The organism is Candidatus Viridilinea mediisalina, from assembly GCF_002532535.1.
Classification (GTDB): domain Bacteria; phylum Chloroflexota; class Chloroflexia; order Chloroflexales; family Chloroflexaceae; genus Viridilinea; species Viridilinea mediisalina.
This window is the reverse complement of the sequence record NZ_NQWI01000005.1, coordinates 1-57,671: the sequence shown is the minus strand read 5'-3', so window position 1 is coordinate 57,671 and position 57,671 is coordinate 1. Positions and strand designations below refer to the sequence as shown.

Genomic DNA, 57,671 nt, shown 5'->3' with positions numbered 1-57,671 from the left:
TTCTCGTTGAAGAAGTTGACCATATCGGGGGTGGCTTTGGTGCTGATGCGTACCGGCATATAGCCAGTATTGCGCGCCCAGACGCCAGCCTGCTCAACGTTGGTCACAAAGGCGATGAACTTCATTGCAGCCTGCTGCTTCTCGGCTGGGGCACCGCTAGGAATAGCCAAGCCCGCACCGCCCGTACAACAGCCAAAGTTGGTCTCTTTGGGCAAGAAACCGACGCCGACATCGAACGGCGCATTGGAGGTGAGACCAGCTAAACTGCCAGTGGAAGCCATCATAGATGCTGCCGTGCCACCAATAAAATCGGTGTTGATATCGGGTACCAGTGTGGCCCATCCATTGGATCGAGCGCTATCCTGGAAGAATTGCGCCGCCCGCAATGTATCGGAATCCGTCATAGTCATGGTGAAATCATCGGTGGAATACTGGCCTCCGTGCTGCCACACGACTGGCTGGAAGAGCCATGCGATGTAACTGGCCCCATTGGGATGCACATAGGCCGCACGGCGCATGGTCGTGCCCTCGCGCTCGATCAACTGAGGTGCCCACTCTTCAAACTCGGCCCAGGTCTCAGGGGCACGATCGGGCAAGCCCACCTCAGCCCAAATCTCCTTGTTGTAGTAGAAGAGCGGCGTTGAACGGGCAAACGGTATCCAAAAGTGCTTGCCTTGGCGCACACCCTCATTGAGCAGGGCCGGCTCATAGTCGCTGAAGTCTACACCCTCGGCTTGGGCAAGGCTATCAAGTTGACTAATCATGCCTGCGACATAGAAGCTAAACCACCAGACATCAGAGAGCAGGATCACATCGGGGATGGTATTGGCTTGTAGTCCGGCAGTAAACTTCTGCGCGGTCTCTTCATAGTTCCCCTGGAACTGATAATCTACCACTACATCACTCTGGGCCGCATTGAAGCTACTCACCATAGCTTGCTCGGCTTCACCCAGATTGCCGCTAAAAGAACCCCAGTAGGTAATGTTGACGGTAGAGCCTGGTTCACTAACTACGGCGGGGGCACCGGTCTCGGCTTCATCGTTAGCCGGGGGGCTGGTTGGCGTTTGGGTTGTCGTTGCAGCACCACAAGCAGCGAGGGCTGCCGTGCTACCACTAGCGAGCAGTAACTTGAGCATCTGACGGCGTGTGAGCATCTGTTGGGTCATGGTGAACAATCCCTTTCTCTCTACTATCCCTTGACAGCACCAGCAGCGATACCTTCAACGATATAGCGTTGGAGCCAGAGGAACACGAGCAAGACAGGCACGATCAAAAAGAGTGAACCGGCCATTACCACGCCCCAATTGATCACCCCTTCACTATTGCGTAGCCAGAAGATACCAATAGGGAGGGTACGCATATCGGAGGTGTGGGTCACCAAAAGGGGCCAGAGGAAATCATTCCAGCGCGCAACCAGCGCCAACAGCGCCATGGTGACAATAGCGGGCTGTGACATGGGGATGACAATACTCAACAGAATCCGCACATGGCCAGCCCCATCCACGCGTGCTGCCTCAATCACCTCGAAGGGCAGGGCGAGAAAGGCTTGGCGCAGCAGGAAGGTACCGTAGGCCACAGCAGCACTCGGAATAATGATGCCTGCGTAGGTGTTGATCCAACCCAAACGGCCCACAGTGAGATAGTTGGGCACAATTGTTATCTCAGGTGGGATCATCAGGCCAGCCAGGAGTACGAGGAAGACCAAATCTTTGCGTGGGAAACGCAAGAAAGCTAGGGCGTAAGCTGAGAGAACAGCAAGCAGCACCTTGGCCAGCGTCCCCCCAAGGGTGGTAATGAAGCTATTGATGTAGTAGCGACCAAAGGGGGCAGCATTCCAGGCACGCGAAAAATTCTCGAAGGTAGGATTCAGGGGTACCCATGTAGGTGGAATGCGATAAATCTCCGCCGACTCCTTAAAGGCTGCAATGATCGTCCAATAGACCGGCAAGCCCACCAAGAAGATAGCCAAGGCCATAGCTAAGTAGCCAAAGAAGCGCTGCACATGCAATAACCCCTTATTGGCTTTGGTTACCACCGGGCGAGCGAGTATCGTCTCGTCACGTACCGTCATAGCCGCTTATACCATTTCAGATTGCAGCAAGAATTCCTCTTATACCAATTGCCGTTGAATATGCCGCATAGCAAATTACGTCAGACCGCATTGCAATGAGGTATACCCTGCTTGTCACTCGTCACTCATCACTCGTAACTGGTATTACCCGTAGTTTACGCGTTGCTCAAGGTAGCGAATCTGGATAATCGTGAGGACAAGCATGATCATGAAGAGCACCACAGCTACTACACCAGCCTGACCTGCGTCATAGCTCACAAAACCAAGGGTATAGAGGTGATAGATGAGGGTTGTCGTTGAGATCACGGGGCCACCATCGGTAAGCACTTTAATGATGTCAAAAGCTTGGAAGGTAGCCAACACGCTTGTAACGGACAGAAAGAAGGCGATGGGCGAAAGGCCGGGTAGGGTGACATGCCAGAAACGCGCCCACGGGCCAGCCCCATCTACGCGGGCGGCCTCATAGAGTTCGCGGGGAATCCCTTGTAGCCCAGCGAGGTAGATCACCACCGCATAGCCAAGATTTTTCCAAACATAGACAATAATCACGGCTGGCATGGCCCAAGCTGGATCGGAGAGCCAATTGGGTGAGGCGATGCCAAGCGGGCGCAGGAATTGATCAATCAGGCCGTAGCGCGGATCAAAGATATAGCTCCAGACGACCGCAACGACTGCCCCTGACATAATGACTGGCGAGAAGAGTACCGCACGGGCGGTGTTGCGGTAGCGCAGCGGTTGATTGATCAGCAGCGCAAGCGCCAAGCCAATGATCAGCGTGAGGCCCACCGAGAAGAAGGCGAAGACAAACGTATTGGTGACAATTGTCCAGAATTGGGCACTACTGAAGACATTGGCATAATTATCAAGCCCAACAAAGGGCTTGGTTGGCCGTAAGAAGTTCCAGCGCACAAAGCTGAGGTAGAAGTTGTAGATCAATGGCCAATAGGTAAAGACAGCAAAGAGCGCAAGGTTCGGGCCAATTAACAGCACAAAGAGGAGCCACTCATGGCGCTCACGTGGGCTAGGCATGCGTAGAGATCCGAGGAAGCGAGTCATACATACCAAACTGATAGCCGGATAACACCAACGCATCCTAGCGATGAAGCGTTAATGTTTACCACACATTCCATTAAGCAGAGGTAAATAGCTGATTAAGAGATGGCTGATAACCAAGCTATTGGGTGCTACGTCCTGCAACCATGCAAAAGCGGGGAGGGCCAAAGCCCTCCCCGCTGGTTGTCGCTTAAAAATGAAAGACCCTACGCGGGTTCAACCTCAATCCATGCACGCTGCATATCAAAGAAGACGGTAGCAAAGAAATCGAGAATAGCCTTCAAGAGACCATACTTATCATCGAGGGCATGCTTGGCAACCAGAACATCTTGGGGATCGGTCAAGAGCCGTGCTTTGCCGTCAACCGTGGGGCCAAGGGGCTTACCTGTGCGATCAGAAGCGCCAAGTTGGACGCGGGGGTTGTTGCGGATACGCTTGACCTTGCCCGAATCCTCAACCGTCATGATGTAGATGCGACCATCCTTTTCGGCGAACCACATAGGCGTCTTCACCGCCTCACCATTTTTGCGGAAGGTGAAGAGATTGGCGTAACTTTGGTTGTGAAGAATACTGAAGGGGGCGTCCGACGTGGCCTGACTCATGTTGTTGCTCCTTGTGTTTACCCGGCCTACTATAATTGTAGCATAAACCTGTTTATGTGCCGGGCAGGTTTGGTTGTCTGTGACGCATTGGGTATTTTCTGCTACAATCGGGAGGCTTCGCCCCCCAGGGGCGGAGCCCCAAAGCGGATTCTAGGACGGCACCTAGGGGCATGGCCCCAAACGAACAATGTGGAGAAAGATTTAAGGATGAGTAGTCAACGGGTCGTGGTAGTGATGCCCGCCTATAATGCTGCGCGCACCCTAGAGCGTACCTACCGCGATATTCCGCATGGTGTGGTTGATCATGTCATTTTGGTTGATGATGTCTCGCGGGATGAGACGGTCGAGGTAGCGCAGCGGCTCGGCCTAGAGGTGGTCATCCACGTTCAGAATCGGGGCTATGGCGGGAACCAGAAGACATGCTACCTAGAGGCGTTGCGCGCCGGGGCTGATATTGTGGTGATGTTGCACCCCGATTATCAGTATGATTCGACCTGTATCCCGCAGTTGATTGCGCCAATCGTTGCGGGTACCTGCGATATGATGCTCGGTTCGCGCCTCTTGCGCCAGCCTGGGCAGGGTGGCAATCCCGCGCTCGCTGGTGGCATGCCGATCTGGAAGTATGTGGCCAACCGCTTTTTAACCATCAGTGAAAATATGGTGTTGGGCCTGCGCCTCTCGGAGTGCCATACCGGCTTTCGGGCCTACAATCGGCGTCTGCTCGAAACGGTGCCCTTTCTGCTCAATTCCGACGACTTTGTCTTCGATAGCGAGATGATCGCCCAAGCGGTACTCTATGGCTTTCGTATTGGCGAGATTGCCGTGCCGACACGCTACTTCGAGGAGGCCTCGTCGGTCAATTTCCAGCGTTCGGTGATCTATGGCTTGGCGACACTCAATGTGCTGCGGCGCACCATGCTGCATCGCATGGGCTTGCGGCGCTACCGCCAGTTTAGCTTGCAACTCGGTGATGTGTTGAGCCCCCACCATAGTGCGGCAATTCTCGGTGGGCGCGAGTGATAGTGGTTAGCGGTTAGTGGTTAGTGGTTAGTGGTCAGCAGTTGGCGGTTATGTGGTTAGCCGAGCGTGGCTTACCAATCTGTTTCGCCCTGCTCGTCACTCGTCACTGGTCACTCGTCACTGGTATAAGTTCTTATGGCCCTGTTGCAACGCTGGCCCCCACTGACCATACCTGGGGTGCTGCTACTCCTTGTCACCCTCTTGCTCTGGTTGCTCTTGCGCTCTCCTCAGCCGCTGCAGCTTGATGTTGGTGTGGATGCTGACACACGTTTCCTGAGTGGCTTTTATCTGGTAGAGCGCCACTATGGGCGCAGTTTTCGTTGGAGCGGGCCGGAAGCACGTATGGTGCTGCATGGGGCAAGTTCGGGCCCAAATCTGTTGCGCCTATCCTTGAATGGCGAACAGCTTGCGGCCCAAGCAGATCCGACCTTGACCCTGATGCAAGAGACGACGCCTGTTGTGCGTTTTGCTGTAACAGAGGGCTGGCGTCACTATGCCGTTGTGCTGCCGCCAGGTGTTGCGGCCCAAGCTCGTGGCGTGGCCCAACCGCTCGATCTCCACTCGACGCTGGTGCGCCCCGGCCAACGCCCCGCTGATCTTGATCTCCGTTTGCTCGGTGTGCCCTTGGCGGAAGTGAGCCTTACGCCATTGCCAGGCAGCAACCACGCCGCCCTCAGCCGCAGTCTTGCGCTGGGTTGGCTCTTAGCCGTGCTGGTCGCTGCGTTGATCTGGGTGGTTACGCTGCTGCGGGCATACCAGACGCCACTGCTTGCCGCTGCCGCAAGTCTGCTGATTGCCCTTGTTGGTAGCGCATTGCTGCTCTGGGCTTGGTATGATCCCTATAGCCTTGTCTGGATGCTTCCGCCAACTCCTTGGCTGTTGGGGACGGCGACATTGCTGTTGTTGCTGGCGTGGCGTGGTGCGGCAGCGCGGCGGGGCGACGAGGTTCATGGGCAGAGAGAAAACGGGTTCATTGCCGCAAAAGAGCGCAAAGCAACACAAGCAAACAGCGGTGCCTGCGCCCCTCTCCCACAACGTGGGAGAGGGGTAGGGGGTGAGGGCCATCCAAGGCATCCCAAAACCCAATCCGTGGATTCAGGAATAGATGTTCTGTATGCCCATGAAGGTGGCAAGGCTCTGGCCTGGCTCACCACCCCCTGGCCGGTCTTGGTTGGCTTGGGGTTGCTCGCCTTGGCAGGTGGTATGTTGGCAACCCAATTGCCCTTTGCGGTTGGTGCAGGCATAGCCGTGGCTCTTGGGGCGTTGCTGCTGCTTACGGCGGGGCCGCAGGGGCTAGGCAACAACCTTTGGCAACCAAGTGGGCCAGATTTCAGTCGTCAACACGCCCTGCTCCTCTTGACGCTCATCTTCATCCTTGCCCTTGCGCTGCGCCTCTTCCGCCTCGACGAGATGCCCTTTGGCCTGTGGCGCGATGAGGCGCGCCACGGCCTCTTTGCGCAACGCATCCGTGATTTCTCTGGCTACCGCCCCATCTATATTGCCAGCGAGCGGGTGAATATGCCGGCTTTGGGGCTCTATCCCTTTGCCCTGGCGCTCTACCTCTGGGGTGAGCAACTCTGGTCTATGCGCCTCGTTACCGCCGTTGCTGGGGCGCTGACGGTCTTTCCGTTGTATGCCTTAGCTGCACTGCTCAGTGGCCAACGTGCGGTGGGCCTTGTAGCCGCGCTGTTGCTTGCTGCATCCAGTTGGCATATTACGATTAGCCGCTTCTCTTTTCCAACGGTTTTTGATCCGCTGTTGGCGTTGAGTGGGCTGGTGTTGCTCTTGGTGGGGTTGTACTGGGGCGGTGAGGAGGCGAGGAGGCGAGGAGGCGAGGATACGAGGAGGCGAGGAGGCGAGGACGCGAGGAGGCATCCCGCATCCCGCATCTCGCATCTCGCTTCCCGCTTCCCGCTTCCTGCTTTCCTGCTCACACTCATCGCGGCTGGTGGACTGCTTGGCTTGGCGGTGCAGACCTACCACACCGGGCGGGTTGCGCCCTTGGTGGCTGCGTGGTTGGGCTTTTTGCTGCTCTGCTTCTACCCCCATGCTTGGCGGAGGCTGCTTGGGGGCGCTATTGCGATCATACTGGGGCTGTTGCTTACCCTTGGCCCACTGTTTAGCTATGCGCTCAACCAGCCAGAGGCTTTTAATGATCGCGTAGGGGCGGTCTTTCTGCTCAGTCCTGAAATATTGCGTGCCGAAGCACCGCTGGTGGCCTTGGATGATGCGCTCCGTCGCCACCTTTTGATGTTCCATGTGCTTGGTGATGAGAATGGCCGCCACCATGCGCCCCGGCATCCGATGCTCGACTATGTGAGCGGAATCGGGATGCTCCTTGGTCTTGCGGCCCTGCTGCGCTGGTGGCGTGATTGGCGCACCCTCTTCATTTTTGGCGGCCTCGGCTTGGGTTTGTTGCCAAGCGCATTGGCGATGAACGCCCCTCATGGCATGCGTGCCTTCGCCGCAATTGGCTTTGTCTACATCATTGTCGCCCTGGGCTGGGTGGCACTCTGGCGTAGCTTGTGGGCGCGATGCAACCGTTTGCGTCCCCAGCTTGTGCGTGGGCTTGCTGTAGGCTTGTTGAGTCTGAGTGTGGCGCTGAATGTACACCTCTATTTTGTGGTGATGCCGCCACAAGTCGGGGTCTACTTGGTCTTCTACCCGGTGCAGAGCCAGATGGGGAGCTATGTGCGGAGCTTGGCCGATGAGGATCGTTTACCGCCACAGATCTTTGTCGGTGATGGCTTGCCCCAAGACCCAGTCTTTGCCTTTCTGACAACAGGCATTCCGGTAGCTACCTTCGCTGGCGCACAGCTCTCAACTCCGGCTGAAGCGGGGGCGCTCTTTCTGCTCTCTGGCTATTTTGTGCAAGAGGACCTTGCGGCCCTAGCTTCCATCCTTGGGCCCGACCCCGAACCTGTGGTGATGGGGCCACTCTTTCCTGATGGCAGCCGACGCACGTTCTATGGTTATCGTCTACCATGAATGTTCTATTTGAGCGAAAATCAGCCCTAGCTCTGGCTGTTGCTATGGTGATCCTGCTATGTACAAGCAGTATGCTCTGGTTCGCCTTGGCCAGTGCTCCAGCGCCACGGATCGATCTGGGCAGCCCGAACGATGATCGCTGGTTGGGGGGCTTTCATCCGGCTGAATTTGGCGAAGGCGCTCACTTTCGTTGGAGTGGCCCTGGTGCCCGTCTGGTCTTTCATGGCGCAACGCGGCACGCTACGCTCCTCGATCTCCGCTTGAGTGGCGAATATCTGGTGGCGCGTAATGAGCCATCAATCCGCCTGATGAGTGGTGGATCGAACCACGCAAGCTTTGAAGTAGCGCCTGGCTGGCGCATCTATCGGCTCTTGCTTGCCCCTGGCGCTGCCGCTACTCCTTGGGGTAACAGCCAGCCACTTGAGCTGGAAACGGCCCTGAGCCAACCAGGGGTGCAGGCTGATGTGCGTGACTATCGTGTCCTTGGGGTGGCTCTCGATTGGGCCAAACTGACACCGTTGCAACATCATGCTCTGGCTGCCCTGCCCCAGAGTGTAACCCTTGCTTGGCTACTGGCACTCAGCGGGGGCGCAACTGCTTGGTTGGCACAACATTGGCAGCGGGCCGCAATAGGCTCTGCGTCGCTGAGTATGCTACTCGGTGGGATCGGGTTGAGCATCTGGGCTTGGCTTGATCCGGCAGGACTGGTTTGGGCCTTGCCTCCAAGCCCCTGGTTGTTGGGCAGTGCGAGTCTGCTGCTCATCTGGCTCTGGCTGCAACGCATGCCAGTTCTACCTGAACACGCATTACCGCGTGGCGCAGCCCTCGGTTTGGTGGTAGTTGCAACTGGTGTTGCGCTCATGCATAGCCAAGTGGCAATCCTTGTAGGCTTAGGGCTGGCGTTGCTCGGCATGCTGCTGCTGGCTCGTCTGCCTACCCAAGCAGGTGCTGCCTGGCAAACATTGGATATGCCAATAAGCCAACGGCATGCCCTCTTGATGCTCAGTGTCATCTTTCTACTCGCCTTGGGTTTACGCCTCTTTCGACTGGATCAACTCCCCTTTGGCCTCTGGCGCGATGAGGCCCGTCATGGTCTGGTGGCACTACGCATGCTGGAAGACCCTGCCTATCGCCCGATCTACGTACTCGATCATCAGGTTCATTTGCCCGGTTTGGGGCTCTACCCATTTACATCGGTCATCCATCTGTTTGGCCCATCTGCCTGGAGTCTACGGATTGCCACCGCCTTTGCTGGTGCGCTGACCATCTTCCCAATCTATGCGGTAGCTACACGACTTACGGGCCAACGTGCGCTGGGTTTAGCAGCCGCCCTGTTCCTTGCAACCTCAAGTTGGCATATCAATGTGAGTCGCTTGGCTTTTCCAACCGTTTTTGAACCTCTCTTTACGTTGAGTGGCATTGCCTTGCTGCTCTTTGCGTTGGCAAACAGGCGTGCAGAGGCGCATCAACAGCCCTTCGTAGCGTTCCATCTATTGGCAGCTCTGAGCGCAGGTATTTGTCTTGGCTTTGCCCTTCAGACCTACCATACCGGCAGGGCTGCACCTCTAGTCGTAGCGTGGTTGGCCCTCTTGCTGCTGATCCACAATCCGAGACAATGGCAGGCTTGGCTTGTACGTATGCTCCTGTGTGGGCTAGGCTTCATCATCACCACCGCACCACTTGGATGGTATGCTATCGTTGAAGCTGAGGCATTTAATGATCGGGTTGGCCAGGTCTTTCTACTTGGAAACGAGAGTCTGCGTGGGCTTGCCCCCCTAGACGCACTTGACAATAATCTGGAGCGCCACCTGCTCATGTTCAATGCTTTAGGCGATGCCAATGGACGCCACCATGCGCCACTGCGGCCACTCTTTGATATTATTGCAGCAATGGGGCTGCTGTTGGGCTTGGTGGCTCTGGCACGAAATCTGCACGACTGGCGCACGGTGTTTTTGCTGTCAGCTTTAGCCATTGGCATACTACCGGGCCTGTTCGCGGTGGATGCGCCCCATGCGATGCGGACTTTTGGCAGCCTTGTGCCCGCCTATCTCATTGCGGTGTTTGGTTGGGCTTGGGCCCTGCACCTTGCGACCCCAAGACTGGCCCTGCGTCGTTTCGTATTCACTGTAGGCGTTGGGGCGCTGATTGTACTCAATGCGGGCCTCTACTTTGTACTCATGCCGCCCCAAGTGGGCGTCTACCTGGTCTTCTACCCAGTGCAGAGCCAGATGGGCGTCTATATGCGGAGCTTGGCCGACGAGGAGCGTTTGCCGCCGCAGATCTTTGTGGGTGATGGCTTGCCCCAAGACCCGGTCTTTGCCTTTCTCACTACGGGGATTCCTGTCGAGACCTTTGCTGGTTCGCAGCTCTCGACGCCTGCCGAGCCGGGAGCGATCTTCATTCTCTCGGGCTATTTCCTAGAAGATGATCTCGCCAACCTTGCGCCCATCCTTGGCCCCCAGCCTGAGCCGATCAAATTGGGCCCAACCTTTCCCGACGGCAGCCGTCGCACATTCTATGTCTATGAGGTTTCGCATGATGCACATTAATGGCCACACCAAACTCATCGGTTTTTTCGGCTCGACCTACCAGACGAGTAAAATGTACGCGCTCTACAATAGCGCGATCCAGGCGTTGGGCCTCAACTACCTCTATGTGCCTTTTGCCGTAGACGATCTGCAACAGGCGGTGGCCGGGGTGCGCCATTTGGGCATTGCCGCCATTGGCATTACCATTCCCTATAAAGTTGCGATTCTGCCCTACCTCGACGCCCTCGATCCAATGGCCCAACGGATTGGGGCGGTCAATCTGGTGATCAACCGCGACAACCGCTTGATTGGCTATAACACCGATGGTTCAGGGGCTGTCCAAGCCTTGCAGGAGCAGACATCATTGCAAGGCAAACCCGTCTGCCTGCTCGGTGCCGGTGGTGCCGCACGAGCGCTCGCCTTTGCGCTGAGTGATGCCGGTTGCCCACTAACAATTCTCAACCGCACCCCTAGTGCAGCCCAAGCCCTCGCCCAAGCGATTGGCCCCACGGTTGCATGGGGCGACTATAGCGCCCTGCCCGCCAGCCTCACCACCAGCACAATCATCATCAACACCACCCCCGTAGGCATGGTTGGCTCAGGCCGCGAAGCAGACAGCCTCGTACCCTCAGCGCTACTTGAGCCAAGCATGGTCGTGATGGAGCTTGTCACCAACCCACGCGAGACACCGCTGCTGCAAGCCGCAAGCCAACGGGGTTGCACCCTCGTCTACGGCCAGCGCATGCTCCTCTGGCAGGCTGTCCACAAATTTCAGCTCTACACCGGCGTCGAGCCGCCGGTCGCAGTGATGGAGCAGGTCATGGGGGGGGAATGAAATACCTGATGAAATTGCACCTACGCACATGCACACAAGCCGATCTGCCGCGCATTACCACGTGGCTGCATGCGGATCATGTACGCCGGGCCTGGGGTGATCCCGATGGCAATCTTGAACTCTTGCGCGCTGAAGCGCCCCATGGAAGTTGGCGAGCCATAATTGTGGCGGATGGCGTTGATGTAGGATTGATCCTCTGGCAGCACCCCACCCGCCACGAGCTAGATGTCGCTGGCCTGCATGACATTCCAGCCAGCGTGATTGACATTGACATTATGATCGGCGAACAGGCTGCTACCGGCAAAGGCATAGGTTCAGCGGCGATCAAGCTTGTCGCTGAAGCAGCACTGCACAACCCTGAGGTTCCCTTTGTAATGGCGTGTGCCCATGTAGAAAACCACGCTTCGCAGCGTGCTTTTGAGCAAGCAGGGTTCCGCAGGGATCGCATCTTTGACGATGTGCCACACGGACACTATGTGCTGATGGTGCGGCATCGTTGAAGTTGGGGGGGGAGGGGGATGGATTGTTGAATTTAGATGATACTTAGAGTATAATACTAAATCGTATTCATACGCGAACCCACACAACACCAACTCACAAACAATGAGCCTAATTCGTCCCAGTAAGCCTGGCAGTAATCCTCCATAAGTTCTTTGAGATCGGCATCTCTGATCTGTTCCAATGCTTTTAGTGTCACTTCCAGAGTCTTGTCTCCCATACCAGCAATAACGGTACACTCACAATGTTCACGCTTTTCACAAATTTTATTCGAGTAACATTCTATTTGTAATTCAAGAGAAGAGAAGATGTGAGACCAGAATTTATATTTAGAATCGTTTTGATTTTTGCAACGTAAATCAAATAATCGCATTCCTTTCTTGACATCAATATATTTAATAGCATCAATCAACCCCAATTCTCTCATCTTCTTCAAATTGTTGAACATATCCCTTCGGTTTACATCTTTATCAGCCAATCTGCGATACAACTCGATAGGCATAATGTTCTCCAGTTCTCTGACCGGCAAAACATGAATATGACAAAAAGGTAGTGTACTATCGCGTTTATCCAAGAGATACTTTGCGGTACTACCAAGGGAACCATTAGGTATCTGCCGGTCGCTATCCACAATGCATAGACAGAGGCGATCCTTCGCTTGCTGAATGTTGGCGAATTCATCGCCGGTTGTTTGACCCCCACCACCATGCGGATCATACGCAAGGCGCACATGCCCCAAGCTCTTACTGTAGAGGTAGTAACGAGCTATCTGTTCAAATACTTTTCCATCCAAGCTATTCTCTGTCAATAGCGTAATTTTTGAACTAAGTACGGGGTTATCAGCAAAATATTGAAAAGATACAGATATTATGTTGTTCCCATCACGAATAATACGCAACTCATCAACCCCAGCGACAACACGTACATGCCATGCCATACCATCAAGCAGACTCTTACTCTGTGGTCTACGCCTATACAAGTTAGCAAAGACATCGCGCGCAGGCGCAGAGATCTCTTGATACGACTTAAGAAAGGCTAAGGTATCATGATCGGCAAAGACAAGGTTTTTACCAGCACGTCGCGCTTGGGCAATATTCTCTAGCGCACTAACAGCATCGAGATGTATTGCTGGTGATGAACGAATCAGGTCAATCAGTGATGGATCGAGAACGATAAGCATGGCTACTCGGCGGGGTCAAAGAAACCGAAAGGCCAATTCGTTAAATAGCCCTCTTGGTCATAGGCACTCAAGCGCACCACTGAAGGCTTACTTGCCGTAGCCTTCTCAAAGAGAACCACGTTGACATCATCTGGGCTTAAGGCGTTGGCATGAATTTTGTTACCGATCCTATTGACAATGGTTTCGCTGTGGGTCTCTAGGATTAAGCGCAGATCAACCCCTCTCTGTTTTGCTGCACGGATAGATACAATAAACGCATCAACCAATTGAGCCTGTAGATAGGGGTGAAGGTGTAATTCAGGTTGTTCGATAGCAAACGTCAGTGGGGTATTGTAGCGACGGGCCTTGCTTCTTGCTTGACGACTCCTCTGATAGACAATGGCCCACAATTGCGTGAGAATCGGCAAAATTTGGGAGTAGCCAAACCCTTGATCGGCTAGATTGAACAGATCTGGCGCATCAACACTGCGTAATTGTAACGAGACGTGACCACTTGAAGGGCTAATCTCAGGAGAAAAGCCAAAGTTTTCCTTTGTCCAGGCTGAAAAATCTGCTAACTCAGTCTGCGTTAGGTTACGCAAGAACATTGCAAGGTTCTGTCCCTGAAAATCAACCTCATCAACGGCAAGGTCTTGTAGGCGATAGTAGCGCTCTGCGGTAGCACGAACTGGGGCGATATAACGATTGTTTGCGGCAAACTCGGTGATACACGCATCACAACTACGGAGGAGTTCAGGTATACTTGTGGCAATGATAAGATCGCGCAACTCAATAAAATCAGAACTATTTGTGTCCCAGTTTGAAATTAGATTCGTCCAAGTATTTGTCGCTTTGATGTCTTTCATTACAGAAAGCATATTATGAGAACTACCGATAATTAGATTGCTTAAGATTTCAAGAATCGTCTTTCCTTGTGTGTTTTTATGAACCAAAGAGCTGACATGATTGAATAGTATCTTAAGTAATTGATCTGTTGCAGTTATAAATTTTGAAGTAGCTTCTGGAGAATCCCACATGAGCACGGGGACAAAACCATCACGCTGAGAAATGCCATGGAGATGTGTAATAACATCCAAGAAATCCTTATTATTAACGGAAAGCTTGTTGACCTTCCCGTTCTTTTCAAAATTTATCTTGATAACATGCTCTTCTGCGAATTCAATTACACATTCTGATATCCAGTTAGACTCTTGTTTCGCGTTTCCAGTAATATTTAAGGAAAATCTAATGTCAAACCTTTGGTTTGTTAACCTATTTTGATCAAAAATTACGTCATTAAATAATATAGGGCGTTGTGGTAAAGGCACAAGCTGAAAATCAAAAGTAAAAATAATACTATTTCCAGAAGATCGCTTCGTAATAGCCTCCTGAAAACTGCCGAAATCAACAAAGCGCCCATACCAGAGGAGCGGGCCAGTGGTACGTGACTCGATACTCTGACGTAATAATGGAAAGAAGCGCAAAAACGTACTCTTACCTGAGCTATTTTGCCCAACTACGAGTGTTATTGGCTTTAAGTCAATATATCCTGTATCAGTCAGGCTGCGTAGATTTTGGATGCGGATCGATTTCATAAGCGATTGTGTATTTTCTTCGTGCGAGGCCAAAGTGGGATGTTACGCTAGGCTTGTGATGGAGGGGAAGGAGGCGAGGGGAGCTAGGAGTTTCACGTAGCGCTATTTGGAGTTATTTTAACAGATCATGCCGGGGAGCTTACCATGTATACCGTTCCAAAGGGCAAAAAGTTACGCTTTTGCGATCCACTCCGCCACGATCTCAGGCGCCTCATTGCTATAGGCGATGACGCGATCAGCCATGGCTAGGTAGATGGGCCGCCGTGTGGCCAATAGTTCATGCAGTGAGCGCTCGGGGTCGTCGGGGTAGGGAAAGAAGGCCGGGATGCCTCCGGCGATAATGCGCGGCAGCAGCACTGCTTCCGCTACATCAAGGTAGATGACCTGCCCCATGGTCGCCAGGATTGCCCGATTCTCTGCGTTGAGGACGGTGCCTCCGCCGGTGGCCAGCACGGCACGCTTCGTCTGTAGCTCGGTGGCAAGAGCCCGCAGCACTGTTTGCTCAAGGGCGCGAAAGTAGTCTGCGCCGTGCTGCGCTAGAATTTGGCGAAACGTATGCTGCGTGCCTGTCGCTTGCAGATAGTGCGCTTCTAAACGCTGGTCAACATCAATGAAGGCCACCCCCATGCGCTGGGCCAACACCTGGCCAATCGAAGTCTTGCCGCTCGATTTCATGCCGATGAGGATGAGGCTTGTGTGCATTTTGTGCCATAGGGTAGTGCCGACTTTAGTCGGCTAAGGTCGCAGGCAACCCTCGGATTCCGACTAAAGTCGGCACTACGACGGCAAAGCTGAAAGCGCGTTTCTAAAACCATCCCTTAGCGTGAAAAAGCCTTGCGCCGCGACGCTTGGCTTCGACAGGCTCAGCCAACGGCGCGGTGGAATCGTTTGCTATTTTCTATTTACTGCCTACTGCCTACTACCTACTGCCTACTACCGTATTACGCTTCAAAAAGCTCAAAATGGGCCCCTGCCGCCTTCATTTCGCGCACATATTGGCCAAAAGACTTCTCGATCATCTGGGCGTCGGAGATGATCAGTTCTTCGTCTATGGCCAAGCCCGCCACCGAGAGCGCCATGACCATGCGGTGATCATAGTAGCCGTCAACTGAGCCGCCGCGCAGTTTCCAACTGCCGTCTTGGTGGATGATCAGGCCGTCTTCCTTTTCGGTGACCTTGGCGCCCATCTTTTTCAATTCGGTACAGACGGCGGCGATGCGGTCGCACTCCTTCCAACGGGCGGTGAGCGTATTTTTGATCACCGTTTCGCCTTGGGCGAAGCAGGCCGCAATGGCAATGGTGGGCAACTGGTCGGGCAACTCGTTCATATCGAGTTCAATGCCGCGCAGTTGGCTTGTGCGCGCAGTGAGGCAGTCGGGTTCAATGGTTAGATCGGCGCCCATCTGTTGCAGCGCATAGATGACGCGCTTGTCGCCATAGGGATCACTCAGATCCATACCGCGCACCTTCACCTCAGAGTTGGGCGTGATCAGCGCGGCGAGCAGCGGGTAGGGCGGGGCCGACCATTCAAGCGCAATGGTCTCGTCAAAAGCTTGGGGCACACGGTTGCCTGGGAAGCGGTAGTGCTCGTAGCTGCCACCCACATTCTCGTAGGCCAACCCCACCTTGTCGAACCAGTAGAGCAGCAGATCAATATAGGCCGTCTCGCCCGGATGCTCGACATAAAGTTCAACGGGTTGCTCCGAGAGCGCAGCGGCAATCAGCACACTAAAGACCGGCTGGCAGCCGATGCCATGCATGCGCGCTTGGCCGCCATTGACTTTGCCTTTGATTACAAAGGGAGCCATGCCGTCGCCTTTGGTCGAGATCACCGTAACGCCCAGTTGCTCAAAGGGGGCAATCATGTTTTTCGAGATATGGCGCAAGGTGCGGATCGACTCATCGCCGGTCAAGATCGTCCAGCCAGGACATGCCCCCGCAATGCCCGCAACAAAGGCGAGCATCGTGCCCGAATTGTTCACATTAATAATATCTGCGGGGGTTTGCAGTTGGCCCGCCACCCCAGTGACCTGAAAGATCTCAGGCTCAGGTTGCCTAATCTGGGCACCGTACAGGCTCATCGCCTTCATCGCCTCGTTCCAATCGCTACTCAGCTTAGGCTTGCGAATAGTCGAGGTTCCCTCCGCAACCGAAGCGAGAATCAACGCACGAAACGAATGGGTCTTTGAGGCGGGAACGGTAACTTCACCGTTGATCGCATGGCTGCCCTTGACGCGGAGGTACTGCATGACCTATGCCCTCTGTTGCAGAATATAAGCTACGAGTTGCTGCAAACCTTCGTAGTAACTTTGCTCTTTCAGGCCACACACTTGGCCCACACGCACATCATCAAGCACATTGATCTGCTTATTCACACCAGTTTTCGCAATATCCGACATATGCACTTCCATAACTGGCTTACCAAGATCCACCAGGGCTTGACGGAAGCTATAGGCATAGCGGATCAGAGCGCCGGGATTGAGCAGAACCCCATCAGCGGCGCGTGAAGTTTCGAGCTGGAAGTAATCAATCAGGGCACCTTCATGGTTGGACTGGAAAAAAGCAACCTCCACGCCCAACTGTGCCGCATGCAGCCTAATCTGCTCATTGATCTCACCAAGGGTGAGTGAACCATACTTATCGCGGTCGCGCTGGCCCAGCAGGTTGAGGTTGGGGCCATGCACCACGAGGATGTTGAGGCGCTGTTCCATAGCGCAGGCTATTCTAGTCTAGGGCGGGGGCTTTGTCAATGAAATGGTTAACACCGTAACGTAGCAACACATTACCTACAGACAATACCGGTAAATGATCGCTATCGTGTATACCTGCATTCCATACTACCCGAGCAAAATGAACGCAATTTAGGGTCTTGTGTTACTAACATGGTAGAAGGGTTGTTTGCCGCGAGAGGATTGATGTTACTACATAGTGTGTAGACACAGCATCGGACAAGCGTATGATACACAAGCACACTAGGCTAACACCACGCGAGCATGCCGTTATGAGATTGATCATTGAAGGGGCCACCGACAATCAAATTGCCCAACACCTAGCCCTCACGCCACCAGTGGTAGGACAGATCATACGTCGTGTCAGACTCAAACTGGGCACGCCTAACCGCACCGCAACGGCGGTACAGTATGATCGTTATTATATGCCTAGCCAAGCATATCTCCCACCTAGTGAGCCAATCCATGACCAAGAGATACGCATTATGCACTTGGTGATCGTTGGCTGTAGCGATCATAGCATTGCACAACAGTTGAACATAGCCCCCAGAACCGTACGCTACCACCTGTGCAGTATCCGCCACAAGCTGAAGGCGGAGAATCGCACTGTGGCGGCGGTGTCCTTCGATCGGCATATACGCGGCATTGGTACTATAGGGGTATAGGACTTTTGTCTTATATGAAAATGACAACTAGTAATAGTGCTTATCATACATTATAATGAACGGGGAAGTTTTGCCCTTTTGAGTGCTTTGGACGTAATTGTATGCATGGTAGTTTATCTTGCATCGTGTAAGGGGTAACCATGAGTCGTTTAGCCGTTCTGCGTAGTTTGGCGATCTTCGTGGCCTTGTTCGTAACGGTAACCTTTTCGTTGCATACGCGTCCTGCACAGTCGTATGATCCCGGATTGCACAAGGTTAGTGGTGAAGTACTTGATGAACATGGCGATGGAATCGCGGATGTAACCATCGTAGCTACACGGATCCGGGCTTATCCAGGGGCTATGGTACCCCAAACGACAACGGCACTCACCGATGAAGAAGGCAAGTATGTTTTCATAAATCTCCCTGCTGGAGATTACACCATTGCGCCTAGCCATGATGAACATGGTTTTAATCCTAGTGTGCGTACTATACCTCTTAATCGTGACTTTGTTGATCAAGATTTCACTGCAATACCACCACCATATAAGGTTGAAGGGCGTATTACTGACAGTGATGGTGCTGGTATTGCTGATATAACGGTGGTCGCATCACAGCTTATTGCTTATCCTGGCCCAGATGGGCCTCTCGTGATCACGACAACTACGAAACCTGATGGCACCTACGTTGTTGATGATCTCGTTTTAGGAAGCTATACGCTCACGCCTACTCACCCTGACTACGATCTCACCCCAATCCAACGTACCATTAGGGTGAATGGCAACCTCATTGACCAAGATTTCACGGCCACACAGCCACCGTATCAGGCAGGTGGACGTATGACAGACCATACTGGTCGGGGGCTTGCTGGTATGGAGGTCGTTCTCTCGCAGTTAAGTCCCTACCCTGAGCCTGGTGCTTCACTGCTCATGACCGTTACGACCGATCTTGATGGTACATATAGCTTTGATGAGTTGCCAAGGGGTAACTATCTGATTACACCCGTTCATCGTGACTACCGCTTTAGCCCTCTGAACTGGAAAATCAATCTGCGTGGCGATCTCGATAACCGAAATTTTGTTGCGTACCTTATCCACCATAGAGTGAGTGGTCAGGTTACTGATAGTCTTGGTGACGGTGTTGCTCAGCTAGAAGTCGTTGCTGTAGAACGGCCCGCGTACCCTGGGCCTGATGATCCAGTTACGATCACAACGTTCACTGACCATCATGGACACTACACCTTCACTGATGTGCTTGTAGGAAACTACACCATTACCCCCGACCATGAACATTACACCTTCAGCCCAGAGAGTCGTGAGATAAGTATCAATATTGGTCAACACCTCAGTGGTCAGGATTTCACGGCAACCTTGATCCCCTATCAGGTGAGTGGAAATGTCGCTGACAATGATGGTTATGGTATTGCCAATGTTACGCTCATTGCCTCACAAGTGTTCACCTATCCTGTGTCTAGCGATCCATTCACGCTGACAACTCTCACCGACGATGATGGCAACTATACGCTGAGTGATCTAACTGTGGGGACGTATACCCTTACTCCAGCGCATGATAGCTATGCTTTCACACCCATCAGCCGAACGATTAGCGTGACGGAAGATCTGCATGATCAAGACTTTGCTGCAACCCTCTTGACCTTCCAGGTCAGTGGGCGCGTTGCCGAAGCCAATGGGACGGGTGTCGCTGGGGTTACTATCTCTGATGGTACCCGTAGCACCACAACTGATGCCCAAGGTGCCTATGCCCTTGCCGATGTGCCCGTCGGTCACCATACGCTCACTGCTACCCATACGCTCTACAGCTTTAGCCCTGCAACATTGGCGATCAGTGTCACCGATGACCTCGAAGACCAAGATTTCACCGCAAGGCTGTTGCAGTACACGGTCAGTGGGCGGGTTGCCGAGGCCAATGGGACGGGTGTCGCTGGGGTTACCATCTCTGATGGTACCCGGAGCACCACAACTGATGCCGAAGGTGCCTATGCTCTTGCTGATGTGCCAACTGGCCACTATACGCTCACCGCTACCCACACGCTCTATAGCTTTAACCCTGCAACACTGGCGATCAGTGTTACTGATGACCTCGCAGACCAAGATTTCATCGCAACCCTGTTGACCTACGATGTCAGTGGGCGGGTTGCCGAGGCCAATGGGGCTGGGGTTGCTGGGGTTACTATCTCTGATGGTACCCGTAGCACCACCACCGACGCCCAAGGAACGTATACGCTCAGTGATCTGCCTATTGGTAGCTATACGCTTGTGGTGAGTCACACAGACTATAGCTTTGCTCCAACAAGTCGGACGATTAGTGTAACAACCAACCTGAGTGGGCAAGATTTCACTGCAACGCTATTGACCTACAGTGTCAGCGGACGGATCACCGATCCTGATGGGGTTGGTGTTGCCGATGTGATGCTCTCTGATGGTATTCGTAATGTCTTTACGGATATACAAGGTAACTATACGCTAGCTGATGTACCTGTTGGTAGCTATACGCTCACGCCTGAGCGCAGTGGTTATACCTTTACACCCAACCAGCGTCAACTGACAGTGCGTGAGGATCTGATCGAACAAGACTTTATTGCTGTCCTGAGCGATCCTGGTGATGGTGCCTTCCTGCGTTCGATAACGCCCAATGAAGCTACTAACACCCAAGCTACCCAGGTTACTATTCGTGGTAATGGTTTTAGTGCAAATACTGCACCCTCAGCACAACTGAGTAGCCAAGCTGGATTGATTGATCTTACAAACATCACGCCTGAAAACCGCACCAGTTTCAAGGCTACGGTGCCCGCTGGTCTCGCTCCGGGTCGCTATGATCTGCTGGTCACGAGTAATGGACGGACAGGTCTGCTCGCTAATGCGTTTATTGTGCTCGGCACAACTCCTGAGATCGAGCAGGTTATGCCTACGAGTGCGTTCAATGACCAGCCTGCTGAGGTACTCATCGAAGGACTCAATTTTGCTGAGGATGTACGTGTACAATTGGGCACGCTGCCGCTCACTACGACCCGGGTGAACGGGACGCTCCTGTTCGTTGAGGTACCGGCTGGTTTGGAGCCTGCCACCTACGATCTGGTTGTACGCAATCCCGACGGATCCCAAGCCCGCTTGCGAAATGCCTTCAGTGTGCTTGATCCTACCGATGAACTCAACGATGATCTCTTTAGTAGCCGCGATCAACTCTGGCTGAATCCCCTTACGCCGAGGATCAATACATCCGTAGAATTGGGTTTGTTGGTGCAGCGCCAAGGTGGTAAGCAAGTACTTGAGAATGTGCCTGTCGCTTTCCATCGTGACTCGCCTACTGGCCCGCTGCTCGGAACTGCTATGGTTCCCTTCCTCGATCCGCGTTCTACGGAGAGTACCCTACCCCTTGAGGTGCGCTTTGCCAATCCAGGGTTGGTGACGATTTATGCGATCATTGATCCTGAGCACACGATTCCTGAGATCGATACCAACAACAACGTGGTACAGCGCACCTTCTTGGTTGCGCCAGCCGGCCTTGATCGCATACCACCTGTTGTAGAGCGCATTCGTGTCAATGACGGAACCAGTTCTACTGTAGTCAATCGTGATCTCACACTTGGAATTCATGCCAGTGATCCCCAACCTGGTAGCGGCGTCTCTCATCTGCATGTGATCGAATACCTCTACAATGAGAGTGCCAAACGCTGGGTGCCGGTCATCCAGTCAGGTTGGATGGCTTTTAGCCAGAACCCAGAGCGTTACCATTGGTCGCTGCTGCCCAAACCAGGCATGCGCTACCTACAGGTGCGAGCGCGTGATGGTGCAGGAAATATCTCAATTGGCAATGCGCGTCAGTTGATCAACTATGAAGCTCCCCGCGACCGCATTGCGCGTGGTCAGACCCGCATCTATCGCTACCATGTGGAGGAGGGCCAAGCTTTCCAGGTTAATCTGGAGGTGCTGAGTGGCGATGCTGATCTCTATGTCTGGTCGTCGCGTGCCGATCAATCGGCTTGGGTGAGCAATCTTTCCGGTAGCGCCGACGAACAGGTCATTATCTCGGCCAATGAGGTTGTTCCCGGAATTTACCAAGTTGAGGTCTATGGCTACAGCGCCGCTGAGTATCGGTTGAGTACCTCGTTCGATCTTGCCACGGCGAACTTGGCTAGTGGTGGCTTGGACGAGTCCAAAGATGCGCCGAGTAAGCCTGTCCTCCCTGTCGCCAGTATCCCCGATGAGCGGGCCGGTACTACGCCACTCTTTGAGCTGGATCTCACGAGTATCTATACGGTCTATCTGCCATTGACGGTGCGTTAACGCTGCCACAGAGGTAGAGGTTTCTACCACAGAGACACCGAGAACCAGAGAGGTTTGGGGCGAGTCTTACCATATTGCCCATCGTCAAATCCTCTATGCCCTTGGTGTTTCTGTGGTGGAATGTGTTGTTAGCGCGAAAAATTCCTGAGCTCGTGAGGGGCATCGCATTGGTTGAGCTTGTCGCAGCCACCGCGACGTTGGTTGAGCTTGTCGCAGCCAACGTCGCGGCCCAGAACTTCTTCGCGCTAACAACATGTTTTGCCTCCACCTCACCGCAACCAGCGCTGATTCAACTCCTCCAAGAAGCCCTCATGCCGCAACTGCGTCAGCGCCCGGTTCACTTCGGCTTCAAGCTGAAAGGCGGCGCGCGGCAGCCCTAAGGCAAATGGCTCACTGGTGAGCGCACGGTCAATGCGCAGGCCAGGGGTGTGTTGCACCGCACTCAAGGCGCTTACGTTGTCGGTGATCACGGCATCCAATTGCTCCCGGCGTAAGGCTTCTAGGGCCTCGTCGGGGGTGTTGTAGTCGGCAATGAGCTGGAAATGGCCCCCGTCGCCAAGCATGCGTCGGGCGAGCGTGTCGCCTTCGCTGCCCAGGGCTACTCCAACGACGCGACCCGCAAGATCAGTTGGGTTGTGGTTGGGGGCCGCACTTGGTACGACGAGCACCTGGCCCGCATCGAAGTAGAAGTGCGAGAAGCGGGCCCGATAGCCCTGTTCGGGGGCATAGGGCAAAGCCGAGGCGATCATGTCAGCCCGGCCACTCGTCAGGCTATCATAGAGCGCATCGAAGCCGGTGGGCACAAACTCAACCCGCAGCCCCAGCCGTTCGGCAATGGCCCGTGCGAGATCAATGTCATAGCCAACCAACTCTGAGCCGTGCTGATCCGCAAAGGGGCGAAAGCCGACATCTACGGCGATGCGCAGGGTGCCCTGGGCGCGCACACTGGCCCACACCGGATCGAGCGCCGCGCCGCCACTGCCGCTACTGCTGGCCCAAGCCAGCCAAGCGTAGAGGACAAGCAGCACGACTGCGCCAATATCGAGGATGCGGGTGATGGGGTGGGGCAAGGGAGTTTTTGAAGAGATATGGTATCCGTCAGGTGATACAATACCACAGTTGATGTGCAAGGATCAACAAGTCCTAACCACAAACCCTCTTTGTTCGTTCGTGTTGGCGGCACAGCCGCCAACACGAACGAACAAGGATTTGTTAGCGCGAAAAAGTTCTGGGCCGCGCCGCTTGGCTTCGACAGGCTGGTTTCGGCAGGCTCAACCACCGAGCCAGCGGCGCGGTGGCTGAGCCTGTCGAAGCCACCGCGAGGTCGCCTGCCAACCCAAGGCTTTTTCGCGCTAACAAGGATTTTCGGGGGCGGCGCAGCCGTCCCAAACCCTCACCAGAAGGCATGCTGCACGGCTTATCATGCTCACCATCATCATTGTTACTTGGAATGTGCGTGACCTGTTGCGCCGCTGTTTGCAGTGTGTGCAGGCAGGGCTGGATGCTGCCCCCTTTACCTATGAGCTTGTGGTGGTTGATAATGGCAGCCACGATGGCACGGTAGCCATGGTTCGCTCGGAGTTCCCGCAGGTACACTTGCTCACGCCGGGGGCGAATCTGGGCTTTGCGGCGGGCAATAATCTGGCCCTGCGCCAACTGCTTGCCCGGCCTGCCGCAACGCAGCCCCGCTATGTCCTGCTGCTCAATCCCGATACTGAGCCACAGGGTGATGCGTTGGTGCAGCTTGTAGCTGCCCTTGAGCAACATCCGACCTGGGTTGCCGTTGGGCCCCAACTGATCTATGGTGATGGACAGCACCAGCCGTCGCGCCGTCGTTGGCCTACGGCGGCTACATTCTTTTGGGAGAGTACCTCGCTTGAACGCTGCTGGCCGCGTAATCCTTGGGCTAGGCGCTACCGCTGTGCGGATCTGCCTGCCGACCAGGTGCAGTTGGTAGATTGGCTGGTTGGTGCGGCGCTCTTGGTGCGCGTCGCGGCACTGCCGCAGGCCGGGCTGTTGGACGAGCGTTTCTTCATGTATAGCGAAGAGTTGGAATGGCAGGCACGCCTGCAAGCCGCGTGGGGGCATGGTCAGGGGGCCATCGCCTATCTGCCCACTGCGCTGGTACTGCACTATGAAGGACGCAGCAGCGAACAGGCAAGTGCCGCCCGTCTGATCAACTTTCACCGCAGCAAGCTGCTGCTTGCCCGCATGTGGCACGGCTGGCACTTTGAGCGCCTGCTACGCGCCTATTTTTGGGCGGGCTTTGGGTACGAACTGGCAAGCGAATGGTTCAAACTGAAACTGGGGCACCGCCCGCAGTTGCGCCAACAACGTATCGCAGCGTATCGTCAGGTGCTTCAGGCGTTGCGCGAGCAGAGAGAGTTTTGCAGAGACGCAGAGGTTTTCACCACAGAGACACAGAGAACACAGAGTAGTGAAGCGCATGATACGTAGCGTAGTTGGCACGCCTGAGATAGTTGGTAGCAACGTTACCGTTTGGCGTCCCTCGGAGTGCCGACGTTAGTCGGCACTCCGAGGGACGCCGTGTTCGGCTATCGGCTATCGAAATATTGGATCCGCCTACGGGCGTGTCCGCGGCCCGACGGCGCCCAACAACACGAGCGCACCCAATGCCAACGTGGTGATGCCCACATAGAGCGCTGCGGTACTCATCGTCAGCACCCCCTGCAGCGCCAAGGTTCCAATCCCTGGCATCATCCAAAAGACCCACATACAGACCGCCATTGCCCTTTTATCGTTTACGGTTAGGCGTTCGCTGTTTTGGATCATCAGCACACTGGCGGCCCAACCAATTAGTCCGATCAAGAATCCTTGGAGTTCAAACAAGATTTCCATGACTTCCCCCTTTGAGTTGCTTCGTTGCAGCCCATCTTCCGCTTCATCGTAGCAGATGATCTGGATAAATTCAACAGGGTAAGGCCGGATTTTCTTGTGCATTTTGTCCAAATTTGACAACTAAACAGTTTGGAGGCATGTGGCGCATCCTGATGCCGCAAACCTATCTTCTATTTTCTCGTTTCTGTATCCTTGCCTAAAGGGCTACGTCAAAGCCATTGGGACTACTCCACCCGTTCCACCTCAATCGTTCGCGCCATACGGCGATCGAGGGCGTGGGTGGCGCTACCCAAGCGCAGCGAAAGTGGGCCATCAAAAGGGGCACTGGCAATAATGTCGATTAGAGCGCCAGGAATGAGGCCTAGGTCGGCAAGGTAGCGTAAGCGCTCGGCGCTCTGGTCACGCACACGCACAATCCGTGCATGCTCGCCGATAGCGAGATCAGCGAGGCGCAGATCAATCCGTTCAGGTAGCGTACCCTCCAGCGTAGGAATCGGATCCCCGTGGGGGTCAAAGGTGGGATGACCGAGGTGCGCCGCAATGCGTGCCTCCAACTTTTCGCTGATGTGATGTTCCAGTTTCTCAGCCTCTTCGTGAACCTCATCCCAACTGTAGCCCAAGGCCTCAACGAGGTAGAGTTCAAGCAAGCGATGGTGCCGAATAACCTCCAGTGCAACCCGCTCACCAGCAGGGGTTAAGCATACCCCTTGGTAGGGCGTATGCTCTACCAGGTTCATCTCGGCCAGCTTCTTGATCATGCCAGTAACCGAACCAGGCTTTGAGCCTCGTTGCTCGCCGAGCAGCGACGTGGTGACGACCCCATGCTGCTGGAGCATATAGATCGCCTTGAGATAGTCCTCAACGGCGGGAGTAATACGGCTCTGTTCATCGGAGGTATTCATACCGCATGCTCCTTGGTAAGCCCTCTAGGGTAACTGTAGCACACGGCATAGGGATGGTGCAAATGGTTGCATGTGCAGCAGTATAAGATGCCCGTAACGAAATGATCACCGTGAGTTGTTGGATAATTTCAGCATCGTTGGGCCAAAGTGCCTATCATGATGATTCCTTGATATATGGGCAGGTTGGTAGGAGTCTACCAAGCTACCTGCCCAGCGGCCTTGTGTGCATCCCTATTCGCAAAGGAGCGACATTATGAACGGCACATGGCTTTGGCACATCGTGCGGCTTGGCCTGCTGGTGGCGTTGGTACTGCCTAGTTTAGCCCAACCACCTGCGGTTGCAACCGAGGCACCGATCGAGACGGTTCAGCCAATACCCGCAGCGGGGATTGATTTTTCGGTCATTGATACTGATCAAAATCGTGGTGATGGCACGCGCATCTATTCGCCCGGCAACCATATTGTGCGCGATAGCGCTGGCCATTTGTATGTGGCCTACACGCTGCGTACAACCCAGTTCGTTCCGTGGTACAACTACTTCCGCCGCAGTGAGGATGGCGGGAGTACATGGTCAAATGCGGTGCGTACCGATAGTATGCCCGATAGTAGCTCGGTGCAGAGTCTGGCGATTGATGGCGCTGGTACGCTTTACCAAGGTTTTACTTTTAATGTTGGGTCTTTCTTTACCAAGTCGAGTGATCGGGGTGAGACCTGGGCAAATCCAGTGGCGCTACACGATGGCGGTTGGGGGGCTTGGGACTACATGCCCAGTGTGGTGGTTGATGCCCAAGGAAAACTCCATGCGGTCTATATGAGCCAGTATGGCTGGAATAGCCCACCCTCCAATCTCCTCTATAAACATTCTGATGACGGCGGGACGACATGGAGTGATGCGCTGGGGTTGACCCAACACCCGCAAGGATCGGGTGACTATGGTGTGCGAGCTCCTAATATGTATGTAGGCAAAGATGGCTGGCTCTTTGCAGCCTATGTCTATCTGCATACACTCAGTGGGGATACCTACAATCCAGCGTATATGTTGGTCTACTATGATGGTGAGGAGTGGGGTGAAGCTTTACAAGTTTCAACCGCTGGACAGAGTACCATCATTGGTGGCGATATTGCCGTCGATTCCACGGGTCTACTTCATATGGTTTGGCAGCAGCGTGAGGAAGCGAGTGCAGGCTATGCGCTGCTCTATCGTACCTTCAATCCAGCGACCAAAACGTTGTCGGCGGTGCGTACCTTGGCACCAGCTCAAGAGAATGTTTACAACGTGACGATGGGCATCTATGCGGAAGATAAGCTGGTAGTGGCCTATGATCGCCATACCCAGACAGGCAATAGCATCACCTACCACGGTGTCTATGTGCGTACTTCGGAGGATGATTTTGCTGCGGCGCGCCAGGTTTCAACCCATCCCAATGCCTATGCGCCCAATCTACGTAGCAGCTTCACCTTTATGCGGCATCGCCAACATGAAGATCTGATCTGGGTTGAGCCAAACGAAGACCCCATTCCTGGCGAGAGCATTGTCTATGCCGATATTTCGGGGTTGCCGCCGCCCGTGCCGCCCACGGCGGGGCTGTTGGTCAATACCTTCGTGACCAAGATTGTCAATCCTGGCCAGGTGAGTCCGGTCGTTGTAAGTTATCGCAATCGTATGGAAGAGGCCGCACGCGGGGCCGTGTTGCTGCTCAATCTGCCCGAAGGTTTGCCGCTTCAGTCGTGTAGTGGCGACTACTATTACCACCGTACTGAGCATCAGGTGAGCTGGAACTTGGGTGATCTAGCCCCCAATGCCCAAGGGCGCTTTGTCTGTTGGCTCAGTATTCCATGGGGCATGACTGATCGCAAGGTGCAGGTGCTGGCGCGCTTGGATGCCGAGAATAGCGGTATGCCTCTGTTCAATCTGGAACACTACCGTGGTGCAACACCCAATCCGGTGGTCGAGGAGCGTTACCTTGAGCAGCGTGAATTGGCGCAGGCGTTGGCCAATCCGGCGGTGCGTGAGCTTCATGATCTGGCGTTGCAGCGTGGCTTTAGCTTTAGCGATGTGGGCCAGCAGATACGCCACCGTAATGGCGAACAAACCCGCGTCTTGGTCTATACCCGCTTTGCACCGTTTGCGCTGATGTTGTTGCTTGAACAAGATGGCAAAGCCTTCATGATCCATCAAAATGATGATCAGGTTGAGTTCCTTGATCCCGATGGTGGCTTGATTATGAATAGTCATACGGGCAACTACCATGAGTATGGCGCATGGAGCCTGGCAAGTGAGCAGCAGGCGCTTCCTGATGCTCAGTTGATGAGCTACCAGTTTACGGCTACCTATGGTACCTGTCTGCGTAACTGTATGATCTCTAAGGGGGCCATGGTTCCGGTGGATGCCGCGATTGATACGGTTACGGCGCCCTTCAAGGCCGCCTGGGGGGCGATCAAAGTCACCTACAATGTTGTTCGCCGCGATGCCGAAGGTGTGGCCAAGGATGTCCTCGATGCCCTGCCCTACAAGAATGTCACCCAGCGCGCCGTGGAGTTGGTCGCTTGTCGTAGCACCTGTGCTGATAATCCCCACGAGTATGATTGTGGTGGTGGCAATGGAGCGGTAGGTAAACAGTGGTGTGAAGGCAATCTGCGCTACCGCCACTACTGCGCTGGTATGCGGATGTGGCGGCCTTCATCCGTCTGGTTCAACTGCACCATGCGCGGTGAGGTCTGCCTCGATGGCGAGTGTGTCACCGATGCCTGCCGCATCCTGCCTGGTCTCGATCAGGCGCTCCTTGAGCGTGAGGCTGCACCTACCGCCTGTTTGGCTAGCAATGAGCCGAGTAGCTGCAAGAGCGATGAGATGGAGATTGTGCCCGCCCACGATCCCAATACCAAGGCGGTGAGTCCGGCAGGTGATATTCTGCCGGGTGAATTGCTCACCTATACGATTGAGTTTGAGAATGAAGGGGCTGGCATTGCCTATGATGTCTTCATCATTGATGAACTGGACGAGCATCTCGATGAGACAACGCTCATCATGAGCCACGCTGGTACCTATAATGCAGAACTGCGCCAAGCTAGTTGGTTGATTGGCGAGGTGGCTCCGGGAGCAGGTGGGATTGTGACCATGACCGTTCGTGCTCGTGCCGGCTTACCAACGGGTACGCTGATTACGAACCAAGCGGTGGTACACTTCCCCAGTGCCTTTGAAGAGACGCCTACCGATCTCGTGGTGAGTACCATCAACACCCTGGTGGCTGAACCACAGGCCCTTGAGGTGGTTGGTTCGGCTGCGCTCAACCTCCGGTTGGCCGGGCGTGAGGCGAGTGGTCTGAGCCCAACCTATGCCCTAGCGAGCAATCCGCGCTACGGTAGCCTCAGTGGTGATCTACCCAATCTGGTCTATGAAGCGATGCCCGGCTTCAGCGGCATCGATGAGTTTACCTTCGTCGCCCAGCACAACGGCGTCAGCAGTCGCCCCGCCCGCGTGAGCATCCGGGTGCATCCCGACCCTGCCGATCAGACGCGGCCCAGTGTGCTACAGACCTTCCCAGCGGCTGATGCGACCCAAGTGCGCTTTGTGACTGAAGCGGTGAGTGAACAGCCAGTGAGCTATTTGCCCATGATCTCTGTTCACTTCTCGAAACCCATGGATCGGGCGAGCCTCACCAATGCCTTGAGTGTCCAAGGTTTGGTTGGGCGTCTGCACTATGACGAGCAGAGCCGCACGCTCTACTATACGCCAATGCAGTCACTGCGCCCACAGACCACCTACACCGCTACCCTGGCGGGCAGCGTTGCCGATCAAGTGGGCAACCAGCTTGGGCAGAGCTATCGCTGGCAGTTTACTACCGCTGCGGCGGCAGCGATCCAGGTGAGCCTGCCCCATGCGGCAGAGGAGCTCGTCTTCCCAGCGCTGGATGCTGGTAGCCCTCGTGTGACCCAGATTATTCAGATTACCAACCAGGGCTATGAAGATCTTACCCTGGAACAGGTGCAGAGCATAGGGCCACATGCTGATGCGTTTCGCCTCGTTGACGACCGTTGCAGCGGCATGACTTTGCCCTCCCTCGCAGGCTGTACCCTGCAGGTGCAGTACGAACCGGACGGGTTTGGTTTGCACCATGCTATGCTACGGATTCCCTCCAACGATAGCCTCAACCCCACTGTCGAGATTGCTATGCGTAATACCGCGCATACGCTCTACCTACCCCTTGTACGGCGGTAAGTGTGAACAGTTCCGTGTTTTGTTCCGTGTTGGCGGCTTCGCCGCCAACACGGAACAAAACGACGAAACCCTCAATCTGCGTGATAGTTGCGCAGCAGCGCCTGCAAGGCGCTCACTGTTGCACTGTGTAGTTGATCAAATTCCTTAAGCTGGGCATGCACCATAGCAAGCTCGCCTTGGCGCGCAAGCTGTTCCAGCTCGGCGCTCTTGGTCGCAAGGCTCTTGGCCCCCAGTATTGCGGCACTCGATTTCAGCGTATGGGTGATCCGTACAACCCCGTGAACGCTGTTCGCCTGAATGGCCTGCTCCATCTCGTGTATCTGCTTGGGAGCTTCGTGCAGAAAGAGTTTGCCGAGTTCTACCACGATCGCAGGGTCGCCGTTGCCGAGCCCGTCGCGCAACTGGTTCAGCGTAGCTTGATCGATCAGGTGGCTCACAATGTTAACGTTGGGCGCAGGTGTTGGCGTGGCAAGACAGGAACGTTTGGTGCCACTCTGCTCAAGGGCCAACACCAGATCCTCGACGCGCACGGGTTTGCTGATGTAGTCATCCATACCGGCGGCCAAACAGAGTTCGCGGTCGCCCTGCATGGCGTTGGCCGTCATGGCGATAATGTAGGGCCGGCGCTCGGCTGCCAGTTCGCGATTGATCCGCCGCGCAGCCTCAAGGCCGTCCAGTTCAGGCATTTGCACATCCATGAACACAATGTCGTAGTGCTGCCGCGCAAGTGCATCAAGCACCTCTAGGCCATTGGCGGCCACGTCGGCGCGATAGCCCAAGCGTCCCAGCATCTTCAGGGCCACCCGCTGGTTGATGATGTTGTCTTCGGCTAGGAGGATGCGTAGTGGCATGCGCGTGGCCATAGTCGCATCAAAGCCCGAAGTGGGCTCCGCTGAGGCGCTGCGGTGGTTGGTTGAACCCGTGAGCACATCGAGTAGCACATGGTAGAGTTGGCCCGGCTTGACCGGCTTGGTCAGGGTTGCTGCAAAATAGCCCGCACGCAGATCTTCCTCACGTCGCCCTAGCGAGGTCAACAGCACTAAGGGTGGCGCTTGCGCCAATAAGCCGTCACAGATTGCAGCGGCCAATTGGGTTCCATCCATACCCGGCATCTGCATATCAAGAATGGCAAGATCGCATGGATCGCCGCGCTTGAGCCAATCGAGGGCCTCATAGGCCGATGCGGTGGCCCGCACACGCATGCCCCAACTCTCGGCTTGGAGGCTCAGAATTTGGCGATTGGTCGCATTGTCGTCCACGACCAGTAGGCGCTTGCCTGTAAGTTGGGGAACCCGGCCACGCTGGTAGATGCGTGGCGCTTGCACGGCTGTGGGGGCAATGACGGTAAAGAAGAAGGTGGTGCCACGGCCCTGCACACTTTCACACCACATGCGTCCCCCCATCAATTCACAGAGGCGACGGCTGATCGCAAGGCCCAAGCCGGTGCCCCCAAATTGGCGTGTCGTCGAGGCATCCACTTGGCTAAAGGCATGAAAGAGCCGATCCATGCGCTCGGGCGGAATCCCGATGCCCGTATCGCGTACACTAAAGAGCAGATGGTGCCGCCCGTTCTGGCTCTGTTCTTGGACAACCGCGAGTACCACTTCGCCAGCCTGTGTAAATTTGACCGCATTGTTCAGCAGGTTCACCAAAATCTGGCGGATGCGGGTGACATCACCCACAAGTGCATGGGGCACATCTGAGGCGATCATCGAGGCGAGATCAAGCCCCTTGTCGGCAGCATGCGCCGCAACGAGGTCGAGTGCCGCCTCCACACAGTCGCGCAGATTGAAGGGGCTCTGCTCCAACTCCAGCCTGCCCGACTCAATCTTCGAGAAGTCAAGGATGTCGTTGATAACCCCCAGCAGCGCATCGCCACTGGTGCGGATCGTCTCAACAAACTCGCGCTGCTCTTTGCTCAATGTAGTATCGAGCAAGAGCCCGGTCATGCCGATCACCGCGTTCATCGGCGTGCGAATTTCGTGGCTCATATTGGCCAAAAACTCCGACTTGGCCCGCGTTGCTGCCTCAGCTATCTCCTTGGCTTCACGCAAAGCCGCCTCGGTGCGCGAACGTTCCGCCAATTCTACCCGCAGTGCCAGGGTGAGTTGCACATTCTCCAGCGCCGGCCCAATGGCCAACGCAATGCGCTGAGCTAATGTGATCTCCTCTTGGGTAAAGCTGCGCGGTTCAAGCGCATCAAGGCCAATTGTACCAATCACGCTATTGTTGACCATCAGGGGCAGAATCAGGATCGCCCGTGTCCCACGGCGCGTAAAGAGTTCGCTTGTTGCCGCAGTGCGCGCATCAACCAGGGTATCGGTCACCTGCACCGGCTTGCGTTCATGCAAAACCTGCTGGGTCAACAGATTGCCCGCCAGCGCGATGCGCACCCCCAAACCGGAGGGCCGTTCAGGCAGGCGATATTCACTCACCACCAGCAGTTCCGTCTGTTCCTCATTGAGCAGCGCACAGGCTGCTTGGGGCAGCTTAAAGGCCCGCGCCAATTCACCACAGGCAAGATTGAGTACCTCAATCTGATTGTTCGCACTGGCCGATGCGGTCAAGACCCGATTGAGCAGCAGCGTCTCTTGTAGGCGTGCATGCAGATGATCGTGTAAGCGGGCACGTTCAATCGCCAGCGAAGCCTGATCGCTGAGCACTACCAGTAAATCAAGATCGGCTTGCCCCAGGCTCCCCGCCTGCGGACTCTCCACCTTCAAGACGCCCACCACTTGCTGATGCACGCGCAGCGGCACGGCTATCGTACAGGCAAGCTCCTCGTTCCTCGACAGATACGCAGGATCACTATGCTCATCGGTGATCAGGCTTGGCTGACCTGTGTGCGCCACGCGCCCAAGCAGGCCCTCACTGAGTTTCAGCTTGACCTCTGGGTCTTCACGGCCAACCTGATGTTGCAGACATAAGCTATCGCCCTCACGCAGGTAGACACTCACCACATGGAAGCCAAAGACCTGCACGAGCGCCTCAACAATCGCACGCAAGACAGCGCGGAGTTCAATCTCCTGGGCCATCAAGGTACGCACCTGTTCAAGCAATCGTAAGGTACGGGCCTGGCGCTGCAACTCACTCACCAAGCGTTGAGCATGGCGCTCACTCGTCTCACGGGCCGCGACCGCTTCTTGCAACTGGCGAATCTGCCAACGCTGTTCTAAATGCATCACCACCTGGCGGGCCAACGAACGCAGCGTATCGTATTGCAGCCGACTCAAGCTATGCACCGCAGGATCAAAGACACAAAGCGTACCAATCGCATAGCCATCGTGGGTCACGAGGGGCACCGCAGCAAAGAAGCGCACAAAGGGAGCGCCCGCCACCAAGGGATGCGCCTGAAAGCGCTGGTCGGTCTGGGCATCAGCCACCACCATCAGCGCATCGGGTTGCGTGAGCGCATCATTGCTGAAGGTCGTTGAGCGCGGCAACGTATCCAGGGCAAGGCCGACGCAAGCCTTCACCCACAGCCGATCATGGTCAATAAAACCAATCAGCGCACACTGCACGGCACAGAGGGCTGCTGCCAACTTCACGAGATCATCAAAATCCGCCTCAGGCGGCGTATCGAGAATCTGGTAGCGGCGCAATGCTGCCAGCCGTAGTTCTTCTTCAATTGGACCTATAATATGGGTAGCCACAGCGCTTTCCCAATCTAGACACAAATCCATACACTAAGCATACCATTGGAGTATTACGGAGGTTTGAGGCTATGTACCAATTGTTTCATGTTGGCGGCGAAGCCGCCAACACGGAACAAAAAACAGGATTTGGGGCGTAGCCCCAACAACATGAACGTAGCCCTCATGAGAGAATAACGCAATGCGTTGACAAAGCCCGCATACCGCCCTATAATAGCCAAGACAGCACTAGTGTTGAGGAGGTGCTTTTTATGTCCAATCCACAGCAAACGAAGACGAACACCAGCAGTGCCGATGTTTTTGATGCTGCTGAGGCGTTTGGGTCTAACCTGGCGCGTGTAGGCACCATGATGGTGACGTGGCCTCTGTTCGTTCTGCCCGAGGAGCCCCGCAAGGAGGCAGTTCAAGCCACCAACAGTCTTTTCGACTCGGTCGGCAAACTGCACCTTGGCATGGTCAAGGTGGTCTTCCGTGGCGTGAGCAATGTAACAGGCGAGATCAACCGCTTTGTCACCGAGTCCAGTTCTGGTTCTGGCAGCAGCAAGACGGCGACCAAAGTCCCGATTGAGACGCAGCGCTAACCCGCGCAGCGCCCGGAGTGTACTGCTGTACGTCGAAAACCCGCTGTTGGGGCATAGCCCCAACAGCGGGTTTTTCTTTCGTTGCTGAAGCGGCCAAAACGAAAGAAAATCGTTGTTAGCGCGAAAAAGCCTTGGGCTTGATGGGGGGGGCGGCGCGGGGGCTTCGACAGGCTCAGCCACCGCGCCGCTGGCTCGGTGGTTGAGCCTGCCGAAACCAGCCTGTCGAAGCCAAGCGGCGCGGCCCAGAGCTTTTTCGCACTAGCAAATCGTTCTTCGGGGGCGGCGAAGCCGCCCCCGAAGAACGATAGCCTACATAAACGTAGCCGGAGTGAGGCGTTGGGTAAAGTGGTGCATCGCCACATTCACCAGCCAGACCCAATCGAGCTTACGCCCTGCCATGCGTTTCCAGATATTGGGCCAAGAGTAGATTTCGCGCTGCACCTTAATGAAGTTCCGCAAAAACTCATCGCGCTGCATCTTGGCCGGCTCATACATGTAGTGGAAGGTATCGTACTTATCCCAATCGTGCTGCACGAGGCGGTGGCGTACCTCTTCATACCACGGCGTTCCGGGGAAGGGCGTCGCAATCGTAAAGACCGGAAACTCAATCCGGTTCTGCATAATAAAATCGTAGGTATGCTGAAAACTGGCAGGCGTATCGGTATCAAAGCCAAAGATGAAATAGCCTTGCAGCGCAATACCCTGCTTATGCACATTGCTCACAATCTCATCGTAGCGTGCCGTTCGATTAGAGCCCTTATGGACATGCTTAATTGTTTCGGGCGAGACCGACTCAAAGCCCACATTGAGCATCTGGCAGCCCGCCTCTTTGGCCAAGGCCGAGACCTCCGGCTTCTCTAAGAAGTTCATCGAGATATTGGCATTCCATTTTACCCCCATGCCAACCATCGCATTAAAGAGCGCATCGGCAAAAGCGGGGCGGAAGCTAATATTATCGTCCATGAACGAGAAGTGGATATTGGGTTTGCCAGACTCGTACTGACGCATGCGAATTTCATCAATCACACGTTCAACTTCACGCATGCGGAAGTTTTTACCATAGATCCGCGGGGTACAGCAGAAGTTACAGCCCACGGGGCAACCCTTCGTAGCAAGCAGTGGTAAGCGGAAAGAATAGTGCTTACTATTGGGCGAACGGCGCGCAAAGGAGAAATCGGGCTGATCGAGCGTACTCATCGGCTTCCAGCCCGCTTCAGAGGCAGGGCGATAGAGCGGCTTCAATTGATCAGCATAGATATCGCGCGTCAACTCATCATAGATCGACTCAATCTCACCAAACACCACCGTATCGCAATGTTCACGCGCCTCATCGATCATCATGGTGGGATGCACCCCACCAAGGATAACCTTCTTGCCCTGGGCGCGGGCCCGGTCGGCAATGGCATAGACCCGTTTCGCATTGAGGGTACGCGAAGTCAGGGCGACAATATCATACCCAGTAAAATCCTGCGGCACCTCATCGCCAACACGCTCATCCAGAAAATCCACCAAGAAATGCTCTTTGAGCATCGACGCAACCATCAGCAAATTGAGCGGCATACTCACCTTGCCAGAATCAACCATCAGTGGCGTATTGCTCTTGGGCTGAATGAGCAACCAACGTTTCCGATGAGGCGGTGCGACAAAGGGTGGTGGGGCTAATTCCAGACTCTCAGGGCTGATCAGGGTAGACATCGGGCAATACTCTCATTCTAGAGCAAGCTTTACAGAAGGGGTAGCGAGGGCCCGGCCCCCCTACCATGCTACCGACCGACACGTTCACTGACGATTGCTTGCCGCATGAGCGACTTAACGAAGGTAACTAGTTTCTAATCTAGGGGCAAGCATAAACCACAACCCTATGGCTGTCAAGCTTTACAGCAGGCTATGCCCCTCCCCCTGCCACCAACAAGACCCCATAGTAGACCACCGGGCCAACGAAGAGCAGGCTGTCCATGCGATCAAGGATGCCGCCGTGGCCAGGGATGAGTTGGCCGGAGTCTTTGACTCCGATTTGGCGTTTGATCAGCGATGCGCTGAGGTCGCCCAGAGGCCCCACGATGCCTGCGATTGCTCCGATGATGCCTGCGGCGAGGTAGCTGAGCGGCAGGCCAAGCAGGGGCACCGCAATGATGGCTGTGACGATTGAGATCAGCCAGCCCCCCACAACGCCCTCCCATGTCTTTTTGGGGCTGAGGACGGGGGCCATGCGCTGTCGCCCAAAGGCTCGCCCGACGAAGAAGGCGGCGGTGTCTTGCAGCCAGGTGATCGCAAGTGCCAGAAAGACCCAGCGTGCCCCGGCGGGGATGGCTAAGAATTCCAGCCAACCTTCGTGCAGCGGCAGGCTAAGCTGGCGCAGCATGATGAAGCTACTTAGCAGCCAGCTCACGTAGAGTGCGCCTGTCACGGTGAGCGCCCAACTCTGCAGGCTGGTGCTGCGGTCGCCAGGCCAGAGCTCATAGGTCAGCGTAAGGATTAGGCTCAATGCGAGGCAGAGGCCCACCAGATCGAAGGGGCTGAAGGGACGCAGCGCTACTGCGGCAACCAGGCTCAGGCCCACGGCCAATCCGGGGCCAAGGCGCGGCGTAAAGGCTCCTTGGCGCATAATCCCAAAGAGTTCATGAATGCCCAGGGCGACGCAGAGCGCCACCACCAGCACGGTTGCCCAAGCCCACCAGCCCGCGGCAACGATCAGCGGGATCAACACGATCACGCTGAGGATGCGGCGGGTCAATGAGCTAGGGCGCTTCGTTGATGCCGCCGAAGCGGCGTTCGCGCCGTCCATACTCACGAATTGCCTGATGCAAATGTTCTGGCCGGAAATCGGGCCAGAAGACCGGCGTAAACCAATATTCGCTATAGGCCGCCTGCCAGATCAGAAAATTGGAGAGGCGCCGTTCACCACTGGTGCGAATAACCATGTCGGGATCGGGCATGCCTGCGGTGGTAAGATGGGCCTCGATCATGGATTCATCAATCATGGCAGGATCGATACCACTTGCTACAATGCGGCGCACCGCATCAATAATGTCGGCGCGCCCACCATAGTTGAAGGCAATTGCTAGGGTTAGCCCACTGTTGGCGTAGGTCAAATTGATCGCCCGCTCAACCTTACGGGCCAGCAGCTTATTCAAGCCCTCAAGCCGCCCAAGGTGGCGCAGACGCACATTCTGCTCATGCAAACTCTGCGTCTCACGATCAATAAAATCACTGAGGATTTGCATCAACCCCTGAACTTCCAACGAAGGCCGATTCCAGTTCTCCGTTGAAAAAGCATAGAGCGTAAGGTAACGCACACCGATCTTTGATGCCTCGGAGACAATAGCACGGATATTCTCAGTGCCAGCACGGTGACCCGCGAGGCGCGGCAGACCACGCTGGTTGGCCCAGCGGCCATTGCCGTCCATGATCACCGCAATATGTTGGGGGATGCGTTCGCCCTCAAAGCTACTCATAGATGGCTGATCGCCCTCGTCGAATCTTACCCTAGACCGCCATGACTTCAGCTTCTTTTTCCTTACCAAGCTGATCAAGTTCAGCAATACAACGATCGGTCGCCTGTTGCACCCGATCCTGACCACGCCGCATGTCATCTTCACCAATCAGCTTTTCGTGTTCCAACTCCTTGAGCTGATCTATGGCATCGCGGCGCTGATTGCGCACCGAGACCTTCACGTCCTCAACGCGGTGGCGCACCACCTTGACCATTTCGCGGCGGCGCTCTTCGGTCAATTGGGGCACGGCGAGGCGGATCACACGCCCATCGTTGCCGGGGTTAATGCCGAGATCGGAGTGTTGGATCGCCTTCTCGATGGTTTTAATCATCCCCGCATCGTAGGGTTGGATCACAATCAGGCGTGCCTCGGGCACGGTAATACTCGCTAGTTGGTTCAGCGGCATTGGCGCACCATAGGCTTCCACCTGCAGGTGTTCAACCAGACCCGCCGAGGCTCGTCCGGTACGAATAGTAGCCAGTTGGTGCTTCAGCGCCTCCACCGCCTTCTTGAGATGGGCCTCATATTCACGGATGACATCATTGACCATCACGCCCTCCTAGGCTCTACTCACGAGGGTGCCAACCTGCTCCCCCATTACAATGCGCTCTATTGTTCCCGCTTGTAGCGCATTAAAGACGATAATCGGAATATTATTATCCATGCAGAAGGTCAGGGCTGTCGAATCCATCACCGCCAGACCACGGTTCAGCGCCTCCATGTAGGTCAGGTGGTCAATGCGGGTTGCCTTGGGATCGCGCCGTGGATCAGCGGTATAGACCCCGTCCACGCCATTTTTTGCCATCAAGATGACCTGGGCATGGATTTCGGCGGCGCGTAGGGCGGCAGCCGAATCGGTGGTGAAGTAGGGATTCCCGGTGCCCCCGGCAAGAATCACCACGCGCCCCTTCTCCATGTGGCGGGTGGCGCGACGCCGGATGTAGGGTTCGGCCACCTCATTCATCTGGATCGCGGTCATGGCCCGCGTATGCAGCCCATGACGCTCAAGCGCATCTTGCAGGGCTAGGCTATTGATAATAGTCCCGAGCATGCCCATATAGTGGGACTGGGCGGTATCCATACCACGAGCGATGGACTGGTTGCCACGCCAGATATTGCCGCCCCCAATGACCAAGGCGACTTCAACGCCGTGGCGATGGACAGCTTCAACCTCACGGGCGAGGTAGTCGAGCATATCATAGCTCACCACCTCATCGGTGCCTTTAATCTGTTCGCCACTCAGTTTGATCAACACACGGCGATATTTGGGCTCTTGCATAGGGGCATTGGGCAGTTAGCGGGGTGCAATAGGCCCAACGACCCACTACACCCCGCTAACCGGCTACTAGGCACCAATTTCATAGCGCACAAAGCGGCGTACCACGATATTCTCACCAAGCTTGGCAATGGCCTGCTTCAGTTTATCCTCAATCGTTTGAGAGCTATCCTTCACAAAGGGTTGGGCGAGCAGCACCTGCTCCTTCACAAAGGTCTCACGGATCTGGCCGCTCTCCGCAACGATCTCATCAGTCACTTCGGCCTCACTGATGAAGCGCGGATTGAGCGCAACGATATGCTGGGCAAGATCTTTGGCCAGCGCAGCGAAATCCTCGGTACGCGCCACAAAATCGGTTTCGCAATTGAGTTCAACCAGGCCCGCCACGCGCGCACCGTGGTGGACATAGGAGCCAATCAGCCCCTCTTTAGCCTCACGCGAAGCCTTCTTCGCCGCTGCCTCAATGCCGCGCTCGCGCAGAATCTCAATCGCCTTGTTGATACTGCCATCAACCTGTTCCAGGATGTCGCGGCACTCCTTAATGCCGGCACCAGTGCGTTCACGCAACTCTTTGACCAATTCAATCGGAACAGCCACTGTAGCACTCTCCTTATGCGTATGGTGTTGCCTTACGGCAAGCGTTTAGGGTCATGGCAAATCGTTGGGGCTACGCCCCAAATCCCGTTTTTTATTCCGTGTTGGTGGCTTCGCCACCAACACGGAATAAAATGAGTTCTCTTGGGGGAAGCTTACCTTCACCTCCCCCAAACCCCCGCCGAGCGCTTAATGTCATGCGTATGGTGCTTCGCCGCCAAATAGCAACAAAAAAGCTTTTCGGGGGAGGCGCAGCCTCCCCCGCACCCCCACCGGAGGTGACGTTGATGTAGCCTTAGCAAGCGGGTTGTCAAACGCACCTACTGATGCGCCGCGTCGCGGCGATGCTGGCCCTCGAGGGCGGCATCGGCGATCTTGCTGGTCATCAGGCGAATACCCCGGATGGCATCGTCATTGCAGGGAATCACAAAGTCAATCGGATCGGGATTGCAGTTGGTATCTACCATTGCTACCACAGGCACTCCAACCGTAGCCGCCTCTTTGACCGCGAGAACTTCTTTGTGCGGATCAATAATGAAGATGGCACCAGGGACGCGATCCATCGTCTTGATGCCGCTAAAGACACGATTGAGCTTGCCAATCTTCTCTTCGAGCTTCAGCCCTTCTGCCTTGGTCAGGCGGGCAAAATCGCCCCGGTCGCGCTGGGCTTCAAGATCGGCCAACAGTTTCAGGCGAGCCTTCATGGTGGCAAAGTTGGTGAGCGTACCACCAAGCCAGCGCTGCGTAATATAGTACTGTCCGGCACGGGTTGCCTCTTCGGCAATCGCCTCTTGGGCCTGCTTCTTGGTACCGACAAACAGAATCTTCTCGCCGCGTGCCGTCATATCGGCAATGAAGCGGTAGGCATCACTCAGACCCTTGACCGTCTTCTGTAGATCGATGATATGGATGCCGTTGCGCGCAGTAAAGATATAGTCGCGCATCTTCGGATTCCAACGATTGGTCTGATGCCCAAAATGGGCCCCCGCCTCCAACAAAGCCTTGATGGACACGACACGTTGCGTAGCTGCTTGGGTCATAGGTCTCTTGTTGCTCCTTACATATCCTGGAATGTTTCCAGCCGCCACCCCCTTCCCGAACGACCAGACCGGCGCTACCGGCAGGAGCACGTTCTTACTGGGGATGTGTGTATTTGGCGCATTTGAACGCCGCAGGATAGTATAGCATAAGCATGGATGTGGGGCAAACCATATCATTGGTATGCGCTATTTTCTGCTTGTCACTCGTCACTCGTCACTCATAACTGGTATTATGGCAACGGCAATCCCAAGACGGTGAAGCCACCGCGTGCGCCACCGCCGGGGAAGAGTGAGCGTTCGGCGACAATGGGCTGAGTGGCGCGCACTATCGCTGTGACTGCTGCTTCATCGGGGTAGAATTCGTGGACGGCCATGGTGTAGCGTGCCCCCGCAGGCACGCGGAAACGTTGGCTACCAATGGCTCCATCGCTGAAGCGTAGGTCTACGGTGACGTCGGCGGGCAAGTAGCCCGGGTTGCTGACGCAGAGGTAGTAGGTGGCATCGCTGGTGCGTCCATCTACGAAGGCCCAGCGTAGCTCTGGAGCGGTTGCGCCCGCGCCGACACTGCCGGTCGCGCCGTTGTTGAAGTGTAAGGAGCGTTCGACCGCGACCGGACGATCCGAGCGTAGTTTGGTACTTACGCCGAGATTAGGCACAACTTCGTTGGCATCAATCGTGAGTTGGGTGCGCGGCGGTACGGCGTAGCGCCGCAGTTCTTGCTGACCATCAGGCCCCATAAAGCTCACCTCAAGATTGGCCATGTGGCGGTTGGGGTTGAGGACGAGCAGCCGCATACGAAAATCGCCTTCGGTTGTCCCTTCGGCAAAGTGCCATTCGCGCGCAAGGGTGGCGATGCCGCGCCCAGTGTGCATGCCGGTCTGCCCTGGCCCAAAGCGCATCGTGCGCTCGGCGGCTATCGGTTGGTTGGCAATCACCTGGACGCCAAAATTAGTTCCCTGCAGTGGCATGCTGCCATCGGGCTGGGTGATGTCCCCCACGGTGATCACGAGGCGATCCTGGCCCGCAATCTGCACCTCCTGGCTCAGACTGGTACCATCGCGGCGCATGTAGGTCACCGTAGCCTGTGCGCTGGTGGCATTGGGATTGAAGAGCACCAAGAAGGTGCGGTTGGTGCCCTCGGTTGAGCCTTCGGCAAAATACCAGACCCGCGAGAGGCGGCTGATGCCCGGCCCGCCGCCAATATCGCTGGTGAGGCCCATGCTCCGTTCGGCCAGCAGGGCGACACTCGACTCGACAATCGCGGGGAGGGCGTTTTCGTCCTGCACCAACGCATTGATCGTCAGGTCGCTACGGGCACCTGGCGCGACATCCACGATGCGCGCAACCGGGGCGGCCCCCGGGCGCACGAGCGTGATGCGCGCATCGGCGGGACTATTGGTCGGGTTGAAGAGACTAAGCCGCTGGCTGTAGTCGCTCACATTGCCCTCGGCAAAGTACCAACGTGCCCGCACCGTAGACTGGTCGGCAAGGGTACGCAATTGGGGCAAGGCGTTCTGCACCGGCCCATAGGGATCGGGCGCGGTAGGCACCACCTCGTTGTGGGCCGCAATATTGGGGCGCGTGGTACGCCCACCGGCACTCCCCACACTATGCTGCCCGGTCGGCGCAAAATCATAGGCTTGGCCCAACCATGCCAAGAGGCTCACCAAGCTACTCTGCGCCGTTGGGCTCAGTGGCTCTTCACGCGGATTCAGCAGGGCCACATGCACCGCACGATCACCACCAGCCACCTGAGTCACCCGCGAGGTCGGGCCGCCCAAACGCCCCTCATAGAGATTGCCTTCGGGATCGATCAGGTAGTGATAGCTCAGATCCTCCCAGCCTAGCACCTGGGTCTGGTAGGCCAGCAGCGCCCGCACAAGCTCGAGGCTCGCATCAGCGGTGAGGGTGGTATCAAGCTGATGCACAATCACCCCCAGTGGATCGCTGCGTCCGGGTTGCGCCGCCGCCACGCGCCCACTCCAGTCGCGCCGCGCAATCACTGCGGGGCGCTGCGTGAGCGTTTCGGGCCCAAAGAGGATCGGCTGACGCGGCAGGCCCGCCGCAAAGGTCGGGAATGTTGAGGCGCTATCAAGGTAGCTCACACTCACCTGGCGCAAGCTGGCTGAAGCACGGGCGACATCGCTGCTCAAATTGACCCGCAACTGCAAATATTCGCTACCTCGGGGCAGGGCCACCACATGGGGGCTGGCCCAACCACCCGTAGCCGAGCGGGTATTACCGGACTCAAGCTGGTACCACGCGCTCCATCCCGCCTCACCAGCATCTTCGGGCGGCGTAATGCGCGAACGCAACGCCAGGCTGAGTTGGGTACCAGGGGGCAACTCCGCCTCCCAGAGCAACCCGGCGGCATTAGCCGCAAAGTCGGTCTTGAAGGGCACCGAGATAAAGCTCCCACTAGCCTGCCCATCGGCGAGGCGCAGTTCACCACCGGCATTATTGGTCACCATGGTGCCACTTGCCGCCCCAGCCTGCCAATCAGCCACCGTCGTGAGCGTCCAGGTTCCGATGCGCGCCTGTGGCCCCTGCTGCTGCGCCGCTACGGGTGGTGCCAGCACAAGCAGCAGCAGGGGCAGGAGGATCGCGGTGAGCATGGGGTGCCAAGGTTTTCTCATAGGGAACTTCTTAAATTCTTTCTTTTGGGGATGGTTGCAGAAACGCGCTTTCAGCTTTACCGTTGGAGTGCCGACTTTAGTCGGCATCCGGGGGGTGTCGGCGACCTCAGCCGGCTAAAGTCGGCACTACACTTTCAGCTTTACCGTTGGAGTGCCGACTTTAGTCGGCATCCGGGGGGTGTCGGCGACCTCAGCCGGCTAAAGCCGGCACTCCAGCGTGTGCCCCCAGATTTTCTTCAGACAGCCTCTAAAACCACCCCTACGGATTCGGGCGTGCGGCACCGCCAAAGGCACCGCGATAGACATTGGCCGAATCGTAGAGCATCCAGCCATCAATTTCGGGGAACATCTCAGTGGCATCAATCTGGGCCCGTACTTCCTCGGGGCCGTAGCGTACCACCTTGTAGGACCAGGGATCGGTATGATCCTGCAACCAGGGGCGTAGGCGTGCGTACTCACCTTCGATCTGTTCGAGGCCCGCCCGATTCGAGGCTTCCAGAATGGCGAAGGGTTCATCTACGGGCGAGGCGATGCCAAAGGAACCCGGCCACCACAAGGATGGGTAGGGCATTGGGGCGATATAGTCAGTATGATCCCCCATCAGCCGCATATCTTGGGCAATCGTGAGCGAAGGCCCAGAGACCACGCGGCCAAAGACACAGACGGACATTTTGGCCCCAGCGCCATTGACGGCCCGGTGGGCCTCTTCCATAAACTCAACAATCACCTCAAACATGCGCGCCGGATTATCCACTGGATCGAGCGGTTCGGAGAAGAGTAGTTGATCGCGGAATTCGGCGCGGGTGCCAAACCAATCAGGGAAGCGAATGTAGTCGTAATTGACCTCATCAAAGCCCATGAGCGCCGCTTCAACCCCCAGTGCAATGTTGTAGTCCCACACGTTGCGATTGGTCGGGTCGAGGTAGGCATAGCGGATTCCCGGCCCAGGGAAGTCGGCATAGACTTCACCAGTTTCGCGCCAGCGAATTGACCATTCGGGGCGAGCATCGGAGAGGACGTTGTCGTGGGAGTAGAGCTGGATACGTGCAATGGTATAAACGCCCCGTTCACGCAGACTCTGCACCAAGGCTGGCATATCAATGTAGGGTTTTGAAAGATTCAGTTCGCGGACCAAGGGTACTTGTGAATCGTAGTAGACCAGGCCCAAATCATCGCGTAGGTCGCTCTTGATGTCAATCACAATGGCGTTGAGTTCAGTTCGTTCGATTAACTCAATGTAGCGTTCCATCATTGTTGGGACACTCGCTACGGCAGAGGTGACATAGAGCGCCTTGACGCGGAAGCGTTCGAGCGCGATCTCGTTGGGTACTGCACCGGGTTCAATCGGCAGCACGACCGTACCGTAGCCAGGCGAGAGAACCTGCAAGTAGCCCTGTTCAGGCAAGCCACGCAGGGTAAAGCTCCCATCACGACTAGCGGTGATCCGTTCAAAGGCCACAGCGGTACCAGGAAAACTGGTGGTTGCAATGATCGTTGCATTGGCAATTGGCTCGCCACTCGCTTGATCAATCAGACGCCCGCGTAGGGTGTCGGGGCGGAGCACGGCATCGAGGCTGGTGCTGCGCCCCAATTCCTGCGAAAGGCTCGCATAGCCATCGGCACTGATCTCAACCAACGTAGCTTCCGCCGGGATGCCCTCAATGCGGTAGTGCCCGGCACTATCACTGCGCCCACTCACCCCGGCCACCGTTACGGTTGCGTCGGCCACCCCCGCGCCACTGAAGCGGTCGCTGATGGTGCCACTCAACACATTGGGGCGCAGAGCGAGATCATGGGTCGTGGTGCGTTCCAAGGCCACTTCCGCTGGCGCATACTCAGCAGCCGTCACACGCAGGGTAAAGCTCTCTGGCAGCTCGGTTAGGCTAAAGCGCCCCTCGGCATCGGTGGTACTGGTCACCGTTGCGGTCACCGCAAAGCTGGCCGTCACCTCAGCGCCAGCCACAGGATCACCCGTAAACTCATCGCTAATCTCACCTACAAGGGTATTGGGGCGCAGCATGGTAGCGAGGGTGACCGTGGTCCCCTCGGTGGCCGTCACTTCAGGCTGCTCGCCTAAGGCAATACTCACAACCTCATAGTTGGGTGCACGCACCTCCAGCGTATCGGCATGCCGCCAACTGGCCGTACTAAAACTGCCTGCGGCATCGGTCGTAAGGCTTGTATTACCAATCAGGATACTTGCTTCAGGCACAGGCATGCCCGTATAGGCATCAACCACCGTGCCTGTGAGGGTCGTTGTGGGGGTACTACAACCTGCAATGAGCACCAGCAAGGATACCAGCAGCACAGCGAGCCTGCGCATCTGGAGGCAAGAACGGGCAAGAGACAACATCAATGCACACTCCTCTAGACAATCACAATTCCACCTCAAAGATATGATGAGGTGCCTGCTTTCCTTTAATTGCCACCGGCCCCAGGGGGCGCAGGTTCCAACGGGGCTGATAGTCTGGTGGCAAGGCCGAAATCAAGTTATGCGAAACAATAATCTGATTAGCTTGGGCCACCGAGCAGAGGCGCGAAGCGGTATTGACCACATCACCAATCAGGGTATAATCTTGGCGCTGTTCGGAGCCAATATTGCCAATCGTGGCCCGCCCATAGCTCAAGCCCACCCCCATGCCGATGCAGTAGCCCAACTCCTGCTTCCAGAGTTGGGCGAGTTCGTGAAAGGCGCGTTGAACCGCAACCGCCGACTCGAGGGCGCGTTGCGGATCGTCTGGGCGGGCGATGGGTGTGCCAAAGACGGCAATGATCCCATCGCCCAAGAACTTATCTACCGTGCCATCATGGGTATACAGGACATCGGTTACCATCGTGTAGTAGCGATTGAGAATATGTTCGATCAGAATGCGCGGCTCAGTGCGCTCGGTGATACTGGTAAAGTTGCGCAGATCGGCAAAAATCACCGCGACATCGCGCTCAGTAGGTTGGCCAAAATCACCCCCAGCGCTCAGGAGTTGTTCAGCGACTTGGGGCGAGACATAGCGCCGAAAGACGGAGCGCACCCGTTCGCGCTCTTGGCGTTCCAGGCGCTTAATCGGGCTAATGTCGCGCATGACCATCACGCTGCCGAGGGGCTGGCCATCGCCACTCTGCACGGGTGCCACGCTGACACTATAGGTTACATCATCAGCTTGGTTCACTTCGCCTGCGGCCCCATTGATGCTCCCCTGTTCAATCAGCGCCATGAGTTGCTGCAGGATGGCCGCATCGATGTTGGTCTGTTGGGCCAGGGGTTGACCCAATGCATGTTCAAGTCCAAGGCCAAGTTGCTCTTCGGCGGCACGATTGGCCAGCAACAATTCGTGCTCTGGGCTAACCAGCAGAATCGGATCGGCGGCTCCCCGCAGCACCGCATTGAGCGTCGAGCGTTCATCGGCAACTACGCGGTAGAGCCGCGCATTCTCGATCACCTGGACAATCAGGCTGGCCACGGTACCCACTAACTCGCGATCGGCCTGCCCAAAGCCCTCAGGCCGCCCGGATGCATCGAGGCAGAGCATGCCCAAGGTACGGGTGCCAGCCATAAGCGGCACGACGAGCACCGCATTGATCTTCCAGGTGGCCAGTAAGGGGTGCAGCGGGGCAAATTCCTGCGCTTGGGCTAGATTGTTCAGCAGCATGGGCCCCCCCAGCGCCCCAATCGCGGAGGACAACTCCCCATGCTGTGCTGCCAAGCTACTCAGCATCGCCTCCTGCTCCACAGTCACACTGCCCGCCAACGCCACCTGGGGTAGGTCGTGTTCGCTATCAGCACAGAGCAGCAGCCCAGCAAAGGGCACCCCAAAGATCTTGGCCACCGAGCGGGCCACGGCTTGTAGGTGTTGGGGCGCATCAAGCTGGGCGGTCAACTCCACCGAGAGGCGATTGACCCGGCTGAGTTGGGCGATGCGCTGCTGTTCATTCTCAAGCAGGCGCGCATTGCCCAACGCGGTACTAAACTGATTAACAATCGCACTCAGAACTGCCGCATCACTCGGCCCAAAGGCCGCCACCTCAGGGCTACGCACATCAAGCGTCCCCAAGACCTGGCGGCGCAACACAATCGGCAACACTAACTGTGAACGCACTAGCCCATCATCGGGCAACTGCGCCTCAAAACGGCTATCTTGGGTTGCATCATCAACGTGCAGCACCTGCTGATGGCGAATGGCCCACCCGTGCATACCTCGGTCGGCACGCAAGCGTGAACCGAGCAGTAGACTGGCACTCACCGAGCCAGCCGCCGCCTGCAAGACCAGTTCATCGCCTTCGCGCCAGAACAGATAGACCAGCGGGTAGCCAAACTGCTGCTGGATCATATAGACCAACAGGCGGGTCACCTGATCAGGGGCCATCAACTCCGAGAGGTAGGCGTTAATCTCATTGACCTTACGCAATTCCTCGGTGCGTTGGGATAACAGCTCGGTTTGGCGGCGGGTCAGGCGAAAGAGGCGCGCACTCTCGAGCGCAACGGCGCTCTGGGCTGCCACCGAACTGAGTAGTTCAATATGCTCATCGGTAAAGAAGCCGGGCGTATGGTGAACCAGCGTGATCGCGCCGAGGGCGCGCCCCTCGCGCATAATTGGCGTAGCCGCCACCGAGCGCACGCTGGAGTGCAAGGAAGAGGTATTGAGCCAACGCGGATCAGTGCGGGTATCGGCAAGAACTGCGGGTTCACCGGTGCGCATCACCCAGCCAGCAAACCCTTGGCGCAAAATATCGGGCAGCACCTTGGTCGCAGGGTTGCGACTACTGGAATAGTAGAGTGTACGTTCATCATTATCAAAATCGCTCAGAATAATCGAAGCACGCACCGCCCCCACCGCATCGGCCAAATGATCGAGAAAACGGGTCAGCAGCACATCAAGATCAAGACTCGCGCCCAGATCGCGGGTCAAATGGAGTAACAACTCGGTCTTACGCTGGGCTCGTTGCATACCCCGTTGCGCCCGTTGCAAACGCAGCATCGCCCGCACACGGGCCAGCAACTCGTCCATCTCAACCGGTTTGACCAGAAAATCATCTGCACCGGCATCGAGCGCATTGACACTGATCGTGGGATCGGCTTGGGCCGAGATCACCATCACCGGGGTGAAAGGCTTGCTGCGATCAGCTTTAATCTGCCGTGTCACCTCAAAGCCATCAATCCCTGGCAGCCCCAGATCGAGCAGGATCAGATCAGGCGTAATCAACTGCAAATAGGCCAGCGCCTCTTCACCACTGGCCGCCTGCGAGACCCGATAGCCATCACTGGTCAGCAGATCATGGTAGATGCGCCGAATGAACGGCTCATCTTCAACAATCAGAATATTGGCTGGTTCAAGCATAGGCAAACTCTGCCAAGCAATACAGGCTATGAATCATGGCCTAATGCGTTGCAGTATAGCATACCCACCGCCCCTTGATATTCTGGCGTGGTATGACCGTTCCTAGTAGCGGGCTACACATCAGCCGAGCGAACCATATCCGTACAAAGAACCAGTCCCGCATCGGTCGCATGGTGGGTACACGATGCGTAGCGTTGCGTTATGCTATGGTATACGCTACCTAGGAGTACGCTCATGTTTGTCAATCTCTTCGGTTGGTTGTTGGCCATTGCTGCGGCAGCAACGAGTATCGCTATGATCGTCATGGGTGGGCGCTGGCAGCGCATTGAAGCGGCAGCCTACGCGGGCGAGCGGCGTCCGTGGTGGACTGCGTGAGAACGCGGCGGAGCAAAAAAGCCTATTCTTGAAAGCCTCCTACCCCGCCCACTCCGCTGCTCGTAGCGTCGCTTGTTCAAGCACGACGAGGGTGGCGCACTCTCGTTTGTCGGGGGGGTAGCCGTGTTTGCGGAGGAGCCGTTTGACCATGACGCGCAGTTTGGCGCGGGCGCTCTCTTTGAGTGTCCAGTCAATGGTGGCGTTGCGGCGCACGGTCTCTACCAGTTCGCGGGCGATGGTCTTGAGGGTTTCGTCGCCGAGAACTTTGACGGCGCTGTCGTTGACCTCTAGGGCTTCGTAGAAGGCGAGTTCGTCTTCGTTGAGGCCCAGTTCTTCCCCGCGCTGCTGGGCGGTACGTAGCTCTTCGGCAAGTTTGATCAGCTCCTCGATGATTTGGGCGGTCTCTAGGGCGCGATTCTGGTAGGCGCGGAGTGACCGTTCGAGCATTGCGCTGAAGGAGCGCCCCTGTACTGCGTTGCTGCGTGAGCGGGTCTTGATCTCGTCGGCAAGCAGTTTGCGGAGGAGTTCGATGGCGACGTTTTTGTGTGGGATGCCGCGTACTTCGGCGAGGAATTCGTCGGAGAGGATGGAGATGTCGGGCTTTTTGATGCCTGCCGCAGCGAAGATGTCGATCACATGGTCGGGGGCGATGGCTTTGGCGACGAGTTGACGGATCGCTTGGTCGAGGTCGGCAGTGGCGGTTTTGGTTGTGTTGCTCGGTGTTTTGGCCAGCGCAGCATGGATGGCTTGGAAGAAGGCGACGTCGTCGCGGATGGCGATAGCTTCGTCGTGGGGGATGGCGAGGGCAAAAGCGCGTGAGAGTTGGGTGACGGCTTGGAGCAGGCGGTTCTTGCCATCCTCTTGGGCGAGGATGTGTTCTTGGGCTGGCGGGAGCAGCGCAAGGCGCTGGATGGGGCTGCCGTTGGCCCACACTGACCAGTCGAAGCCGTGGAAGAGGTTGCAGCAAAGCTCGTGCTTTTCCTGCATGATGGCGACTGCATCCTCTTGGGCGAGGGTGCTTTGGCCGCTGCCGCCGTTTGCGGTGTAGTTGGCCATCGCTTCGCGGAGCGAGTCGGCGAGGCCCAGGTAGTCTACGATGAGGCCGCCGGGCTTGTCTTTGAAGACGCGGTTGACGCGGGCGATGGCTTGCATGAGGCCGTGGCCGCGCATGGGTTTATCTACATACATCGTGTGCAAGCTGGGCGCATCAAAGCCGGTGAGCCACATGTCGCGCACGATGACCAGTTTCAGGGGGTCGCTTGCGTTTTTGAAGCGGTTGGCCAGCGCCTCGCGGCGCGCTTTGTTGCGAATATGGGGTTGCCACGCCAGCGGATCGCTTGCCGAGCCGGTCATGACGATCTTGAGTGCGCCCTGGTTGTCGTCGTCGCTGTGCCATTGCGGGCAGAGTGCAATCAGGGCTTGGTAGAGATCGATGCAGATGCGGCGGCTCATGCAGACAATCATGGCTTTGCCTTCCATGACCTCGAGGCGCTGCGCGAAGTGTTCAACGAGGTCTTTGGCCAGCAATGCAATGCGTCGTTCAGCGCCAACCACCGCTTCGAGGGCGGCCCATTTGCTCTTGAGTTGCTCCTTCTTGGTGACCTCCTCGCCTTCGGTTACCTCTTCAAAACTCTGGTCAAGGTTGGGCCGTTCGGTTTCGTCGAGGGCGAGTTTGGCCAAGCGACTTTCGTAGTAGATGGGTACGGTCGCCCGATCTTGCACGGCACGCTGGATGTCGTAGATGCTGATGTAGTCGCCAAAGACGGCGCGGGTATTGCGATCAGTGAGTTCAATCGGGGTGCCGGTGAAGCCGATGAAGGAGGCGGCGGGCAGCGCGTCGCGCACATGCTGGGCAAAGCCATAGGTCAATGTGCCGCTTTTGGTGTCGAGTTTTGCCTCAAAACCGTACTGGCTGCGGTGGGCCTCGTCGGCAATCACGACGATGTTGCGCCGCATGGAGAGCGGTTCGGAGCGTTCGCCGCGCACTTCAGGCAGGAATTTTTGGATGGTGGTGAAGATGACGCCACCAGCGGCCACTTCGAGTTTGGCGCGCAGATCGTTGCGGTCGGTGGCTTGGATCGGGGTTTGGCGCAGCAATTCGTGGCAACGCGCAAAGGTGCCGAAGAGTTGATCATCGAGGTCGTTGCGATCGGTGATAACCACAAGCGTGGGGTTGGCCATTGCTGGCGCTTGAATGATCCGCCCGGCGTAGAAGGCCATCGTGAGGCTCTTGCCGGAACCTTGGGTGTGCCACACCACCCCCGCCCTCCGGTCGCCGGTGGGCGCAGTCGCCTCAAGGGTGGCGTCTACGGCTTTGTTGACGGCGTGGAACTGGTGGTAGCCGGCGAGTTTCTTGACGAGGCTGCCGCTCTCATCCTCCTCAAAGACGATGAAGGAGCGCAAGAGCGCGAGCAAGTGGTGTGGTGCGAGCATGCCACGGGTCAATACTTCCAATTCCAACAGGGTTGTTGGTGCTACCGTCTCGCCCTCAATCGTGCGCCAGGGCATAAACCACTCTTTGTCGGCGGTCAGCGTCCCCACCCGCGCCGTGTGGCCGTCGGAGATAATCAACGCCGCGTTGTAGAGGAAGAGCGTTGCTATCTGGGCCTTGTAGGTCTGCACCTGTTGCCATGCCATCCAGACGGTTGCCTGCTCATCGGCGGGATTCTTGAGTTCCAGCACCACCAAGGGCAAGCCATTGAGAAACAGCACAATATCGGGGCGGCGCTTGTGTTGGCCCTCGGCCACCGTGAACTGGTTGACCGCCAACCAATCGTTGTTGGCGGGGTTCGCAATATCCACCAGGCGCACCAACTCGCCGCCAAGCGAGCCATCGGGTCGCCGATATTCCACAGCCACACCAGCAACCAGCATGCGGTGAAAGGTGCGGTTATTGGCAAGCAGCGCAGGCGCATTGGGATGCAGAATCTGGCGCAGCGCCTCAGCGCAAGCCTCAGCGGGAAGCGCAGGGTTCAGCCGCAGCAGGGCAGCCCGCAGTCGCCCAAGCAACACCACCTGAGTGTAGTCATCACGCTCGGCAGCCGACGCACCAGGGGCAATCTCGGGGCCAAAGCGCGTGGTATAGCCAAGCTCAGCGAGCCAGACGAGGGTTGCTGCTTCGAGGTCAGCTTCGGTCAACGTTGCTGGCATAGCTCCCCCTTGGGCATTAAGGATGGTTTCAGGAAATAGAAATCAGTCTTACCACCGTAGTGCCGACTTCAGTCGGCTTCTCATGACCTCTAAGCGCGTAGTAGCGTAGTGCCGACTTTAGTCGGCTTGCCATGATCTCTGGCGACTTCAGCCGACTAAAGTCGGCACTACCTGTAGGGCATCGTAGCGTGTAGCGTGCATCGTAGCGCGTAGCGTAGTGCCGACTTTAGTCGGCTTCCCATGATCTCTGGCGACTTCAGCCGACTAAAGTCGGCACTACCTATTCTCTAAAGTCGGCATTACCTATGGCACAAAGATTTCACTAAATAAGAAAGAGTCCTTCACTCTTCAAGCAGCATCCCATCCATCTCCAAACGTATCAAAAGGATAATCTTGCTCTATTTTTTTTACCCAATCCATCCCTAGATCTGCAATGTAGCGATGCAAGCTTGAAAAACGCCAATCCAAAGAGTGCTTAGCATATCTGTGGCGCACAGCGTTGGCATGGAGGTAATTAGTCGCACGATAGAAGTGCTGTTCGTCACGAATTGCACGATCACTGTAGTAATACCAAACCTTGCGTCCAATGGTATTATCCTCAATATTCCATTGTCGAGCGGTACGTCCATGCAGTCGCTTAAGAATTGCTGAGACAACAGCAAGTGCCGGAAGTTGGACGAGAAGGTGGTAATGGTTAGGGAGTACAACCCAGGCACAACACGTAATGCCTGGCTGTTCAAAGGCTTCAAGCAACGCTTGCTCGAATAGTGACAGTCGTGTTTCCGAGAGCATAATGGCATGATGCTGATAGATTGTTGCCGTTAGCAGATAGTAGCCTTGTCCTTGTTCCAGATGGGGCGGGCGATGGGGAGGAAACCCCCGATCTAATCGTTCGGCAACAATTGCACGTTGTTCATCTGGACTGAGCATGCGATATTCATAGAATGGCATGTATTTGCATTGCCCTCATCGTAGTGCCGACTTTAGTCGGCTTGCCATGATCTCCGAGAACCTCAGCCGACTAAAGTCGGCACTACCTGTAGGGCATCGTAGCGTGTAGCGTAGCGTGTAGTAGCGTAGTGCCGACTTTAGTCGGCTTGCCATGATCTCCGAGAACCTCAGCCGACTAAAGTCGGCACTACCTGTAGGGCATCGTAGCGTGTAGCGTAGCGTGTAGTAGCGTAGTGCCGACTTTAGTCGGCTTGCCATGATCTCCGAGAACCTCAGCCGACTTAAAGTCGGCACTACCTGTAGGGCATCGTAGCGTGTAGCGTAGCGCGTAGTAGCGTAGTGCCGACTTTAGTCGGCTTGCCATGATCTCTGGCGACTTCAGCCGACTAAAGTCGGCACTACCTGTAGGGCATCGTAGCGTGTAGCGTAGCGCGTAGTAGCGTAGTGCCGACTTTAGTCGGCTTGCCATGATCTCTGGCGACTTCAGCCGACTAAAGTCGGCACTACCTGTAGGGCATCGTAGCGTGTAGCGTAGCGCGTAGTAGCGTAGTGCCGACTTTAGTCGGCTTGCCATGATCTCTGGCGACTTCAGCCGACTAAAGTCGGCACTACCTGTAGGGCATCGTAGCGTGTAGCGTAGCGCGTAGTAGCGTAGTGCCGACTTTAGTCGGCTTCCCATTTACTGTCTGTGCAACAGACCTTGATCGTGCGCCCCTTCACAGCACCTCCTCCACCACCTGCTCCGCCTCACGCACGCGCAACTCCCCTGAAAGCAACTTCGGGAGCAATGCGTCGCGTAGCGCGGCGAGGGTGCGGGATTGGTGAACATTGGTAACTATACTTTGTATGAGGGGAAATGCAAAATCGTTGTAGCGAGACGCTACAAGCTCTGGTGGAAGTACCACTTGATAACGTGCCATGTCTTTCCAGCTTGTACGAGGCATCTTGGTGCCATGAGATGACTGATCTGTATGTTGGACAAACTCATCGCTAGATACATGGGCCAGTACAAAGCCGAACCAATTAAGTTCAGTTGGCCGTAAAACTAAAATATCGGTGGAACACACTCCGCTTATCGCCGCTACACCAACTTTATGGAAATAAGGTCGCAGCTTGCCAAACAAAATTTCTCCTCGATCAAAGCCAAATTTATTACTCTCAATGGTATCCGTACTGCCCCAGTCATCAAGTGCTACACACTTTCGGGGCATGTGTTCAAGACCAATATATGGCGTCTTCGGATCAACATCACTTGGGTGAAAACTTCGTCGTGGATTCTCTGTGATCCTATCTAAACGGGCCAAGCCCCACCCCCTCGGCACCTCACGCCCATCAACCACCTCAAAGCCATCGGGGAAGAGCCTCGCCGTCGCCGCATCCATCGCATCCGGGGCGCGGCCTGCGGCCTTGGCCCGCACGGGATCAAAGTCTACAAACCAACTCTTGAAGACCGCCCGCGCCAGGGCTTCGAGAGTCACATTCTGGCGGCGGTTGAGTTCGATCTTGTCGTCGAGGCTGCCGAGGATGCGGGCAATGGCGCGTTGTTCGGGGAGGGGGGGGATGCGAATTAGACGCGCATGTGCTGCATCTCGATTCAGACCAGGAACAGCACTGTCAGAATTCATTTTTTCTAAGCCAAGGGACTTAATAGAATAAAATGCAAATCTCGCTAAATATAGATCTGATATTGATATGAAAAATGTTGTATCAATCGGCCAACAAGGGGTTTTTGAGAATTGAACCGAACCAACGGTTCCTTTTCTGCCAATAATTATGGTAAAATTATCTGTTAAATATGTGTTATGAAATCCGATAACACCATTTGATCCATATACTGGAAACGTTCCAGTCGTAATTCTTTTGCTTTTTAGTAAACTTTTTCCATATGAAAACGGTAAATAATCACCTAATTTTTCTATCCTATCAGTTTTCATGTCCCAACCTTCGCATGTTTTTGCATATCATTACTTTCAACACATTGGCTTGGCACCTGACGGCAGATAACACAGGTCATGTACTCATCGCTTAGAGGCTATCTGAAAATTCTATTAACTGGCGTTGGAGTGCCGGCTTCAGCCGGCTAAAGCCGGCACTCCAACATGTGCCCACTAGCTTTTCAGACAACCTCCGGCTAAAGCCGGCACTCCAACATGTGCCCACTAGCTTTTCAGACAACTTCTCATATCTGCATATCCTCAGCCAACTGAAGTCGGCACTACCTATGGCGTAAATAGCGCTACAGCCTCCTGCAGTACTCGTTCGCGTATGTGTACATTCAGGCCCGCATCGGTAACCACATCAACCTTATGTTCGAGGAGATCTTCAAGGTCTTGCCACAGGCCAATGAGATCTAATAGGCTCCGGTCGTTTGCCATAGTCACAAGCAGGTCGAGATCGCTCTCTGGACCAGCTTCACCACGGGCGATTGAGCCAAAAATGCGTAGGTTGGATGCGCCATGCTGGGCGGCGATCTGCAAGATTTCGGGGCGCTTTGCCCTGAGTAGTTCGGTAAGTTCCATGCTTCCTCCTGCACTATAGCCAATTATACCAATTACCGTTGAATATACCGCATTGCAATGAGGTATACCCTGCTTGTCACTCGCCACTCATCACTCGTAACTGGTATTACTTGGGTGTGACTGGAATCTGTAGGGCGGTGCCCTACAACCCCGCCGGACAGGGGGAAATGCGGGGGAACCAGGTTCCCCCGCACCCCCTACCTATGTTTCTGGAACCTCTAGGATCGTGGGAGGGGTTTTCGGGGAGGGCGCAGCCCTCCCCGAACCCATCCCCTTTACGATTCGCAAATTCTCTCGAATCTCCGCTTCCAACCGCGCTCCTTCTGCAAACTGCTGCTCCAACTCGGCGGTGAGCCGGGCGTATTTTGCTGCAAAGGGCTCGTCATCATCTTCGGCGGCGGCGGCGCCGACGTAGCGACCAGGAGTAAGCACGAAGCCGTGGCTGGTGATCTCGTCCAGCTTGGCCGCCTTGCAGAAGCCCGGCTCGTCGCTGTACGCTGTTGCGCCCTCATCGCCGCGCCAGGCGTGGTAGGTGCCGGCGATCTTCGCAAGATCGGCCTCGGTCAATTCGCGGTGGGTGCGATCAGCCATGACGCCCAGCTTGCGCGCATCAATGAAGAGCGTCTCGCCGCGCCGGTCGCGTAATGCTTTTCCCGGCTTGCCCTCACCCCCGCTGCCCTTCGACAAGCTCAGGGCGCGGGCGTCAATGGCTGAACGGCCATTGGCCTTATTGCGTGCCAGAAACCAGAGGCAGACCGGGATTTGGGTCGAGTAGAAGAGTTGGCCAGGGAGGGCCACCATACAATCCACCAGGTCGGCCTCAACGAGCGCACGGCGGATCTCGCCCTCGCCCGACTGGTTACTCGACATGCTGCCATTGGCCAGCACAAAGCCAGCGATGCCATGCGGTGCAAGGTGGTGAACAAAGTGCTGCACCCATGCATAGTTGGCATTGCCCACCGGCGGCGTACCATAGCGCCAACGGGCATCCTCGCGCAGCCGCTCACCGCCCCAATCGGAGATATTGAAGGGCGGATTGGCCAAAATATAATCAGCCCGCAGATCCTTGTGCAGATCGCGGTGGAAACTATCGGCATGTTCCGCGCCAAGATTGCCATCAATACCCCGGATCGCCAAATTCATCTTCGCCAAGCGCCACGTCGTCGGGTTACTCTCCTGGCCATAGATACTAATATCGCCGATACGCCCCCCGTGCGCCTCAACAAACTTCTCGCTCTGCACAAACATGCCCCCCGACCCGCAGCAGGGGTCAAAGACGCGCCCCTTATAGGGGGCCAACATGGCTACGAGGAGCTGCACAATAGAGCGCGGCGTATAGAACTCACCGCCGCCCTTCCCCTCGGCGCTGGCGAAGCGGCCAAGAAAATACTCATAGACCCGGCCCAAAATATCCTTCGAGCGATTCTCTTGGTCACCCAAGCCAATCGTACTGATAAGATCAATCAGTTCACCGAGGCGCTGCGTATCGAGCGATGGGCGGGCATAATCTTTCGGCAGAACGCGCTTGAGCGACGGATTATCGCGTTCAATCGCCTCCATCGCCGTATCGAGCAACTTCCCAATCTCCGGCTGCTTCGCCCGCGCCTGGAGGAACGACCAACGCGCTTCAGGCGGCACCCAAAAGATCTGATCCGCGAGATACTCATCACGATCTTCAGCCACCTCATAGCGGGCGCGCTCCTCACGGACAAAGTAGTCACTTGCCGGATTCGCCGCCTGCGCCAACAACCAGCGGTGGCGCTCCTCAAAGGCATCAGAGATATACTTAAGAAAGACCAAGCCAAGCACCACATGCTTGTACTCGCCAGCGTCCATATTGTTGCGCAGCTTATCAGCAGCGGCCCAGAGGGTCGCCTCAAAACCGAGCTTTGCGCCATTCGTGGGCTTCTTGGTGGCCTGTTTTTTTGCTTTGGGTGCCATTGGGGTAGGGATGCTTCCGCTGAACTATAGTCTTTCAGATAATGTTTCTGGAACCTCCAGGATCGTGGGAGGGGTTTTTGGGGAGGGCGAAGCCCTCACCGAACCCCTCCCGTTTACGATGCTTT

General features: G+C 55.9%; 40 protein-coding genes (1 of these 40 running past the window's edge). 11 read left to right on the top strand and 29 right to left on the bottom strand.

Annotated elements, in window-relative coordinates; all coding sequences use genetic code 11:
* The 4 genes from CJ255_RS02140 to CJ255_RS02125 form a co-directional block, all read right to left on the bottom strand.
* Positions 1–1,166, bottom strand: partial view of an ABC transporter substrate-binding protein gene (locus tag CJ255_RS02140; RefSeq protein ID WP_097642453.1) — the 5' portion only. 217 nt of this gene lie to the left of the window's left edge; only the first 1,166 of its 1,383 coding nucleotides appear in the window; it begins with the start codon at positions 1,164–1,166; its stop codon lies beyond the left edge, outside the window.
* Between the two features lie 23 nt (positions 1,167–1,189).
* A complete protein-coding gene (locus tag CJ255_RS02135; protein ID WP_097642452.1) occupies positions 1,190–2,071 on the bottom strand; it encodes a carbohydrate ABC transporter permease in 882 nt (293 codons plus the stop codon).
* Positions 2,072–2,215: 144 nt separating this feature from the next.
* A complete protein-coding gene (locus CJ255_RS02130) occupies positions 2,216–3,100 on the bottom strand; it encodes a carbohydrate ABC transporter permease (protein WP_245863125.1) in 885 nt (294 codons plus the stop codon).
* Positions 3,101–3,330: 230 nt separating this feature from the next.
* Positions 3,331–3,726, bottom strand: a complete 396-nt coding sequence (locus tag CJ255_RS02125) for a PPOX class F420-dependent oxidoreductase (RefSeq protein ID WP_097642450.1) — start codon at positions 3,724–3,726, stop codon at positions 3,331–3,333.
* A gap of 207 nt (positions 3,727–3,933) precedes the next feature.
* Here CJ255_RS02125 and CJ255_RS02120 point away from each other — a divergent pair, with 207 nt between their 5' ends.
* From CJ255_RS02120 to CJ255_RS02100, 5 genes are all read left to right on the top strand, one after another.
* Positions 3,934–4,746, top strand: a complete 813-nt coding sequence (locus tag CJ255_RS02120; protein ID WP_217352382.1) for a glycosyltransferase family 2 protein — start codon at positions 3,934–3,936, stop codon at positions 4,744–4,746.
* A 135-nt stretch (positions 4,747–4,881) separates the two neighbouring features.
* Positions 4,882–7,734, top strand: a complete 2,853-nt coding sequence (locus CJ255_RS02115) for a phospholipid carrier-dependent glycosyltransferase (RefSeq protein WP_097642449.1) — start codon at positions 4,882–4,884, stop codon at positions 7,732–7,734.
* Positions 7,735–7,778: 44 nt separating this feature from the next.
* Positions 7,779–10,283 (top strand): glycosyltransferase family 39 protein, encoded by a 2,505-nt coding sequence (locus CJ255_RS02110; protein ID WP_165774530.1) that lies wholly within the window; start codon positions 7,779–7,781, stop codon positions 10,281–10,283.
* The gene (locus CJ255_RS02105; protein ID WP_165774529.1) at positions 10,270–11,097 is read left to right on the top strand and encodes a shikimate dehydrogenase; all 828 of its coding nucleotides are present in this window, start codon (positions 10,270–10,272) and stop codon (positions 11,095–11,097) included. Before CJ255_RS02110 ends, CJ255_RS02105 begins: the two co-directional genes overlap by 14 nt.
* Positions 11,098–11,105: 8 nt before the next feature.
* On the top strand, positions 11,106–11,597 hold the full coding sequence (locus tag CJ255_RS02100) for a GNAT family N-acetyltransferase (RefSeq protein ID WP_165774528.1): 492 nt from the start codon (positions 11,106–11,108) through the stop codon (positions 11,595–11,597).
* Positions 11,598–11,653: 56 nt separating this feature from the next.
* On the opposite strand, the gene CJ255_RS02095 is transcribed toward CJ255_RS02100, so the two are convergent.
* The 5 genes from CJ255_RS02095 to CJ255_RS02075 all read right to left on the bottom strand — a co-directional run bounded on the left by CJ255_RS02095 (position 11,654) and on the right by CJ255_RS02075 (position 17,060).
* The gene (locus CJ255_RS02095) at positions 11,654–12,775 is read right to left on the bottom strand and encodes a hypothetical protein (RefSeq protein WP_097642445.1); all 1,122 of its coding nucleotides are present in this window, start codon (positions 12,773–12,775) and stop codon (positions 11,654–11,656) included.
* 2 nt (positions 12,776–12,777) lie between these two features.
* Complete coding sequence (locus tag CJ255_RS02090; RefSeq protein WP_097642444.1) at positions 12,778–14,349, bottom strand: AAA family ATPase; 1,572 nt, start codon at positions 14,347–14,349, stop codon at positions 12,778–12,780.
* A gap of 171 nt (positions 14,350–14,520) precedes the next feature.
* Entirely contained in the window at positions 14,521–15,051 is a 531-nt protein-coding gene (locus tag CJ255_RS02085; protein ID WP_097642443.1) for a shikimate kinase, read from the bottom strand.
* Between the two features lie 239 nt (positions 15,052–15,290).
* On the bottom strand, positions 15,291–16,598 hold the full coding sequence (gene aroA, locus CJ255_RS02080) for a 3-phosphoshikimate 1-carboxyvinyltransferase (RefSeq protein WP_097642442.1): 1,308 nt from the start codon (positions 16,596–16,598) through the stop codon (positions 15,291–15,293).
* Positions 16,599–16,601: 3 nt separating this feature from the next.
* The gene (locus tag CJ255_RS02075) at positions 16,602–17,060 is read right to left on the bottom strand and encodes a type II 3-dehydroquinate dehydratase (protein ID WP_097642441.1); all 459 of its coding nucleotides are present in this window, start codon (positions 17,058–17,060) and stop codon (positions 16,602–16,604) included.
* Positions 17,061–17,305: 245 nt separating this feature from the next.
* Here CJ255_RS02075 and CJ255_RS02070 point away from each other — a divergent pair, with 245 nt between their 5' ends.
* Together CJ255_RS02070 and CJ255_RS02065 are read left to right on the top strand one after the other, a co-directional pair.
* The gene (locus tag CJ255_RS02070; protein ID WP_097642440.1) at positions 17,306–17,743 is read left to right on the top strand and encodes a helix-turn-helix domain-containing protein; all 438 of its coding nucleotides are present in this window, start codon (positions 17,306–17,308) and stop codon (positions 17,741–17,743) included.
* A 140-nt stretch (positions 17,744–17,883) separates the two neighbouring features.
* Positions 17,884–22,026, top strand: a complete 4,143-nt coding sequence (locus tag CJ255_RS02065; protein ID WP_097642439.1) for an MSCRAMM family protein — start codon at positions 17,884–17,886, stop codon at positions 22,024–22,026.
* Between the two features lie 269 nt (positions 22,027–22,295).
* On the opposite strand, the gene CJ255_RS02060 is transcribed toward CJ255_RS02065, so the two are convergent.
* Positions 22,296–23,096: an ABC transporter substrate-binding protein gene (locus tag CJ255_RS02060; protein ID WP_097642438.1), complete on the bottom strand. Its 801-nt coding sequence runs from the start codon at positions 23,094–23,096 to the stop codon at positions 22,296–22,298.
* Between the two features lie 352 nt (positions 23,097–23,448).
* On the opposite strand from CJ255_RS02060, the gene CJ255_RS02055 reads away from it, so the two are divergent.
* Positions 23,449–24,483, top strand: coding sequence for a glycosyltransferase family 2 protein (locus tag CJ255_RS02055; RefSeq protein ID WP_097642437.1), 1,035 nt, complete (start codon positions 23,449–23,451; stop codon positions 24,481–24,483).
* A gap of 126 nt (positions 24,484–24,609) precedes the next feature.
* Here the strand turns inward: CJ255_RS02055 and CJ255_RS02050 are convergent, their stop codons facing one another.
* Both CJ255_RS02050 and CJ255_RS02045 read right to left on the bottom strand, forming a co-directional pair.
* Positions 24,610–24,885, bottom strand: a complete 276-nt coding sequence (locus CJ255_RS02050; protein ID WP_097642436.1) for a hypothetical protein — start codon at positions 24,883–24,885, stop codon at positions 24,610–24,612.
* Positions 24,886–25,109: 224 nt separating this feature from the next.
* Positions 25,110–25,787 (bottom strand): metal-dependent transcriptional regulator, encoded by a 678-nt coding sequence (locus CJ255_RS02045; RefSeq protein WP_097642435.1) that lies wholly within the window; start codon positions 25,785–25,787, stop codon positions 25,110–25,112.
* Positions 25,788–26,040: 253 nt separating this feature from the next.
* Between CJ255_RS02045 and CJ255_RS02040 the strand changes: the two genes are divergently transcribed.
* Positions 26,041–30,006, top strand: coding sequence for an Ig-like domain-containing protein (locus CJ255_RS02040; RefSeq protein ID WP_097642434.1), 3,966 nt, complete (start codon positions 26,041–26,043; stop codon positions 30,004–30,006).
* A 71-nt stretch (positions 30,007–30,077) separates the two neighbouring features.
* Here the strand turns inward: CJ255_RS02040 and CJ255_RS02035 are convergent, their stop codons facing one another.
* The gene (locus CJ255_RS02035; protein ID WP_165774526.1) at positions 30,078–33,659 is read right to left on the bottom strand and encodes a response regulator; all 3,582 of its coding nucleotides are present in this window, start codon (positions 33,657–33,659) and stop codon (positions 30,078–30,080) included.
* Between the two features lie 251 nt (positions 33,660–33,910).
* Here CJ255_RS02035 and CJ255_RS02030 point away from each other — a divergent pair, with 251 nt between their 5' ends.
* Positions 33,911–34,240, top strand: a complete 330-nt coding sequence (locus CJ255_RS02030) for a hypothetical protein (RefSeq protein ID WP_097642432.1) — start codon at positions 33,911–33,913, stop codon at positions 34,238–34,240.
* Positions 34,241–34,549: 309 nt separating this feature from the next.
* On the opposite strand, the gene CJ255_RS02025 is transcribed toward CJ255_RS02030, so the two are convergent.
* The 10 genes from CJ255_RS02025 to CJ255_RS01980 all read right to left on the bottom strand — a co-directional run bounded on the left by CJ255_RS02025 (position 34,550) and on the right by CJ255_RS01980 (position 48,610).
* Positions 34,550–35,935 carry a B12-binding domain-containing radical SAM protein gene (locus tag CJ255_RS02025; RefSeq protein WP_097642431.1) on the bottom strand — a complete coding sequence of 462 codons (1,386 nt, stop codon included), beginning with the start codon at positions 35,933–35,935 and terminating at the stop codon, positions 34,550–34,552.
* Between the two features lie 190 nt (positions 35,936–36,125).
* Positions 36,126–37,025, bottom strand: coding sequence for a phosphatidate cytidylyltransferase (locus CJ255_RS02020; RefSeq protein ID WP_245863123.1), 900 nt, complete (start codon positions 37,023–37,025; stop codon positions 36,126–36,128).
* Positions 36,979–37,695, bottom strand: a complete 717-nt coding sequence (gene uppS / locus CJ255_RS02015; RefSeq protein ID WP_097642430.1) for an undecaprenyl pyrophosphate synthase — start codon at positions 37,693–37,695, stop codon at positions 36,979–36,981. Before uppS ends, CJ255_RS02020 begins: the two co-directional genes overlap by 47 nt.
* A gap of 31 nt (positions 37,696–37,726) precedes the next feature.
* Positions 37,727–38,284: a ribosome recycling factor gene (frr, locus tag CJ255_RS02010; RefSeq protein ID WP_097642429.1), complete on the bottom strand. Its 558-nt coding sequence runs from the start codon at positions 38,282–38,284 to the stop codon at positions 37,727–37,729.
* 9 nt (positions 38,285–38,293) lie between these two features.
* On the bottom strand, positions 38,294–39,013 hold the full coding sequence (gene pyrH / locus CJ255_RS02005; RefSeq protein WP_097642428.1) for a UMP kinase: 720 nt from the start codon (positions 39,011–39,013) through the stop codon (positions 38,294–38,296).
* A gap of 66 nt (positions 39,014–39,079) precedes the next feature.
* Positions 39,080–39,607: a translation elongation factor Ts gene (tsf, locus tag CJ255_RS02000; protein ID WP_097642427.1), complete on the bottom strand. Its 528-nt coding sequence runs from the start codon at positions 39,605–39,607 to the stop codon at positions 39,080–39,082.
* A gap of 317 nt (positions 39,608–39,924) precedes the next feature.
* Positions 39,925–40,644, bottom strand: coding sequence for a 30S ribosomal protein S2 (gene rpsB, locus CJ255_RS01995; RefSeq protein ID WP_097642426.1), 720 nt, complete (start codon positions 40,642–40,644; stop codon positions 39,925–39,927).
* Between the two features lie 230 nt (positions 40,645–40,874).
* Entirely contained in the window at positions 40,875–43,280 is a 2,406-nt protein-coding gene (locus CJ255_RS01990) for a peptidoglycan recognition protein family protein (protein ID WP_245863122.1), read from the bottom strand.
* Positions 43,281–43,539: 259 nt separating this feature from the next.
* A complete protein-coding gene (locus CJ255_RS01985; protein WP_245863120.1) occupies positions 43,540–45,588 on the bottom strand; it encodes a putative glycoside hydrolase in 2,049 nt (682 codons plus the stop codon).
* A 67-nt stretch (positions 45,589–45,655) separates the two neighbouring features.
* Entirely contained in the window at positions 45,656–48,610 is a 2,955-nt protein-coding gene (locus CJ255_RS01980; protein ID WP_097642423.1) for a GAF domain-containing protein, read from the bottom strand.
* 234 nt (positions 48,611–48,844) lie between these two features.
* On the opposite strand from CJ255_RS01980, the gene CJ255_RS23270 reads away from it, so the two are divergent.
* The gene (locus CJ255_RS23270; RefSeq protein ID WP_165774525.1) at positions 48,845–48,985 is read left to right on the top strand and encodes a hypothetical protein; all 141 of its coding nucleotides are present in this window, start codon (positions 48,845–48,847) and stop codon (positions 48,983–48,985) included.
* Between the two features lie 39 nt (positions 48,986–49,024).
* Here the strand turns inward: CJ255_RS23270 and CJ255_RS01975 are convergent, their stop codons facing one another.
* From CJ255_RS01975 to CJ255_RS01955, 6 genes are all read right to left on the bottom strand, one after another.
* The gene (locus CJ255_RS01975; protein WP_097642422.1) at positions 49,025–52,135 is read right to left on the bottom strand and encodes a type I restriction endonuclease subunit R; all 3,111 of its coding nucleotides are present in this window, start codon (positions 52,133–52,135) and stop codon (positions 49,025–49,027) included.
* A gap of 348 nt (positions 52,136–52,483) precedes the next feature.
* Positions 52,484–53,065 (bottom strand): REP-associated tyrosine transposase, encoded by a 582-nt coding sequence (locus CJ255_RS01970; protein ID WP_217352380.1) that lies wholly within the window; start codon positions 53,063–53,065, stop codon positions 52,484–52,486.
* 208 nt (positions 53,066–53,273) lie between these two features.
* Positions 53,274–53,765, bottom strand: a complete 492-nt coding sequence (locus tag CJ255_RS22390) for a hypothetical protein (RefSeq protein WP_124681784.1) — start codon at positions 53,763–53,765, stop codon at positions 53,274–53,276.
* 37 nt (positions 53,766–53,802) lie between these two features.
* Complete coding sequence (locus CJ255_RS01965) at positions 53,803–55,020, bottom strand: restriction endonuclease subunit S (protein WP_097642420.1); 1,218 nt, start codon at positions 55,018–55,020, stop codon at positions 53,803–53,805.
* A gap of 285 nt (positions 55,021–55,305) precedes the next feature.
* Positions 55,306–55,605, bottom strand: coding sequence for a nucleotidyltransferase family protein (locus CJ255_RS01960; RefSeq protein ID WP_097642419.1), 300 nt, complete (start codon positions 55,603–55,605; stop codon positions 55,306–55,308).
* Between the two features lie 201 nt (positions 55,606–55,806).
* Complete coding sequence (locus CJ255_RS01955) at positions 55,807–57,546, bottom strand: class I SAM-dependent DNA methyltransferase (protein WP_097642418.1); 1,740 nt, start codon at positions 57,544–57,546, stop codon at positions 55,807–55,809.
* Positions 57,547–57,671: the final 125 nt, after the last annotated feature.

Coding starts and splice junctions, on each gene's coding strand:
- CJ255_RS02135 (WP_097642452.1), bottom strand. CDS start 2,071: ATGACGGTACGTGACGAGACGATACTCGCTCGCCCGGTGGTAACCAAA.
- CJ255_RS02130 (WP_245863125.1), bottom strand. CDS start 3,100: ATGCCTAGCCCACGTGAGCGCCATGAGTGGCTCCTCTTTGTGCTGTTA.
- CJ255_RS02125 (WP_097642450.1), bottom strand. CDS start 3,726: ATGAGTCAGGCCACGTCGGACGCCCCCTTCAGTATTCTTCACAACCAA.
- CJ255_RS02120 (WP_217352382.1), top strand. CDS start 3,934: ATGAGTAGTCAACGGGTCGTGGTAGTGATGCCCGCCTATAATGCTGCG.
- CJ255_RS02115 (WP_097642449.1), top strand. CDS start 4,882: ATGGCCCTGTTGCAACGCTGGCCCCCACTGACCATACCTGGGGTGCTG.
- CJ255_RS02110 (WP_165774530.1), top strand. CDS start 7,779: ATGGTGATCCTGCTATGTACAAGCAGTATGCTCTGGTTCGCCTTGGCC.
- CJ255_RS02105 (WP_165774529.1), top strand. CDS start 10,270: ATGATGCACATTAATGGCCACACCAAACTCATCGGTTTTTTCGGCTCG.
- CJ255_RS02100 (WP_165774528.1), top strand. CDS start 11,106: ATGAAATTGCACCTACGCACATGCACACAAGCCGATCTGCCGCGCATT.
- CJ255_RS02095 (WP_097642445.1), bottom strand. CDS start 12,775: ATGCTTATCGTTCTCGATCCATCACTGATTGACCTGATTCGTTCATCA.
- CJ255_RS02090 (WP_097642444.1), bottom strand. CDS start 14,349: ATGAAATCGATCCGCATCCAAAATCTACGCAGCCTGACTGATACAGGA.
- CJ255_RS02085 (WP_097642443.1), bottom strand. CDS start 15,051: ATGCACACAAGCCTCATCCTCATCGGCATGAAATCGAGCGGCAAGACT.
- aroA (WP_097642442.1), bottom strand. CDS start 16,598: ATGCAGTACCTCCGCGTCAAGGGCAGCCATGCGATCAACGGTGAAGTT.
- CJ255_RS02075 (WP_097642441.1), bottom strand. CDS start 17,060: ATGGAACAGCGCCTCAACATCCTCGTGGTGCATGGCCCCAACCTCAAC.
- CJ255_RS02070 (WP_097642440.1), top strand. CDS start 17,306: ATGATACACAAGCACACTAGGCTAACACCACGCGAGCATGCCGTTATG.
- CJ255_RS02065 (WP_097642439.1), top strand. CDS start 17,884: ATGAGTCGTTTAGCCGTTCTGCGTAGTTTGGCGATCTTCGTGGCCTTG.
- CJ255_RS02055 (WP_097642437.1), top strand. CDS start 23,449: ATGCTCACCATCATCATTGTTACTTGGAATGTGCGTGACCTGTTGCGC.
- CJ255_RS02050 (WP_097642436.1), bottom strand. CDS start 24,885: ATGGAAATCTTGTTTGAACTCCAAGGATTCTTGATCGGACTAATTGGT.
- CJ255_RS02045 (WP_097642435.1), bottom strand. CDS start 25,787: ATGAATACCTCCGATGAACAGAGCCGTATTACTCCCGCCGTTGAGGAC.
- CJ255_RS02040 (WP_097642434.1), top strand. CDS start 26,041: ATGAACGGCACATGGCTTTGGCACATCGTGCGGCTTGGCCTGCTGGTG.
- CJ255_RS02030 (WP_097642432.1), top strand. CDS start 33,911: ATGTCCAATCCACAGCAAACGAAGACGAACACCAGCAGTGCCGATGTT.
- CJ255_RS02025 (WP_097642431.1), bottom strand. CDS start 35,935: ATGTCTACCCTGATCAGCCCTGAGAGTCTGGAATTAGCCCCACCACCC.
- CJ255_RS02020 (WP_245863123.1), bottom strand. CDS start 37,025: ATGGACGGCGCGAACGCCGCTTCGGCGGCATCAACGAAGCGCCCTAGC.
- uppS (WP_097642430.1), bottom strand. CDS start 37,695: ATGAGTAGCTTTGAGGGCGAACGCATCCCCCAACATATTGCGGTGATC.
- frr (WP_097642429.1), bottom strand. CDS start 38,284: ATGGTCAATGATGTCATCCGTGAATATGAGGCCCATCTCAAGAAGGCG.
- pyrH (WP_097642428.1), bottom strand. CDS start 39,013: ATGCAAGAGCCCAAATATCGCCGTGTGTTGATCAAACTGAGTGGCGAA.
- rpsB (WP_097642426.1), bottom strand. CDS start 40,644: ATGACCCAAGCAGCTACGCAACGTGTCGTGTCCATCAAGGCTTTGTTG.
- CJ255_RS01990 (WP_245863122.1), bottom strand. CDS start 43,280: ATGAGAAAACCTTGGCACCCCATGCTCACCGCGATCCTCCTGCCCCTG.
- CJ255_RS01980 (WP_097642423.1), bottom strand. CDS start 48,610: ATGCTTGAACCAGCCAATATTCTGATTGTTGAAGATGAGCCGTTCATT.
- CJ255_RS23270 (WP_165774525.1), top strand. CDS start 48,845: ATGTTTGTCAATCTCTTCGGTTGGTTGTTGGCCATTGCTGCGGCAGCA.
- CJ255_RS01975 (WP_097642422.1), bottom strand. CDS start 52,135: ATGCCAGCAACGTTGACCGAAGCTGACCTCGAAGCAGCAACCCTCGTC.
- CJ255_RS01970 (WP_217352380.1), bottom strand. CDS start 53,065: ATGCTCAGTCCAGATGAACAACGTGCAATTGTTGCCGAACGATTAGAT.
- CJ255_RS22390 (WP_124681784.1), bottom strand. CDS start 53,765: ATGGGAAGCCGACTAAAGTCGGCACTACGCTACTACGCGCTACGCTAC.
- CJ255_RS01965 (WP_097642420.1), bottom strand. CDS start 55,020: ATGAAAACTGATAGGATAGAAAAATTAGGTGATTATTTACCGTTTTCA.
- CJ255_RS01960 (WP_097642419.1), bottom strand. CDS start 55,605: ATGGAACTTACCGAACTACTCAGGGCAAAGCGCCCCGAAATCTTGCAG.
- CJ255_RS01955 (WP_097642418.1), bottom strand. CDS start 57,546: ATGGCACCCAAAGCAAAAAAACAGGCCACCAAGAAGCCCACGAATGGC.